53 protein-coding genes, 1 rRNA gene and 1 riboswitch (1 of these 55 running past the window's edge) are annotated in these 57,671 nt (G+C 41.8%); of the genes, 28 read left to right on the plus strand and 26 right to left on the minus strand.

Annotation, left to right across the window (positions count from 1 at the left end; all coding sequences use genetic code 11):
- The 3 genes from IMPJCBKJ_RS06725 to rph form a co-directional block, all read right to left on the minus strand.
- A 16S ribosomal RNA gene (locus tag IMPJCBKJ_RS06725) occupies positions 1 to 442 on the minus strand; the annotation flags it as partial.
- A 607-nt stretch (positions 443 to 1,049) separates the two neighbouring features.
- A complete protein-coding gene (pyrE, locus tag IMPJCBKJ_RS06730; RefSeq protein ID WP_054554229.1) occupies positions 1,050 to 1,694 on the minus strand; it encodes an orotate phosphoribosyltransferase in 645 nt (214 codons plus the stop codon).
- Between the two features lie 22 nt (positions 1,695 to 1,716).
- On the minus strand, positions 1,717 to 2,430 hold the full coding sequence (gene rph, locus IMPJCBKJ_RS06735; protein WP_054554228.1) for a ribonuclease PH: 714 nt from the start codon (positions 2,428 to 2,430) through the stop codon (positions 1,717 to 1,719).
- Between the two features lie 181 nt (positions 2,431 to 2,611).
- Here rph and IMPJCBKJ_RS06740 point away from each other — a divergent pair, with 181 nt between their 5' ends.
- From IMPJCBKJ_RS06740 to mog, 3 genes are all read left to right on the plus strand, one after another.
- Positions 2,612 to 3,472 (plus strand): YicC/YloC family endoribonuclease, encoded by an 861-nt coding sequence (locus IMPJCBKJ_RS06740; RefSeq protein WP_166339461.1) that lies wholly within the window; start codon positions 2,612 to 2,614, stop codon positions 3,470 to 3,472.
- Between the two features lie 283 nt (positions 3,473 to 3,755).
- Positions 3,756 to 4,403 (plus strand): DUF542 domain-containing protein, encoded by a 648-nt coding sequence (locus IMPJCBKJ_RS06745; protein WP_166339463.1) that lies wholly within the window; start codon positions 3,756 to 3,758, stop codon positions 4,401 to 4,403.
- Positions 4,404 to 4,579: 176 nt separating this feature from the next.
- Positions 4,580 to 5,107: a molybdopterin adenylyltransferase gene (mog, locus tag IMPJCBKJ_RS06750; RefSeq protein WP_166339465.1), complete on the plus strand. Its 528-nt coding sequence runs from the start codon at positions 4,580 to 4,582 to the stop codon at positions 5,105 to 5,107.
- A gap of 91 nt (positions 5,108 to 5,198) precedes the next feature.
- On the opposite strand, the gene IMPJCBKJ_RS06755 is transcribed toward mog, so the two are convergent.
- Together IMPJCBKJ_RS06755 and IMPJCBKJ_RS06760 are read right to left on the minus strand one after the other, a co-directional pair.
- Positions 5,199 to 6,674, minus strand: a complete 1,476-nt coding sequence (locus IMPJCBKJ_RS06755; RefSeq protein WP_166339467.1) for a NarK family nitrate/nitrite MFS transporter — start codon at positions 6,672 to 6,674, stop codon at positions 5,199 to 5,201.
- A 302-nt stretch (positions 6,675 to 6,976) separates the two neighbouring features.
- On the minus strand, positions 6,977 to 8,167 hold the full coding sequence (locus tag IMPJCBKJ_RS06760; RefSeq protein WP_166339469.1) for an alginate export family protein: 1,191 nt from the start codon (positions 8,165 to 8,167) through the stop codon (positions 6,977 to 6,979).
- A 204-nt stretch (positions 8,168 to 8,371) separates the two neighbouring features.
- Between IMPJCBKJ_RS06760 and moeB the strand changes: the two genes are divergently transcribed.
- On the plus strand, positions 8,372 to 9,118 hold the full coding sequence (gene moeB / locus IMPJCBKJ_RS06765) for a molybdopterin-synthase adenylyltransferase MoeB (RefSeq protein ID WP_166339471.1): 747 nt from the start codon (positions 8,372 to 8,374) through the stop codon (positions 9,116 to 9,118).
- 21 nt (positions 9,119 to 9,139) lie between these two features.
- On the opposite strand, the gene IMPJCBKJ_RS06770 is transcribed toward moeB, so the two are convergent.
- A complete protein-coding gene (locus IMPJCBKJ_RS06770; protein ID WP_166339473.1) occupies positions 9,140 to 10,342 on the minus strand; it encodes an NnrS family protein in 1,203 nt (400 codons plus the stop codon).
- Positions 10,339 to 11,607 carry a nitrate/nitrite transporter gene (locus IMPJCBKJ_RS06775; RefSeq protein ID WP_166339475.1) on the minus strand — a complete coding sequence of 423 codons (1,269 nt, stop codon included), beginning with the start codon at positions 11,605 to 11,607 and terminating at the stop codon, positions 10,339 to 10,341. The genes IMPJCBKJ_RS06770 and IMPJCBKJ_RS06775 overlap by 4 nt, the downstream gene beginning before the upstream one ends.
- A gap of 324 nt (positions 11,608 to 11,931) precedes the next feature.
- On the opposite strand from IMPJCBKJ_RS06775, the gene IMPJCBKJ_RS06780 reads away from it, so the two are divergent.
- Entirely contained in the window at positions 11,932 to 13,650 is a 1,719-nt protein-coding gene (locus IMPJCBKJ_RS06780) for a bifunctional protein-serine/threonine kinase/phosphatase (RefSeq protein WP_166339477.1), read from the plus strand.
- Here IMPJCBKJ_RS06780 and IMPJCBKJ_RS06785 read toward each other — a convergent pair.
- Positions 13,647 to 14,018, minus strand: a complete 372-nt coding sequence (locus IMPJCBKJ_RS06785) for a ribonucleotide reductase subunit alpha (protein WP_166339479.1) — start codon at positions 14,016 to 14,018, stop codon at positions 13,647 to 13,649. The two genes, IMPJCBKJ_RS06780 and IMPJCBKJ_RS06785, sit on opposite strands and share 4 nt — an antisense overlap.
- 73 nt (positions 14,019 to 14,091) lie before the next feature.
- Positions 14,092 to 15,705, minus strand: coding sequence for an MFS transporter (locus IMPJCBKJ_RS06790; protein ID WP_166339481.1), 1,614 nt, complete (start codon positions 15,703 to 15,705; stop codon positions 14,092 to 14,094).
- Between the two features lie 269 nt (positions 15,706 to 15,974).
- Between IMPJCBKJ_RS06790 and narL the strand changes: the two genes are divergently transcribed.
- The 3 genes from narL to IMPJCBKJ_RS20695 are packed head-to-tail and all read left to right on the plus strand — an operon-like array spanning position 15,975 to position 18,188.
- Positions 15,975 to 16,628, plus strand: coding sequence for a two-component system response regulator NarL (gene narL / locus IMPJCBKJ_RS06795; RefSeq protein ID WP_166339483.1), 654 nt, complete (start codon positions 15,975 to 15,977; stop codon positions 16,626 to 16,628).
- Between the two features lie 2 nt (positions 16,629 to 16,630).
- Entirely contained in the window at positions 16,631 to 17,887 is a 1,257-nt protein-coding gene (gene glp / locus IMPJCBKJ_RS06800) for a gephyrin-like molybdotransferase Glp (RefSeq protein WP_166339485.1), read from the plus strand.
- 16 nt (positions 17,888 to 17,903) lie between these two features.
- Positions 17,904 to 18,188 carry a hypothetical protein gene (locus IMPJCBKJ_RS20695; protein WP_166339487.1) on the plus strand — a complete coding sequence of 95 codons (285 nt, stop codon included), beginning with the start codon at positions 17,904 to 17,906 and terminating at the stop codon, positions 18,186 to 18,188.
- On the opposite strand, the gene IMPJCBKJ_RS06810 is transcribed toward IMPJCBKJ_RS20695, so the two are convergent.
- The 10 genes from IMPJCBKJ_RS06810 to IMPJCBKJ_RS06855 form a co-directional block, all read right to left on the minus strand.
- Entirely contained in the window at positions 18,159 to 19,319 is a 1,161-nt protein-coding gene (locus IMPJCBKJ_RS06810) for an ATP-binding cassette domain-containing protein (RefSeq protein WP_166339489.1), read from the minus strand. The two genes, IMPJCBKJ_RS20695 and IMPJCBKJ_RS06810, sit on opposite strands and share 30 nt — an antisense overlap.
- Positions 19,312 to 20,022, minus strand: coding sequence for a molybdate ABC transporter permease subunit (modB, locus tag IMPJCBKJ_RS06815; protein WP_166339491.1), 711 nt, complete (start codon positions 20,020 to 20,022; stop codon positions 19,312 to 19,314). The genes IMPJCBKJ_RS06810 and modB overlap by 8 nt, the downstream gene beginning before the upstream one ends.
- On the minus strand, positions 20,019 to 20,762 hold the full coding sequence (gene modA, locus IMPJCBKJ_RS06820) for a molybdate ABC transporter substrate-binding protein (protein WP_166339493.1): 744 nt from the start codon (positions 20,760 to 20,762) through the stop codon (positions 20,019 to 20,021). Before modA ends, modB begins: the two co-directional genes overlap by 4 nt.
- 1 nt (position 20,763) lies before the next feature.
- Complete coding sequence (locus tag IMPJCBKJ_RS06825) at positions 20,764 to 21,213, minus strand: molybdenum cofactor biosynthesis protein MoaE (protein WP_166339495.1); 450 nt, start codon at positions 21,211 to 21,213, stop codon at positions 20,764 to 20,766.
- 2 nt (positions 21,214 to 21,215) lie between these two features.
- Positions 21,216 to 21,461, minus strand: coding sequence for a molybdopterin converting factor subunit 1 (gene moaD, locus IMPJCBKJ_RS06830; RefSeq protein WP_166339497.1), 246 nt, complete (start codon positions 21,459 to 21,461; stop codon positions 21,216 to 21,218).
- Positions 21,454 to 21,948, minus strand: coding sequence for a cyclic pyranopterin monophosphate synthase MoaC (moaC, locus tag IMPJCBKJ_RS06835; protein ID WP_166339499.1), 495 nt, complete (start codon positions 21,946 to 21,948; stop codon positions 21,454 to 21,456). Before moaC ends, moaD begins: the two co-directional genes overlap by 8 nt.
- Positions 21,948 to 22,499: a molybdenum cofactor biosynthesis protein B gene (moaB, locus tag IMPJCBKJ_RS06840; protein WP_166339501.1), complete on the minus strand. Its 552-nt coding sequence runs from the start codon at positions 22,497 to 22,499 to the stop codon at positions 21,948 to 21,950. The genes moaC and moaB overlap by 1 nt, the downstream gene beginning before the upstream one ends.
- Positions 22,463 to 23,059 carry a molybdenum cofactor guanylyltransferase gene (locus IMPJCBKJ_RS06845; protein ID WP_166339503.1) on the minus strand — a complete coding sequence of 199 codons (597 nt, stop codon included), beginning with the start codon at positions 23,057 to 23,059 and terminating at the stop codon, positions 22,463 to 22,465. Before IMPJCBKJ_RS06845 ends, moaB begins: the two co-directional genes overlap by 37 nt.
- Before the next feature lies 1 nt (position 23,060).
- The gene (gene moaA, locus IMPJCBKJ_RS06850; protein ID WP_166339648.1) at positions 23,061 to 24,032 is read right to left on the minus strand and encodes a GTP 3',8-cyclase MoaA; all 972 of its coding nucleotides are present in this window, start codon (positions 24,030 to 24,032) and stop codon (positions 23,061 to 23,063) included.
- A riboswitch (molybdenum cofactor riboswitch) is annotated at positions 24,020 to 24,149 on the minus strand. Its footprint overlaps the gene before it by 13 nt.
- A gap of 110 nt (positions 24,150 to 24,259) precedes the next feature.
- Positions 24,260 to 26,080, minus strand: coding sequence for a histidine kinase (locus IMPJCBKJ_RS06855; RefSeq protein WP_166339505.1), 1,821 nt, complete (start codon positions 26,078 to 26,080; stop codon positions 24,260 to 24,262).
- Positions 26,081 to 26,347: 267 nt separating this feature from the next.
- Between IMPJCBKJ_RS06855 and IMPJCBKJ_RS06860 the strand changes: the two genes are divergently transcribed.
- The 10 genes from IMPJCBKJ_RS06860 to IMPJCBKJ_RS06905 all read left to right on the plus strand — a co-directional run bounded on the left by IMPJCBKJ_RS06860 (position 26,348) and on the right by IMPJCBKJ_RS06905 (position 39,467).
- Positions 26,348 to 30,073, plus strand: a complete 3,726-nt coding sequence (locus tag IMPJCBKJ_RS06860) for a nitrate reductase subunit alpha (protein WP_166339507.1) — start codon at positions 26,348 to 26,350, stop codon at positions 30,071 to 30,073.
- Positions 30,074 to 30,087: 14 nt separating this feature from the next.
- Positions 30,088 to 31,623 (plus strand): nitrate reductase subunit beta, encoded by a 1,536-nt coding sequence (gene narH, locus IMPJCBKJ_RS06865; RefSeq protein WP_166339509.1) that lies wholly within the window; start codon positions 30,088 to 30,090, stop codon positions 31,621 to 31,623.
- A gap of 3 nt (positions 31,624 to 31,626) precedes the next feature.
- A complete protein-coding gene (gene narJ, locus IMPJCBKJ_RS06870; RefSeq protein WP_166339511.1) occupies positions 31,627 to 32,340 on the plus strand; it encodes a nitrate reductase molybdenum cofactor assembly chaperone in 714 nt (237 codons plus the stop codon).
- A 9-nt stretch (positions 32,341 to 32,349) separates the two neighbouring features.
- Positions 32,350 to 33,033, plus strand: coding sequence for a respiratory nitrate reductase subunit gamma (narI, locus tag IMPJCBKJ_RS06875; protein ID WP_166339513.1), 684 nt, complete (start codon positions 32,350 to 32,352; stop codon positions 33,031 to 33,033).
- A gap of 70 nt (positions 33,034 to 33,103) precedes the next feature.
- Positions 33,104 to 33,886 (plus strand): peptidylprolyl isomerase, encoded by a 783-nt coding sequence (locus IMPJCBKJ_RS06880; protein WP_166339515.1) that lies wholly within the window; start codon positions 33,104 to 33,106, stop codon positions 33,884 to 33,886.
- A gap of 183 nt (positions 33,887 to 34,069) precedes the next feature.
- Complete coding sequence (gene gmk / locus IMPJCBKJ_RS06885; RefSeq protein ID WP_166339517.1) at positions 34,070 to 34,690, plus strand: guanylate kinase; 621 nt, start codon at positions 34,070 to 34,072, stop codon at positions 34,688 to 34,690.
- A gap of 103 nt (positions 34,691 to 34,793) precedes the next feature.
- Complete coding sequence (gene rpoZ / locus IMPJCBKJ_RS06890) at positions 34,794 to 35,069, plus strand: DNA-directed RNA polymerase subunit omega (RefSeq protein WP_054554225.1); 276 nt, start codon at positions 34,794 to 34,796, stop codon at positions 35,067 to 35,069.
- Positions 35,070 to 35,199: 130 nt separating this feature from the next.
- Positions 35,200 to 37,305, plus strand: coding sequence for a bifunctional GTP diphosphokinase/guanosine-3',5'-bis pyrophosphate 3'-pyrophosphohydrolase (gene spoT, locus IMPJCBKJ_RS06895; protein ID WP_138601110.1), 2,106 nt, complete (start codon positions 35,200 to 35,202; stop codon positions 37,303 to 37,305).
- Positions 37,306 to 37,316: 11 nt separating this feature from the next.
- A complete protein-coding gene (locus tag IMPJCBKJ_RS06900; RefSeq protein WP_054554223.1) occupies positions 37,317 to 37,709 on the plus strand; it encodes a RidA family protein in 393 nt (130 codons plus the stop codon).
- Positions 37,710 to 37,862: 153 nt separating this feature from the next.
- A complete protein-coding gene (locus IMPJCBKJ_RS06905) occupies positions 37,863 to 39,467 on the plus strand; it encodes a FapA family protein (protein ID WP_054554222.1) in 1,605 nt (534 codons plus the stop codon).
- A gap of 48 nt (positions 39,468 to 39,515) precedes the next feature.
- Here IMPJCBKJ_RS06905 and asnA read toward each other — a convergent pair whose 3' ends face one another.
- Positions 39,516 to 40,511, minus strand: coding sequence for an aspartate--ammonia ligase (asnA, locus tag IMPJCBKJ_RS06910; RefSeq protein ID WP_166339519.1), 996 nt, complete (start codon positions 40,509 to 40,511; stop codon positions 39,516 to 39,518).
- A 197-nt stretch (positions 40,512 to 40,708) separates the two neighbouring features.
- On the opposite strand from asnA, the gene asnC reads away from it, so the two are divergent.
- From asnC to recG, 3 genes are read left to right on the plus strand one after another with little or no spacing between them, the layout of a single operon-like run.
- Positions 40,709 to 41,167 (plus strand): transcriptional regulator AsnC, encoded by a 459-nt coding sequence (asnC, locus tag IMPJCBKJ_RS06915; protein WP_054554220.1) that lies wholly within the window; start codon positions 40,709 to 40,711, stop codon positions 41,165 to 41,167.
- Positions 41,168 to 41,211: 44 nt separating this feature from the next.
- Positions 41,212 to 41,928 carry a tRNA (guanosine(18)-2'-O)-methyltransferase TrmH gene (gene trmH / locus IMPJCBKJ_RS06920; protein ID WP_166339522.1) on the plus strand — a complete coding sequence of 239 codons (717 nt, stop codon included), beginning with the start codon at positions 41,212 to 41,214 and terminating at the stop codon, positions 41,926 to 41,928.
- 39 nt (positions 41,929 to 41,967) lie between these two features.
- Positions 41,968 to 44,049 carry an ATP-dependent DNA helicase RecG gene (gene recG / locus IMPJCBKJ_RS06925; RefSeq protein WP_166339524.1) on the plus strand — a complete coding sequence of 694 codons (2,082 nt, stop codon included), beginning with the start codon at positions 41,968 to 41,970 and terminating at the stop codon, positions 44,047 to 44,049.
- Positions 44,050 to 44,129: 80 nt separating this feature from the next.
- Here the strand turns inward: recG and IMPJCBKJ_RS06930 are convergent, their stop codons facing one another.
- Both IMPJCBKJ_RS06930 and IMPJCBKJ_RS06935 read right to left on the minus strand, forming a co-directional pair.
- On the minus strand, positions 44,130 to 45,062 hold the full coding sequence (locus IMPJCBKJ_RS06930) for a porin (protein ID WP_054554217.1): 933 nt from the start codon (positions 45,060 to 45,062) through the stop codon (positions 44,130 to 44,132).
- A gap of 196 nt (positions 45,063 to 45,258) precedes the next feature.
- Positions 45,259 to 46,113 carry a LysR family transcriptional regulator gene (locus tag IMPJCBKJ_RS06935; protein ID WP_054554216.1) on the minus strand — a complete coding sequence of 285 codons (855 nt, stop codon included), beginning with the start codon at positions 46,111 to 46,113 and terminating at the stop codon, positions 45,259 to 45,261.
- Between the two features lie 90 nt (positions 46,114 to 46,203).
- Here IMPJCBKJ_RS06935 and IMPJCBKJ_RS06940 point away from each other — a divergent pair, with 90 nt between their 5' ends.
- A complete protein-coding gene (locus IMPJCBKJ_RS06940) occupies positions 46,204 to 46,578 on the plus strand; it encodes a DUF413 domain-containing protein (protein WP_138616409.1) in 375 nt (124 codons plus the stop codon).
- A gap of 78 nt (positions 46,579 to 46,656) precedes the next feature.
- Positions 46,657 to 47,892, plus strand: coding sequence for a response regulator (locus IMPJCBKJ_RS06945; protein WP_054554214.1), 1,236 nt, complete (start codon positions 46,657 to 46,659; stop codon positions 47,890 to 47,892).
- Between the two features lie 2 nt (positions 47,893 to 47,894).
- Here IMPJCBKJ_RS06945 and rarD read toward each other — a convergent pair whose 3' ends face one another.
- Positions 47,895 to 48,818: an EamA family transporter RarD gene (rarD, locus tag IMPJCBKJ_RS06950; RefSeq protein ID WP_054554213.1), complete on the minus strand. Its 924-nt coding sequence runs from the start codon at positions 48,816 to 48,818 to the stop codon at positions 47,895 to 47,897.
- Positions 48,819 to 49,043: 225 nt separating this feature from the next.
- Between rarD and recQ the strand changes: the two genes are divergently transcribed.
- The 4 genes from recQ (at position 49,044) to IMPJCBKJ_RS06970 (ending at position 53,579) form a co-directional block, all read left to right on the plus strand.
- Positions 49,044 to 50,867, plus strand: coding sequence for a DNA helicase RecQ (recQ, locus tag IMPJCBKJ_RS06955; protein ID WP_138601124.1), 1,824 nt, complete (start codon positions 49,044 to 49,046; stop codon positions 50,865 to 50,867).
- Positions 50,868 to 50,874: 7 nt separating this feature from the next.
- Positions 50,875 to 51,171, plus strand: a complete 297-nt coding sequence (locus IMPJCBKJ_RS06960) for a DUF3630 family protein (protein WP_138601126.1) — start codon at positions 50,875 to 50,877, stop codon at positions 51,169 to 51,171.
- 67 nt (positions 51,172 to 51,238) lie between these two features.
- Positions 51,239 to 52,954 (plus strand): BamA/TamA family outer membrane protein, encoded by a 1,716-nt coding sequence (locus IMPJCBKJ_RS06965; protein ID WP_166339561.1) that lies wholly within the window; start codon positions 51,239 to 51,241, stop codon positions 52,952 to 52,954.
- A 64-nt stretch (positions 52,955 to 53,018) separates the two neighbouring features.
- A complete protein-coding gene (locus IMPJCBKJ_RS06970; RefSeq protein ID WP_095209703.1) occupies positions 53,019 to 53,579 on the plus strand; it encodes a mechanosensitive ion channel domain-containing protein in 561 nt (186 codons plus the stop codon).
- Positions 53,580 to 53,917: 338 nt separating this feature from the next.
- On the opposite strand, the gene IMPJCBKJ_RS06975 is transcribed toward IMPJCBKJ_RS06970, so the two are convergent.
- From IMPJCBKJ_RS06975 to IMPJCBKJ_RS06985, 3 genes are all read right to left on the minus strand, one after another.
- The gene (locus IMPJCBKJ_RS06975; RefSeq protein ID WP_138601134.1) at positions 53,918 to 54,976 is read right to left on the minus strand and encodes a succinylglutamate desuccinylase/aspartoacylase family protein; all 1,059 of its coding nucleotides are present in this window, start codon (positions 54,974 to 54,976) and stop codon (positions 53,918 to 53,920) included.
- Between the two features lie 309 nt (positions 54,977 to 55,285).
- Positions 55,286 to 56,191 (minus strand): 30S ribosomal protein S6--L-glutamate ligase, encoded by a 906-nt coding sequence (gene rimK / locus IMPJCBKJ_RS06980; RefSeq protein ID WP_062567363.1) that lies wholly within the window; start codon positions 56,189 to 56,191, stop codon positions 55,286 to 55,288.
- Between the two features lie 58 nt (positions 56,192 to 56,249).
- Positions 56,250 to 56,672, minus strand: a complete 423-nt coding sequence (locus IMPJCBKJ_RS06985; RefSeq protein ID WP_054554208.1) for an ATP-dependent zinc protease — start codon at positions 56,670 to 56,672, stop codon at positions 56,250 to 56,252.
- Positions 56,673 to 56,832: 160 nt separating this feature from the next.
- On the opposite strand from IMPJCBKJ_RS06985, the gene zntB reads away from it, so the two are divergent.
- Positions 56,833 to 57,671, plus strand: partial view of a zinc transporter ZntB gene (gene zntB / locus IMPJCBKJ_RS06990; RefSeq protein ID WP_054554207.1) — the 5' portion only. 133 nt of this gene lie beyond the right edge of the window; 839 of the gene's 972 nt are visible here — the first part of the coding sequence; it begins with the start codon at positions 56,833 to 56,835; its stop codon lies off the right edge, out of view.

Raw genomic sequence — 57,671 nt, forward strand, 5'->3', positions numbered from 1 at the left:
CTGAAAGTGCTTTACAACCCGAAGGCCTTCTTCACACACGCGGCATGGCTGCATCAGGCTTGCGCCCATTGTGCAATATTCCCCACTGCTGCCTCCCGTAGGAGTCTGGGCCGTGTCTCAGTCCCAGTGTGGCTGATCATCCTCTCAAACCAGCTAGGGATCGTCGCCTTGGTGAGCCATTACCTCACCAACTAGCTAATCCCACTTGGGCTAATCTTATGGCGTGAGGCCCGAAGGTCCCCCACTTTGGTCCGTAGACATCATGCGGTATTAGCAGTCGTTTCCAACTGTTGTCCCCCACCATAAGGCATATTCCCAAGCATTACTCACCCGTCCGCCGCTCGTCAGCAGAGTAGCAAGCTACTCTCTGTTACCGCTCGACTTGCATGTGTTAGGCCTGCCGCCAGCGTTCAATCTGAGCCATGATCAAACTCTTCAATTAAAAGTTTTTTGTTTGAAGTAAACTTCAAACCATGCTCAATGAATTCTGATTGTTTGTTTCTACTTTTTAAAAAAGTAAAATCAAAACGAATTGACTATATAGTCACTCATAAGAAATTGAGACTCTAAATTTGTTTGCTCCACTTAGTAAACTAAGCTTCGCTGTTAGAACTCAATCTGTACGAGTGCCCACACAGATGATTGCTTTATATTGTTAAAGAACGTTTGAGATACTTTTGCGTCTCAAGGGCTGTGCATTCTACGCAAGCCGTTATTTTTGTCAACACTTAATTTTGAGAAAAGTTTATTTTTTCAAAACTCAGTCTTACTTGACTCAACCAACTCGTCGCTTTGCTTTTTTGTAAGCAGTCCGCCGTGTCGGTGGATGCGCATTATAGGGATGCAGCGAATTAACGCAAGCACTTTTTTGAGAAAACTTTAAAAAAACTGCCTTTTGTATCCTTTTTAGTCTAAACACCACAAAAGAGAAACTTTATTAACGCTTCAGTAACTTTTTAACCGTATTTAAGGCCATAAAAGTACAAGATTCTAAAAACAAAAAGGCCCAGCAATATAGCTGGGCCTTTAAATTGTTCGCATTTTAGGTGTTAAGCAATGCCGTATTGATCACGGTATGCTTTTACTGCAGCTAAATGCTCATCCATTGTACCTTTGGCTTCTAGGTAACTAATTAAGTCAGCTAGTTTTACAATAGAGATAACTTTAGTGCCAAAGTCTCGCTCGACTTCTTGAATAGCAGATAACTCAGCTTTACCTTTCTCTTGGCGGTCAAGTGCAATTAAAACACCACTTAAGTCCGCACCATTATCTGCAATGATTTCCATAGACTCACGAATAGCTGTACCTGCAGTGATCACGTCATCAACTAACATGATCTTACCTTTAAGTTCAGAACCTACTAATGTACCACCTTCACCGTGTGCTTTTTTCTCTTTACGGTTAAAACAATATGGTACATCTTTGTCGTGATGATCTGCTAAAGCAACCGCTGTTGTTGTTGCGATTGGAATACCTTTATAAGCAGGGCCGAATAATACATCGTAATCAATGCCCGCATCTTCAAGTGCTGCAGCGTAAAAGCGACCCAAGCGTGCAAGGTCACGACCGGTATTGAATAAACCAGCGTTGAAGAAATAAGGGCTAGTGCGGCCAGACTTTAAAGTAAACTCACCAAATTTAAGCACCTGCTTTTCAAGTGCGAATTCAATAAACTCTTTTTGATAATCTTTCATAACTAATAAACCTACTTCTTTATCAAGCTAATGCTTGCTTTTGAACGTCGATAATTTCACGAATTGAGTGCTTAGCTAATGTAAGTAGCTCATCAAGTTCGTCGAATGAGAAAGGTTCGCCTTCAGCTGTACCTTGAATTTCGATGATTTTGCCAGTTTCGGTCAAGATCACGTTCATATCTGTTTCGGCTTCAGAATCTTCTAGGTACTCAAGGTCACTAATTGGTTGACCTTTATATACACCAACTGAGATTGCCGCAATCATATGCTTAAGTGGGTTTGAATTGATCATACCTTTACTACGCATGTAAGTAAGCGCATCAACTAATGCAACACATGCACCACTGATTGATGCTGTACGTGTACCGCCATCAGCTTGAATAACATCACAATCGATAGTAATGGTGTTTTCACCTAACGCTTTTAAGTCAACCGCAGCACGAAGTGCACGTGCGATTAAGCGTTGAATTTCCATAGTACGACCGCCCTGCTTACCGCGCGATGCTTCACGGCCATTACGAGTATGTGTTGAACGAGGTAACATACCGTATTCAGCCGTAACCCAACCTTTACCTTGGCCTTTCATAAAGCGTGGTACACCAGCTTCAACAGTTGCTGTACACAAAACTTTAGTATTTCCAAACTCTACTAATACTGAACCTTCAGCATGCATAGTGTAATTACGTGTGAATGTAACCGGTCTAATTTGGTTAGGTGTTCTTTCGCTTGGACGCATTAACGATCCCCTTAATTCTGAATTTGCCACATTATAAGTCGATGTGGTGCTAGATGCCATGTTCATTTACATAATTAACTGCATCAGAAAAGCACATTTCAGAAAATTTACGCTAGAGGTTAAAAGCTGATTCGGTATAATCAGTCAACTTTGTAAATTTAATAACACTAGGAAATCATCCATGATCCACAGCATGACAGCTTATGCGCGCCGCGAAATTAAAGGCGAATGGGGCACTGGCACTTGGGAAATTCGTTCAGTAAACCAACGTTACCTTGAAACTTTTATCCGCGCACCTGAGCAATTTCGTGGCATGGAACCGGTTATTCGTGAGCGTTTACGTAAACATTTACAACGCGGTAAGGTTGAAGTTTTCTTAAAGTTTGCTGCAAATCCAGCGCATGTTGGTGAGTTAACGATTAACGAATCACTCGCTGAGCAATTAATTAAAAGCGCACAATGGGTGCAAAACCAAAGCAATGGTGACATCAACCCAGTTGATATTTTACGTTGGCCTGGCGTTATGGAAGCCGAAGAGCTCGACATGGATAGCGTAAACACTGCGCTAATTGCAGGCTTCGATGAAGTGATTGAAGATTTTAAACAAGCTCGCGGCGATGAAGGCGCAAACTTACAAGAAATGATCGCAACTCGCCTTGATGCTATTTTAGAGCAAGTAGCCATTGTTGAAGGTCACTTACCTGAAATCGCTAAATGGCAACGTGAAAAGCTAAACCAAAAGCTAGAAGAACTAAAAACAGACATCGATGAGTCTCGTCTTGAGCAAGAGCTTATTTACCTTGCACAAAAGCAAGATGTTGCTGAAGAACTTGACCGCTTAAAGTCGCATGTTAAAGAAACCAAAAAAATCTTAACTAAAGGCGGCGCATGTGGCCGACGCCTAGACTTTATGATGCAAGAGTTTAACCGTGAAGCAAACACATTAGCGTCAAAGTCTATCAACAGTGACATCACAAACGCTGCGGTAGAACTAAAAGTGTTAATCGAGCAAATGCGCGAACAGATCCAGAATATTGAGTAAGATTAGTAGTCAAACTTCCAGCAAAGCCCTATTTACATAGGGCTTTATTTTATCTCCAAATTTTCCCGCCCCCTTCAAAGCTTGCTATTTAAAAATCCATCTGCGAAATTGTGAGCCAGACAAAATTAAAATAAGCTCAACTTAAAAATAATTATCAGCGCACTTTTAAGTCTTAAATTACTCATAAAAGGTTAGTCTAACTCTATCTATTAGGAGGAATATATTTAGTATAAAACATACTCTAGATTAAAAGGACTACTCACTACTTTTACAAAGGATTGAAATGTCTGTTCAAACTCAAACTCTAAGCGATATTGCCTGCACAGTCCCTGGTGCTACCGATCTTTTCAATGATTACAATCTAGATTTTTTCTTAAATGGCAAACAGCAACTCAAAGTAGCACTGGCCAATGCCAAAATAGATAAAGCAGCTTTTCTTTTTAAACTCACAAATTTAGAGCAAGCAGAAAATAAATCTCACTTTAATTGGCAAACTCAATCGCCAATAAAATTGGTTGCGCATATCATTGATAACTTTCATGAAAAGCACAGAATACAATTCCGCCAATTACTCCACATGTGTAAAGTAGTTCAAGAAAAAAGCTCTTTTAAAGAACTTTTTCCACAACATTTAGAGTCTCATCTATCACAGATGCGTTATGAACTTGAAGAACATATGATGAAAGAGGAAGCTATTTTATTCCCTATGATTATGAAAGGGTTTTATCCCTCAGGGCCTATTTCTGTGATGGAAGCTGAACATCAAACTCATGCACAAGCCTTAGACACACTCGTCGAACTTACCAATAATTTTACTCCACCTATAGAAGCAGATAATGATTGGCAATTATTGTATTTGCAAATTAAAGAGCTATATCTAGATCTTAAAGAACACATACATTTAGAAAATAATGTTTTATTTAAACAATAAATCAAGAAGTCGTGTGCCTAATTAAAACATGCTACTAAATTCCCCTATTCAATGATGGCTTTGTAGAGTTGTATTATTAAAGTGCTCAACTGTTAACATCTACCCACTAAGGAGGAGTTAACTCAACGAACAGCTTTGCTAGACTCAACACACATCAAAATAAATAAGGGAAAGCAATGATAGCCAAAATAGGTATTTTAACGGTGAGCGATCGCGCTAGCAGAGGTCAATATGACGATTTATCAGGCCCCGCTATTAAAGATACTTTAAACGATTATATAAACTCCCCTTGGCAAGCATGCAATAAACTTGTTGAAGATGAGCAACCACTCATAGAGCGAGCATTGTGCGAACTAGCTGAGCAAAATTGTGCACTGATCATTACTACAGGTGGAACTGGGCCTGCTAAGCGAGATGTTACGCCAGAAGCGACAGAAGCTGTATGTGATAAAATGATGCCAGGATTTGGTGAGTTAATGCGTCAAGAAAGTTTAAAGTATGTACCTACCGCTATTTTATCCAGGCAGACAGCTGGGATACGGGGAAATTCACTCATTATCAATTTACCTGGCAAACCAAAAGCAATTCGCCAATGTTTAGATGCTGTTTTCCCCGCTGTTCCTTATTGTATCGATTTACTTGAAGGTCCCTACATCACCTGTAACGAAGACGTTATTCAAGTATTTAGGCCAAAATCAAAATAGCAACCCGTAACGCAAAGCCTTAAGTTTATTGCTTGGGCCACTAAAGACAATAAACCAGCACAATGTGCTGGTTTATTGTTATAGGGTTTAATTACCCCTTATTTGATACGTCAATTAGCTCAACCGTACCATCTTCACGCACTTCTGCAATTTGCCCTCTTGGCTCATCCATAAAGAATAAGGTAACAAAACCAATCATCGCGGTTCCAGCAATAACATAAAAGAAGGTTGCATAATCAACGAACGATAACACTGTTAAAAACGTCACAGCCCCGACATTACCGTAAGCACCAGTCATTCCCGCAATCTGGCCGGTTAAACGGCGTTTAATTAATGGTACAACTGCAAATACGGCACCTTCGCCAGATTGCACAAAGAAAGAACATGCCATAGCTGTTACTACAGCTAACCACAGCGGCCACTGTGCATCGACCATTCCCATTAAAAAGTAACCGGCTGCTAGGCCTGCCGTTAAAATTAGTAACGTTGTTTTACGACCAAATTTATCAGAGATCCAGCCTCCAGCTGGGCGCGACATTAAATTCATAAATGCGTAAGCGCCAGCAACCATGCCTGCCATCACGGGATCGAGCGAGAATGTATCTGCAAAAAATAATGGCAACATAGACACAACCGCAAGCTCTGAACCAAAGTTAGTAAAATACAAAATATCTAACACTGCAACCTGCTTAAAACTATAGCGATGCAACTCAGGCACTTCTTGCTCAAATACCCCCTTATTTACACTCCAGACCTTTTTAACTTCAAATAAATAAAGTAACACTAGAGCACCATAAGTGATATTAACCACATTTGCTTCAAGCATGCCGACACCATTAGGTGACAATTTCCATGTTAATAATGCAAGCGCGGCATACATTGGAATTTTCATGATTAAAAGTAAGAAAAAATCACCTTTAGAGGTAACTTCCATAGCCCCCAAGTTCTTTGGTCTAAAGTAAGTAGACCCTTTTGGTGTATTGGTCACATTGGCATAATAAATAAAACCAAAAACCAAGCTCAATAACCCGGTAATGCCTATTGCATAACGCCAGCCATCATCGCCCCCGACTAACAATGCAATGGTCGGTAAAGTAAATGCAGCAGCTGCTGAACCGAAATTACCCCAGCCCCCATATATACCTTCTGCGGTACCTAGCTCATGATGTGGAAACCATTCTGAAACCATGCGGATGCCAATCACAAAACCTGCACCTATAAACCCAAGTAGAAATCGAGCAATAGCAGCTTGTAAAAAGCTATCAGCAAAGGCAAACATAAAACACGGAATAGAACACACAACTAATAGGCTCGAATAAACAAGCCGAGGGCCATACTTATCTGTTAGCATACCAATAATGACCCGAGCGGGGATCGTTAATGCAACGTTTAATATCAGTAAGGTCCTCACTTGTTCTGTGGTTAATCCAAGCGAGGTTTTGACTGCCTGTAATAGCGGGGCAAAATTAAACCACACCATAAACGTAATAAAAAATGCCATCCAACTAAGGTGCAGCACTTTCATTTTTCCAGTAAAGGAAAAAATCGTAAACTTTTTACCTGCCATAGTACTCTCCAATAACTTCATTTAGCCTTATTTTGGATAGCCTATAGCTGAAAAATATTGATGTATATCAAGCAATAACAAGCTGATGGGAAGGCACAATTTTGACTTACCTACTTTGGTAAACGTCATATTACGTGTAAGCACAAGCGTGCTAAGCAACACTACTCACAAAGAGATAAACAAATACCCTGTCGGAAAAAAGCAAGATTAAAAGTAATAGCTATGTGATTATGATTTCTTTGGTAGGTTAAAAAGAAAAAAGCCCCCTAAGAGGCTCTGATCGCGGAAGTTCAAATTTCAGGTTAATACTTATATGTCAGCATTAACCACACTTTGTCAGTATCAGTGGCATAATCATCAGCTTGATAATTTGCATACTTTAGTAAGACATTGGCATGCTTTGCAAAAGCATAAGCAGCAGATAGGTTAATTTCATCTCCATAATCAATGCTTTGCTCATTACTTTGATAACTATGATAGGTCGCAGCAAGTTTTACACCCGACATTTTTGCACTTACACCTAGGTATAAATCTTCAATGCCTTCTGTCGGTGTTGCTAAAAACTTATCTGCAAAACCTTGGAATTTATGAGCTGTTGCTAATGGCGTGCTAAAGCTAACCCCATTGTCTGCACCTAACACTTCATAGCCCACCGTCCAATTAACAGACGCTAAGCGACCTTGTAGCTCAGCAAGTAAGTAGTCTGCATCATAGGACGCAGCATTGTCGGCATAATCACTTTGACGCGCATAGCTTAAGGTATATGTTAATGAGTCAGTAATCGCTCCCTTTGCTCGTATGCCAAGTGTTTGGCTCGATAATGCTGAAGCTGAGTCAAAATCAAACAGATACGCAAAGCCTGTTAAAGTTAATTGTTTATTAAACTGATAAGCAGCATTGGCAAAGTGTAATTTGCCATGCAAATCTCCCGAAGGGCTATCTTCACCAAAAATACGATTAACATTATATACGTAGCTATAATCAAGCTTGAGTGCTGAATTCGGTTTATAAACAATCCGATAGCCATCAAATGTTTGTTCATTCTGACGCCATGCAACACCACCAACAAAACGCTGATCATCTAAATTAATACGTTGTCGACCCGCAATAAACTCCAACTGATCATTGCTATATTTTAAGCTAGCTTGATTCAGCTCAGTCCCTTTAGGATCAGCCACAACAGCATGATCAACATAGCCATTTATTGTACTGTTATAATTTTCACTACCAATAACAGATACATTGTCAAACTCTATTAGCGCTTGCACATCTTTGAGCGTAGCCGATGTATAATTTAAACGTGTTAACAAGGTCGATGCATTTGCCTGCTCAGCGACACCTTGTTGATCAACATTTTCAAAGCGGTAACGAAACATCCCGTGCGCTTCACCATTTGCTAGCATGTTTTGTAAATTATCGACTGTATCCGCATGAACTTGCCACGACACACTTAAGGTAACCACCGCTGCTATAATTGCGATTTGTGTTTTCATATCACTACCTGCTATCTATATAATTGCTAGTAGCCTACGAGCAGGCCGCCTTTCAAAACTTGACTTAAATCAATAAAATCATTGCGTTACCAATAAAACCCAACACTCACCCACAAAGAGGTATAACATCGACTCTCCCGTTGGTGTAGGCTAGATTACTCAGATCACCTTAACCGAATATCTAAAAACAAGACGGGTAAAACTATGCAGCTAGATCAAACCAACACGATGCGTTACTGCCGCCACATTTTATTACCGCATGTGCAAGAAGAAGGGCAAGAAAAGCTTATGAGCAGTCATGTTCTTGTGATTGGTGCAGGCGGACTTGGATGTGCTGCTTTGCCTTATCTAGCAGCATCGGGAATTGGGAAAATAACGGTTTTTGATGGCGATACGGTTGATGTAACGAACCTGCAAAGGCAGATACTCCACCCAGAACATTCGGTTGGCATAAACAAAGTCGAGTCAGCAAAAAAAGCATTGGCTTTAATCAATACGCAAAATCAGATTGATATTCATGCTACACACTTTAAGAAGCAACACGAGCACTGTATAGAAAATGCCGATGTCGTAATTGATTGCAGTGATAATTTAACCACTCGCTTATTAATAAACAAACTATGCTGGCAACATCAAACACCATTAATTTCAGGCTCGGCTATTCGCATGGAAGGGCAAATAATACACTTTCCAATGCGTAACAATGACCCTTGTTATGAGTGCGTTGCGCGTTTATTTACAGAACCTAACCTAAGTTGCATGGAAGCAGGTGTTCTTTCACCGGTTGTTGGGACAATCGGCACATTACAAGCAACAGAAGCAATAAAAAGCCTGCTAGGTTTAAACCCAGACCAAGTAGCATTAACGCTATACGATGCACAAACACTCACTTTTAAGACATTTAAAATAGCAAAACACACACATTGCAAAATATGCCAGCCCAGAACATAAAAAACACGTGTGATACAGCGATTAACCTGGGCGACCATCTGCTCTAGGTTTAGTCAAAATAGGAAAATAGACTAATACAAATACACCATAGGCTAAGCACCAAGCAATGACTGATGCAAAAATAAAATAATGGCTAAAGTCGTTAATCAGCAAGGCACCAAACACCCTTACTATGGCCGCTATCAAAATTAATGCAAATGCAATAATAATTGAATGGCGAACGATGAGTTGTCGCCCTGTATGCCCAAGGCTGACACGAGCCATCATACTGAGGATCATGTTTCCCATTGCGCCCACCGTTAAAGCATGAAATGCCGTAGACACAGTCACTAAATTAGATAAGTAGGATAGGCCAATTAGAAAAACCCCAACTGGAATGAACCAGTAAGCAACATGCAAACTCCATAAGAGTGGCGTATTTAATGTTAAGCTAAAATGCCAACGCCACGCACGTATCACGTGAGCAACGGCACAAAATACCATTAAAATACCTATGAAAGTTGCTGGAATATAATAAATTGCGCCAACAAAAAACAACACACAAATAAACAAGGTGCTCCCTAAGCTCATTATTTCAAGCCAAACTAAAGGCTCTGGCTTAGGCGTCTTTGTGGCGTTGGCTGTAAAAAATGGGATCACACGCCCGCCTAGCAAGCTCATGAGCAATGTAATTAACCATATTGCCGACATAAACCCATGAGAGTAAAGAGCAGGTATTTTTAAAATCACACCCAAATGCATAAATAAATTAGCGGCGCTGAGTAATACAATAATTGGAACAAAAAACAAATTACGGGTTTGTCCAACAGCAATTATTGGTTTTGCGAGCCAGTACCCGGCTAAAGGTAAAAACAATACATCAATAGCGAGCATTAACCATTGCGGTGTAAAACTCATAAGCATTAACACTCTTGCTAGCAGCCATACTCCTACTAAAACAGCTAACTTTTTACCTTTGATACTGGGGATAGATGTCCAGTTTTGCACCGCGGTTAATAAAAAACCAACAACAATCGCAGAGACAAAACCAAAAATCATTTCGTGGCTGTGCCAAAATAAGATATTTCCGTAAGGAGTAAATGAGTATTGGCCGCTCAATGCAAGCTCCCATAATACCAACGCCACACAGCTAAACGCACCACCAAATAAAAATAAAGGTCGAAATGCAAGTCTCAATAACACCGGCATTGGTTTTACTTTTTCATCCGAAGTTGCTTGTTTCATAGATCATCATCTTCTAAAAAATTATAACTTGATGCCTCTTTTAACCTACGTTGGTATCGTTGCGCTTTCAATGCGAAGTACATCACCATCATACAAGCCGCTAATACACCATAAAGCATCATGAAGCTGGCACTATAGAAGCCTACAAAATCAACGGCATAACTAAAGAGTATGGGTAAAGTAAAGCCTCCTAACGCACCAACAGCTGCCACAATCCCGCCCACTGCGCCCATTTGTTGCGGGTAATGTTCATGGATCATCTTAAACACACTCGCTCGACCGAAACCCTGCGCAAGACCGATAATAAAAAGCAGTGCCGTAAACACCCAAACATTAACTGAAATAGTTAAATCCACATCTTGCTCAACACCGTGAATTGTCATAGTGGTTGGGGGGTAACTTAAAAAGAATAAGCAAACTAAGCAGACCCAAAAAACACTCCAGTTAACACTACGCCCACCGTATTTATCAGCAAACCATCCTCCTAATGCTCTGATCACCGATGAAGTGGCGACAAAAAACAAAGTAAAGGCCATCGCTTGGGTTAAAGAGAGTTGATACGCCTGCATATAATAATAAGGTAACCACAATAGCAGCGCTAAAAAAGAGCCAAAAACAAAGTAATAGTACAACCCCAAACGCCATATATGATGATTTTTTAGTAATTGCTGCCAACGTTGCGGCGGTTGATAAATCTGTTCAGAGAGTACAGGCTGCCTGGGCGCTAATAGCCAAAACATGACAGCAATAATAGCCAACCCTAATGCATACGCAGGACCAACCCACTGCCAGCCATAGTTTTCGATCAACCAAGGAGCAAATACGAGTGTAATTGCAGCACCAGAATTACCAACACCGAACACTCCCATCGCAGTACCTTGCTGTTTTCGAGGAAAGAAGTCACAGACATAACGAATGCCGATAGTAAATGAACAACCACTAATGCCAATCCACAGACCAATCATTAATAAATAATTGTAATTTGAAGCAACATAGAGCAGTAACAAAGCAGGTATGCAAAGTAACATTTGCAAAACAAACAATAGCTTTGCAGACATGCAGTCAACCAATAAGCCAACAGGGATACGTAAAATGGCGCCCGTCAACATAGGTGCTGCCAGCAGTACACCAATTTCAGTCACACTTAAATGCCACATTGATGCTATCGGCAGAACGATTGCTGCATACAGAGTCCAAACTGAAAAGTTGGCTGCAAATGCTAGAGTCGCTAGCACTAAAGCCCGATTTCTTTCCAACTCTTGCATCCCTCCCCCCTTAGCTGGTTGCAAAACGACGTTTCGCACTGTGCGTTAAAACCTAATTTTACCTAAAGCGGCTGTAATGTATGCCCTTCTACCTACAATGCATCGGTTTTTATGTTTTACCAAAATAAGAGCAACAACAAATAAAACAAAAATAAACAAAATCAACAACTTAACTGAAATCCTCAACTACCACTTATTGGGTATTTTTATACCCAGAACAAATAACATAAATCTTAATTTAAGCAAAAATGGTTATTTCAATATTGAACAATGGGCAGCTTTTCTTGCACTATTTACGTAACTTCTGAGCAATGATAACTCGCCATGTTAAGTACACACATCGATACTGGATTTAAGTCCTCAAGTGGCATTAAAGAAATAAATGAAGACTATGCAGGCTTTTTAGTTCCTAAAGATGAATACCTTAGGTATGTAAAAGGGTGCGCCTTTTGTGTTGCAGATGGAGTGAGTTCAGCTGAGGCTGGTAAAGAAGCAAGCGAAACCGCAGTCAAACGCTTTTTAAGTGAATATTTTAAAACCCCTGATACTTGGTCGGTCAGTCGCAGCGGGGAGCAGGTTTTATCGGCAATAAACTTACGCCTTTTTAGAAAAAGTCATGAGTTTGTGCATGATAACAAGGGCTATTTATCAACCTTTAGTAGCTTGGTTATTAAAGGAATTCATGGGCATATATTTCACGTTGGCGACAGCCGAGTGTATCGCTTAAGAGATGCAATATTCGAGCAACTTACCACAGATCACACAACTCATTTAGGGCAAGGAAAATCATTTTTATCACGTGCCATGGGAATGGATAACAACCTACACATTGACTACTGCAGCGTCGAGTTACAACAAGGTGACATCTACCTACTAAGCAGTGATGGCATCCACGATTTTCTATCGACGCAGCAACTGATCCAAACATTAATGCATCAAAGTAGTACAGCATCAATGTCAGAGCGTTTAACTGAATTGGCATTAGAGCAAGGTAGTGACGATAACATTAGTTGTGTAGTGGTAAAAATTAATGAGCTACCCCATCAAGATGAAAGTGACTTTACCGAAGAGCTAACCAAATTACCTTTTCCGCCTGAGCTTAATGCCGGCATGAAACTAGATGGCTATAAAATAATAGAAGAGCTCTTTTCTTCCCCCCGCAGTCAACTTTATTTAGTTGAAGACTGTGAGACCGGTGAACGCTTTGCCATGAAAACACCGTCGGCTAATTTTGAAGATGATAATCACTACATCGACAGATTCATTAAAGAGCAGTGGATTGGCAGTCGTATTGACTCACCCCATGTTGTAAAAATTATTCAGCACACACGTCCTCGTAGCGCCCTCTATTACCTGATGGAGTGGTTAAATGGTGAAAGCTTAGATACTTGGCTGGAAAACAATTACCCACTCAAGCCCAAGCGAGCCATTGCCATTGTAAAACAAGTTGCACAAGCGCTTGAAGCCTTTCATAGCAATGATGCTATTCATCAAGATCTAAAACCGGGTAATATTATGATACTGGCCAATGATGAGGTGAAACTTGTTGATTTTGGTTCGGTTTTTGTTGCTGGTGTCGCAGAACTCTACCGCCCAATAGAACACCTTGGCGCACTTGGAACAGCAAGTTATTCAGATCCAAACTACCTTGTTGGTAAAAATAGCGCCGTACAAGGCGATATTTACAGCCTCGCCACCATTTGCTACGAATTGTTCACCAAACACCTCCCCTATAGCGAGCGTGTAGAGCAATGCACAAGCATGAGTGACTACGACAAGTTACGTTATCAAAGTGCCTCAACTCACAACCCTATAATCCCAGTTTGGTTTGATAAAGCACTACAAAAAGGCGTCAGTTTTGATTTAACCGAGCGCTATGAAACTGTTGAGGGTTTGCTTAATGATCTCACCACCCCTAACCCAATTTTTTTAAAACCAAGCCCTGAACCTAAAGAGGCCAGTAGCTTGGTTTTTTGGAAGATAGTTAGCGGGTTTTGGTTCATTACTTTGTTATTAATGATGTACTTATTCAGTAAAAACTAAGCACCCACTAATTCAACTAAATTATCTTCTCTGTCGAGTACAACATACATGGCTGTATTTTGCCCCGTCTGCACATCGCTCACCATTGATTTCATACTTTTGTCAATCAAACTTGCTTCCACGCTCGCCGCAATACTGGTAATAAACACTAAATCCCATTCTTTATTAATGGCATCGGCTTCACGGCACAGGGTTTCATAATCAAGTAATTCATCTGGCAATTTATCAACGCACATCACCGGCTCAATTACCCCTTTATTTACATCATTATGTGAGTTTTCAACATTTGCCTTGGTAAATAGCATTAATAATTTAACTTGTTCTGGCTGATAGCGAGCCATTGATAGTAACTCTTGAAACTTACTCATTGTATTCCTCTGACTTTTAGGTAAGAAAAAGAGCCAAAAACCAAAAGACTAATGGCTCTAGAAGTGGAGAGAATTAAGGGTTATAGAACTCCCCATTTTTTCTTAAATAAAACCAATAGTTAATAATTACACACACACCATAAAATGCAGCAAAGCCAATCAGTGCCACCTCTGGTGTCGTTGCTTTAATTTGCTGACCTAATACCATTGGGATATAGAATGAACCATATGCAGCCACTGCAGATGTCCACCCTAAAACAGGCCCGGCTTGCTCTTTTGGAAATACCATTGCAATGGTACGGAAAGTTGAACCATTACCAATACCTGTTGCAGCAAACAACACTAAAAACAAAACAAAGAATGGCACAAAGTACTCTTCTGGCGTCGCTGATTGATAAGCAGCTTTCATGTAATAAGCAGCGCCTAGCGATGAAATCACCATCACGACTGAGCACACTTGTGTTACCAGCGCACCACCCAGTTTATCGGCAATCCAACCGCCAACTGGGCGAATTAACGCACCAATAAATGGCGCCATCCACGCAAACATTAATGCACTTGGGCCATTAGGATTTACTGTGTCGTGGGTCATAACACCAGCCACTTCAATATGCTGAAAACCAAAAATCACTTTAATAGCAAGCGGGAATGCCGCGGCAAAACCAATGAATGAACCAAAAGTCATGGTGTAAATAATACTCATCACCCATGTGTGTTTATTTTTAAATATTTGGTACTGCTTTGATAAGCTCTCACCGATTGCTCCTGGCAACATTTTCAACGCAAACACAGTCACAGTCACCACTAACACCAAAACCAACTCTTTAGGTACGCCTAAACCTGAACCATTGGCTGATTCGGGCAGCATTAACCAAAGCCCTGCCGCCGCGGTTGCTAAGCCAATTAACAGCATCACCGAAATCATAGCAAAAGCGCTTATCGGGCTACCTAGATTAGGCGATACCTCTGGAGTTCGAATGTTATTCATTCCAAACCATGAAGCAAAAAATAAAGGAAGCAAAATCAATAACCATAAATAGCCACCATTTTGTATCCATGTATCTGAGCCAGCAGGGATTTTACCAATTAAGCTACCCGATGGACTAACCAAGGTTATTGGATCGCCACCTAATGCACCAAATACTCCATAAGTCATAAATAACGGGATGAGGATTTGCATTGTCGTGACACCAAAGTTTCCTAAACCTGCATTAAGGCCAAGCGCCAAACCTTGTTGTTTTTTAGGGAAAAAGAAACTGATATTTGACATTGAAGAGGCAAAGTTACCGCCACCAAAACCAGAGAGTAAGGCTAGCAATTGATACTGCCATAAAGGGGTTGTAGGGTCTTGCAATGCTAACCCTGTAAAAAATGCAGGTATCATCAACAGTGCAGTCGTAAAGAAAATAGTATTTCGACCACCGCAAAAGCGAATAAAGAAACTACTCGGGATCCGTAGTGTTGCACCAGACAACCCGGCAATCGCCGTGAGCGTAAATAACTCATCCGCCGTGAATGCGAATCCGGCATTCATCATCTGTACTGTTAAAATGCCCCAATATAACCAAACTGCGAAACCACAAAGCAAACTTGGTATCGAAATCCACAGGTTTCTTTGCGCTATTTTTTTGCCTTGGGATTCCCAAAACCCTTCATTTTCGGGCTCCCACCTTATTAGATCAGCCATTTGCCGCTCCTTATTTATTAGATACGGCCACTATGGTCATAATATCAAGGCAGTACAATTCACATAGATGGGTAACAGAATTAAAACAAGCACTACTAACTACTACCTATAAATGGGTATAAAAAACCCTAACAACCTGTTTTTAAATAAATAATTAATAAGGCTGATAGGTTATTGGGAGTAGCTTTATTGTTTTAGATGAACCCTAACTTGTTCCACGCTAAGATAATTGCAACCGTTTCCAAGCTAAGTGAAAAATTGAGTCAAGCATGAGTGTTTCAGAATCTACCGTTTTATTAATTGACGACCACCCTTTATTACGCAAAGGGTTAAGGCAACTCATTGAACTTGAAGATGAACTTACGATCATCGCAGAAGCCTCCAATGGCAAAGAAGGGCTTGCCTTAGCAGTAGAACACGATCCTGACCTAATTATTCTTGATCTTAATATGCAAGGAATGGATGGCCTTGAAACACTCAAAGCCATGCGCCTACAGGATGTTACTGCGAGAATAATTATGCTTACCGTGTCAGATAACGATGAAGATGTATTAACTGCAATTAGCTACGGTGCAGATGGCTACCTATTAAAAGATATGGATCCTGAAGAAATTCTTGAAAAAATGAAACAAGCTGCGGTTGGTAAAATGGTGCTAAGTGAAAAACTCACCGACATACTCGCTCAAGCCATTCGCAAACCTGATGTATCACAAAAAGCGAATCTTATTAATACGCTAACTAGCCGTGAGTTTGAAATTTTAAAACTCATTGCCAAAGGGTTATCAAATAAACTCATTGCACGAGAACTCGATATTTCAGATGGCACTGTAAAAGTACATGTAAAACATCTACTAAAAAAATTAGATTTGCGCTCGCGTGTTGAAGCTGCAGTGTGGATGATCAATCAACAAAAAGGATCATAATAATGTCGCAGTCCGCTTTATTTTTACCTTTTGAAGAGGCTCGCCAAGCACTTATTGATGACAATACCCCCTGTGTCGAAAGCGAAACGGTGCCGTTAAAACTCGCACATCAACGAATTATTGCCGAGCCCATTATTGCTGATATCAATGTACCTAGTTATAACAACTCAGCGATGGACGGCTACGCATTTAAATTTAACGATCTCAGTGTTTATTCTAAATTTAAGCTACTAGGCACAGCCTTTGCTGGTAATGCGTATAGCGGGCAATGGCAACAAGGTGGTTGCATTCGCATCATGACAGGCGCCCCTATTCCTGAAGGCTTTGATACTGTTGTTATGCAAGAGCAAGCGATTGTGAACAATACTGTTGATGGCGATTTTATCACTTTTAGTAGCCCCTCAAAAAAAGCGCAAAATGTGCGCTACCAAGGTGAAGACATCACAAAAGGCGAGACAATTTTTACCAAAGGTCATCGTCTAAAAGCAGCAGACATTGGCATGTTAGCATCATTAGGCATTGCAAGTGTTAACGTATACAAGCCACTAAAAGTCGCTATTTTATCTACTGGCGATGAAATATTTGAGCCTGGTTGCCAACGTGCTAATGAGGGAATTTTTGACAGCAATCGCTATAGCTCTGCATGTTTATTAAATAACTTAGGGTTTGAGGTGCTGGACTTCGGCATTATTAATGATGACCCAAATGCGCTAAAAGCAGCCTTTGAGCAAGCGATTGAAAGTGCTGATGTGGTTATTTCATCAGGTGGTGTATCAGTTGGTGAGGCAGATCACACCAAAGCGGTGTTAACTCAACTTGGCAGCATGCAATTTTGGAAAGTCGCAATTAAACCTGGTAAACCCTTTGCCTATGGCCATTTTGAAAAACGCAGTGAGCACAATTATGCAAAGCGTTTTATGGGCTTACCGGGCAACCCAGTTTCAAGCTTAGTCACCTTACATCAACTCGCCTTACCTGCGCTTAGAAAAATGGCCGGTGAATCAATCACAGCAACACCAAACTTACGTTTACCTTTAGCGAGCGCCGTTAGTAAAAAAACGGGAAGAACAGAGTTTATGCGAGCGACCTTATCACATACAGAAGCAGGCACAGTCGTTACGCCACTTAAAGGACAAGGTTCCGGGGTTTTAAGCACCTTTAGCAAAAGCACGGGTTATCTTATTCTTGATGCAAACCAATCACAGTGGCAAAGTGGCGATATTGTTGCTTTTCAACCATTTGATATCGCACTTAATTAGTTTTTTAAGCAGCTTAATGAACGCAAAAAAACCAGATCGTGTCACTGCTATGTACCAGCTCATCGCGCAAGTTAAAGATGAGCTGCCTCTGTACGAGCCCGATACCTTTTTTTGCGGCCCTAATAACTCCTGCGTAGGTTGCCCCAAAAAGCTTATGGAACTTGTTGATACTGAGCTATGTTACTGGGAGCACCAACTGAGCATTGGCACCATCCCTCATTTTAATGAAATATCTCGCTTTGCAAAACTATGTAAAAATGTCAGACGCGGATTAGTCAGAAACAATCTCGTATCGCCCTGAGCAATGCATTGCATCTGCTTTACCAATTAAATACCACGTTTGTGATAATTGAGGCTGCAGTTGGATATAAGATAAATGCGTGATCCACACATTGATCAAATGCGCCCCTGCATGAGTTGGTAATCTTACAGAGATTAATGTGCCCTTTTCACCTTGCCAGCTCACCTCTTTGATGTGTTCAATCTGTACTTTTAATTGATTCACAAAACTACTTTGGCAAAGGGCATTTTTTGCAAGACCAACTCGGTTAGCCCTGAGCATAAGTGAAACGGTTTGCAGCTCTGTATGATGAGCATTTAATCGCGTAAAGCAGCGCTGCTGCCCCACCTGATACTCACTTAACCCTAACTCATAATGATGCGCAATGACTGTGGCACTAAAGGTAGATACAAACTCACTGGCTGAACGCACAGCCTTCACCGCTTGTTGCTGCTCTGAGGGTAAGCCGGCTTGCTGATAATGACGCAAACCACTTTCGACGGGGTAAGCTTGCCAAACTTGCGTATCAGCTTGCTTTAACTGTAAAAGTGTTGAGTCTGCTAATGCTAATATGTCTTCAAACTGATGACACGCAACTAAGGCTGCTGCATTAGCTAATTTTAAATAATGACGAATAACCGCAATACAATGACGTTTACTGGCTTGATCTAAGCCACAAAGCACTTCATCCAAAAGTAACAAAGGTGCTCCTTTTAGCATGGCTAGCAACAATGCAACACGCTGTTTTTGACCACCGCTTAATTGCTGGCACGGGGTTGTTAATTTATCGCTTAATCCTAATGGTTCAATAGCCCAGTTCACATCAAAAGGGGTCGCTTGCTGCTGAGTAACTAACTTAATGAGTTTAGCCACAGTGATACCGCTAAATGGCAAAGCAGATTGGGTCACATAAGCAATATGGCGCTGATAGGTGGGTAAACGTTCTTGCGGCTCAGCCGCCACTTTAATACTCCCCCTACACGGAGATAAACCTGCTATGGCATTAAATAAACTTGTTTTGCCTGCACCGCTTGGAGCCAGCAAAACCGCAATGTGTTGACTTTCTAGAGAGCAAATCAAATGCTGCTTAACAGGTTGCTCAATGGTGATATTAAAATCAGCCACAGTGTCTTTGAACGCTAAGTCAGTCACATTGACCTCGCAAAGCCGTGCTAGCTAGTTCATTCATTTGAGTACTTTGTCGTTGCCACCACTGACAAACAAAAACCGTCACAAACGAAAAAACCAGCATTAGCCCTGCTAATGAGTCTGCTGCTTGTAAATCTAAACTTTCTACATGATCAAAAATAGCGAGCGATACAACCTGTGTTTCCCCAGGAATATTACCACCAATCATTAATATTACTCCAAACTCACCAATCGTGTGGGCAAAGCTCAATGTTGCTGCTGTTAATAATGTTGGCTTGATAGTCGGTAATAAAATTAAAAAAAACTGCTTTACAGGTGAAAAGCCGAGCAATGAACCGGCCTGATATAAATCAGTGGGCAATTGCTCAAAAGCACTTTGTAACGGCCTAAATGTAAAAGGTAAACTATAGATCACTGATGATAAAAAAATACCTGAAAAGCTAAACACCAATTGCACACCTAACACTTCATTCAACCAAAGCCCAAGCCCTTGATTAGGAGAAAAAAGAACTAAAAAATAATAACCAATCACTGTTGGCGGCAAGACTAACGGTAAGGTCACGAGCGTTTCGATTAAAGGCTTTACGCCATGCCGACTGCGCGCCAACCAATACGCACACGGTACGCAGATCACAAGCAAGCTTAAGGTTGTTAACGAAGCGAGCTTAAGGGTTAAATAAATCGCCTGTAAATCGCCTTCACTCATGGCAATTTATAACCCATTTTTTGAATTAAAGTATGAGCAGGCTTGCTTTGTATAAACTCAAAAAAAGCACGGGCATGGCTTGATGTTGAGAGCAGTAGTACATCTTGCGTGATAGGCTCATACCAGCTTTGTGGAATTTCAATCGCTTTAGCTTGCTGCTGTGGCCACAATACGCTTTTCGCAACAAAACCCAAATCAGCATGACCACTGTCAACATATTGAAAAGCATGTAGCACCGAGTTACCTCTTATAAGACGCTTTGGTTTAAATTGTAGTTGCTCAAGCGCCTGAATTGCCGCTTTTCCGTAAGGCGCATATTTAGGGTTTGCAATGGCCAGTGTTAAATTGCGGGCATTGCTTGTTAATTGTTCGAGAGTTACATTTTGCTTATTTGCATACAAAACTAATACACCCGCAGCGTATTGAGCTGTTTCAATGCCTATTCCTTGTTTATTCAGGCGTGCGGGGTAAGCTTTATCAGCAGAAAAAAATAAATCAAATGGCGCACCATGCATAATTTGCGTCGCCAATGTTCCCGAAGAAGCCGTTGATACTTTAATTGCAATGGGCTGATCATAGGTTGCAATAAATAACGCAGTTAACTGCTCCATTGTGGCGCTAAAATTTGCTGAGCAGGCTATGGTTAATTGTGCGCTTGAGTTATCTGCCCTTGCTGTTTTAATTACAAGTACACTGACTAACAATAAAACAAAATATCCATGCTTAAAAAGTTGATGCATTTTAGCCCCACTGCGCTGCTGCGATCGTGTCTTTATGGTTTGCTTCAACCCAGCGAGTTTGCTCTCTTTCAATGTGCTCTTTTTTCCAAAATGGGGCATTGGTTTTTAATAAATCCATCAGGTACTCGGCAGCTTCAAATGCTGCTTCTCGATGCGCACTCGACACTGCCACAAGTACTATTTGATCTTGTAAAGATAACTTCCCTACTCGATGAATAAGGGTTACTTTTTCTATCGGCCATAATTCTAGTGCTTGGTTTTCAAGCTGCTGTAAATACTTTGTTGTCATGGCCGGATAATGCTCAAGGTATAAATCATGGACTTTATGGCCTTGATTTAAATCCCGTACGCGCCCTACAAACAACACCACCGCTCCAGATGTGCTGTCATCAGCTACCAAAGCTTGGTATTCTTCCCCTAAATCAAAATCTTGCTCTTGAACGCGGATCATTATTATCCTCCGGTTACCGGTGGGAACATAGCTATTTCATCCTGTAGCTCAATGTGTGTTTGCTCATCTACCAATTCTTGATTAACAGCAACAAGTACATCTTTATTAAGCAGCCAGTCGTGCCATTGTGGGCTTTTTTGGGCAAGTTGCTGCTTTAACGCCTGAACAGATAAGCCAGCTGCATCAACAACCAGAGTGTCGCAACCTAGACGCTCCCTTAATTGGGCAAAAAATAACACCTTATTCATTTACTAGCTCCTCGTTGCTTCGCTGATAAGTTCCTCGCTGGCCACCCGTTTTGTATGTCACACATAACGCATCAACCGTCATTGCCTGATCAACCGCTTTGCACATATCAATCATTGTTAATGCTGCAACTGATACGGCGGTTAACGCCTCCATTTCTACGCCAGTTTGTCCCGCTAACTTACAATAACTATTAATTTGAACCGTTGAATTTAGCTCATCAATAGTAAATTCAACCGCCACTTTGCTTAATGCCAAAGGATGGCAAAGAGGAATTAAATCCGCTGTTTTTTTAGCTGCTTGAATGCCTGCAATTCTGGCAACCGCTAACACATCGCCTTTTTTAAGTTGATTTTGACAAATCAGTGCCAAGGTATTGGCCTGCATTTTTACAATAGCCTGCGCTTTAGCTTCTCTGATTGTGACTGCTTTATTTGCCACATCAACCATTGCAGCTTGGCCTGTTTCATCAATATGCGTTAACTGCATTAGCCTTCACCTCGCGATCCACATTGCGTTGCACTCACCTGCTTTAATTGTGCAACAAAATTACAGGGGCCATGACGGCTATCTAATTGTTCAACTAAAATATGCTGCCAAGCAGTTTCACACGCCTTTGGGCTACCCGGCATGGCAACCACTAAAGTACCATTTGCCATCCCTGCCAACGCATTTGATTGTAGTGTTGAAGTGCCTATTTGCTGATACGAAACATGCCTAAACAGCTCACCAAAACCATTGATTTGTTTATCGAATAGTCCTTCAATGGCTCGCGGGGTAATGTCATCACGAGTCAGGCCTGTGCCACCAGCAATTAACACCACTTGTACACTCTCGCTCGCTATCCAATTTGCAACCTGAGCTCGCACTTGGTATAGATTAGCTTTGCTGATCACTCGCTCTTGTATACGATGCCCGCTTTCAACAATGAGCTTTACGAGTAACTTTCCCGCAGTGTCTTGTTCTATTGAGCGCGTATTACTTACGGTTAATAAAACAATATTTAGCGGGATAAATGACTGTGATGTTGCCCGTCCCATGCTCGCTCCTTATTTATCATTAAATGTTGCGCCAACTGCCATTGCTGCGGTGTATTAGAATTAAGTAACTCATATTTAGCTAAGTTGTTTTGCTTAAACCTTAATGGCTTAGCTGCTATCGCCTGTAAAAAACCATTTATTGAGCGTTTTCCATGTTGTAAACGCTGCATACATTGCGCTTTAGCAACTTCTAAATCAAATAGGTAGCAAGGTAATGCACTGGATTCGAAATAACACGAATGCCCCTGCGTTCTGCCAAACTGAATAAGAGCTGCAATGCTGCGTGACTCAATTAAAGGCATATCTACAGGGATCACAACCGCTTCGTGGCACTGGTAAGCAGCTAAACAGGCTTGGATCCCCGCCAAAGGCCCTTGCTGTAAAAACTGATCAGTAACAAACCCTACTTCGTTACGGCTAATCGCTATTTGCTCACAGCCAGCATCAACCAAGCAATCAGTTGTTCGCTGCAATTGTGTCTTTCCTTGCACGGTAAGCATTGCTTTATCTGTCCCCATACGTCGCGACTGCCCACCAGCAAGCACAATACCCAATAACATTTTAGCCCCCTAACATTGCCAGCTGTTTAGTCAGCCCTGCATTGCCCTTATGCAGCTCATGTCCTTGCCACTTGCCAAGCACACTGTGTGTTAAATGCATTTTTAAACCTTCAATGTCTTGGTCTGTTATCCAAGGCATCAAATCGTCATTTGCTTCGCCAAATAAACACAAATGTAACTTACCGTCAGCGGATACTCTGAGCCGATTACAACTGTCACAAAAATCTTTACTGTAAGGCATTATGAGTCCAATCGTACCGGCATAATTTGGATGGTAAAATTCTTCTGCGGGGCCAGCGTTTGGCTCTTTTGCTAATACACGCCAACCCGATGTTAATAGCTGCTGTTTTAAGGTTTCACCACGTACATGCTGCTCGCTAAAATAAGCTTGATTATCACCGGTTTGCATCAGTTCAATAAATCGAAAACTAACGGCTTTATCTTTGATATAGTTAAGAAATTGCTGCAATTCCCTGCCATTATATTGCTTGAGCAAAACAGCATTTAATTTTACTTTTTTTATACCCAACGTTAGTGCTTTATCAACACACGCTAACACCTCTTTAAGGCTATTACTGCCTGTGATTTGTGCGAAAGTATGCGGGTTTAAACTATCGGCACTGAGGTTTAAGTTAGTTAAGCCGCTGTCTACAAGACGAGGAAGTTTGTCGAGTAAACGATAGCCATTGGTGGTCAAGGCAACGGTATGTATGCCCGATGTTTGTCGACACATAGCAATGATTTCTGGTAGGTCACGTCTTAATGTTGGCTCGCCGCCTGTCAGGCGAATTTTTTCGGTGCCTGCTTTAGCAAATGCAGCCACTAAAATTCGCAACTGCTCAACATTAAGTGTTTTAGGGCGTGAATCACACTGATAGCCATCTGGTAAACAGTAATTACACTTAAAGTTACATACTTCAGTAATTGACAAGCGTAAATAACTAAATTTTCTATTAAAACTATCTTGCAACATCACAGCCTTTCCAAATCGGGAGGCCTATACATTTCTCTATAAACCCGGTGGTAAACCACGGTACAGCCACCATGCTCAGAAAGTTTAGGTGGAAGTACTTCAGCTTTAAACTGGTTTAAGCTTAGAGAGTCAGCAAAAAAAACACTATACAAAAGAGGGGGTGGTTGAACCTACCCCAAAGGTGGTAAGGGTATATTTTTATTAATATAAAAATTACAAATCAATATTCAATAATTCTGAGTTCCTCCCACTGGCCGAAATACCAATTTCACTTCAGCGCCACCGGATTTGCTGTCTTCAACAAATAACTCGCCGTGTAAGTGCTTTGCTCTTTCTTGCATAATAGCCATACCATAATGGTTAAGCTTATCTCGACTGTAGCTAAGACCTATACCATCATCTTTAACCAACAACTCAACATGCTTATCAGCCCCTAGAGTAAGACTGATCCAAGCATTATTTCCTTGACTGTGATGTACACAATTTTGGCTTGCTTCTCGGGCTATTTGTAATAAATGGATTTCTTCCATCGGTGATAAGGGCACTTCACTTATCTTAAAGTTTAGATGAAACTGCATATTGCTCTGATCTGCCAGTTGCTCTATGGTTTTTTCTAGCGCCGCTTCAAGCCCTTCTCCCACCATTTTTAAGCGGAAAGTGGTTAACAACTCCCGCAACTGTCGGTATGCCGCATCTAATCCTGTTTTTAATTCATCAATAATGGGCTGTTGCAGTTCATATTTTTCTTTTTCTTGCGTTTTGGTTAAACGGGTTACTTGAATTTTCAAATAAGAGAGTGCTTGTGCTAGTGAATCGTGTAATTCTCTGGCAATCACAGTACGCTCGTGTAAAAGTGCAATTCTTCGAGACTGATCTTGCTGATCATGTAAATTTAACGACAGTGCGACCTGATCAGCAACAGACTGAACCAATTGTACTTGCCAAGAATCTGAGCTAAATTTTTCTGAGCCACGTAAAACAATAACACCGTAGTTGCGACTTCCATACAGTAATGGAAAGCGCGTTACAGTTGGTTGGTCAACTAAAATAAACGCCCCATTTCCTGTGCATTGACCACAATCTTGGTTGGCACAAAATGGATGTTCATCAGTGCTTGGCTTGATTTGGCTATAGGGTCTATCGCCACTTGCCGTCATCAAGCAAAGCTCAATATCTTCAACTTCTATCAACTCTGCTAACTCATCAAACGTTTGTTGAAAGTTGAGCTTTTCTTGTGGTGTTTCTAACAACATACGCACTGTTTTGAACAAAAATGATAAGGCCTGATTATTCAATTCAAGTTCTTTGGTTTGTTCTTTCACTCGCCGCTCTAACTGCCCATACATTGATGCGATTGCATTACATGTGTGGTTTAGCGTTGCTCCTAGTAACGCAAGTTCATCATCTCCTTTGAGGTTTACGTGGTATGTAAAGTTTCCTTTGCCAATTGCATAGGCCGCATGGGTTAGTTCAGCCATTGGTTTCTCAACTCTAAGACTGATCAAATGCAAAGTAAAAATTCCCACTAATAAAGTAATAAACAATGCAGCAAGTTGTATCGAACGAAGTAATCGTATTTTATTCTCGGCCTGAACTTGCACCTCTGATACAAACTTGTCTGCATACCCTGCCAGTAAAATGACCTGCTGATGTAAATGAGCCTTGTCTTCAATTGAGCCTGTTTGCAAGGTGGGTTTTAGATTTTGGTGCCAATGCGTTACTAGTGACTGCCACAAGGGCGATAAGTGAGGATCATCTTGTAGCTTAATAAATATTGGGTCTTGTAGTTTATCCTCAAACAGTTTGATTTGTACGGCTAACTGCTCCTGCTGCTGCTCTAACCTCAGCATACCAAGCTGATATGACTCCATACGCAACGAGCCACTCAAGTTTATAGCGCGCGCATCCAAATCAGCTAACTCAGTGATCCAATACGACGAAAATAACGTGCATATTGCTAAACTAATAATCCCGACTAAGGAGCCCTTGATGTAAATCATCACCGAGCCATTGAACGTACTTTTTAGTTCTTTGAGTCGAATACCCACAATAAATTCTCACCCTTTCACTTTTATAAAACCATAACGCTTGAATGATACCAAGGCCACTATTTTCACCATAAACACGTGAAAATGACACTACCTATTTGTGGGTATCTTTATTATTTTCATTGACTTACATCATATTGAGATAGTGACCTACATCAATGTACTGTACAGCCGAAGCACTATATTAAGTTTCGCAATGTAGCTGTCTGCTAGTCGAAGTGCCTATGGGTAGCGCACTAAAATTGAGCAGGATAGGAGAATAAGTAAATGAGCCATTTCTTGAATAAAATGCGCTTTTTCAAGACTAACAAGCAGAGTTTTGCAGGTGGTCACGGTGTCACAACTGATGAAAATCGCGATTGGGAAGACGGTTATCGCCGTCGTTGGCAACATGATAAAATTGTACGTTCTACACATGGTGTAAACTGCACAGGGTCATGTAGCTGGAAAATATATGTTAAAGACGGATTAGTCACCTGGGAGACTCAGCAGACAGACTATCCACGTACCCGCCCTGATTTACCTAATCATGAGCCACGCGGTTGTCCTCGTGGTGCAAGTTACTCTTGGTATATCTACAGCGCTAACCGCCTAAAATACCCTAAAGTAAGACAAGTGTTATTAAAACTTTGGCGTGAAGCAAAGCAAGCACACTCAGATCCGGTACTTGCTTGGGAGTCAATTGTTACTAATCCTGAAAAAGCGAAAAGCTACAAGTCAAAACGCGGTTTAGGTGGCTTTGTTCGTGCAAAATGGGATGAAGTAAATGAGATCATTGCAGCTTCAAATGTCTATACCGCCAAAAAATATGGGCCAGATCGCATCATGGGATTTTCACCTATCCCTGCAATGAGTATGGTTAGCTACGCTGCGGGTTCTCGTTACTTATCTTTGATTGGTGGAAACTGTTTAAGTTTCTATGATTGGTATTGTGACCTACCACCTGCATCACCACAGATTTGGGGCGAGCAAACTGACGTTCCTGAATCTGCAGACTGGTATAACTCAAATTATATCATCGCATGGGGTTCCAATGTGCCACAAACACGAACACCTGATGCTCACTTCTTTACCGAAGTTCGCTATAAAGGCACCAAAACCGTCGTAATCACCTCTGACTATTCAGAATGTTCTAAATTGTCTGATATGTGGCTAGCACCTAAGCAAGGCACAGATGCAGCACTTGCTATGGCCTTTGGTCATGTGATCTTAAAAGAATTCCATATCGACAAGCCAAGCGCGTATTTTACTGACTATGTACGTCGTTATACCGATATGCCAATGCTCGTTAAGCTTGATAAGTCAGATAAAGGCTATACGCAAGGCGCTTTCTTACGCGCTGCCGACTTAGCCGATAACTTAGGACAAGATAACAATCCAAAATGGAAAACCATTGGCTTTGATGAAACAAGCGGTCAGTTGGTTTCACCTACAGGTGCAATTGGTTACCGCTGGGGCGAAAAAGGCAAGTGGAATATTGAACAGCGCGACGGTAAAACAGGGGATGACCTTAAACTTGCGCTAAGCCTTAAAGAACATACAGATAGCACTGAGGCTGTGTTATTCCCTTACTTTGGCGCGCAAGCTCACGAACTTGGTTATTTCCAACATACTGAGCATGATGAAATCCAAGTCCGTAAAGTGCCAGTTAAAACTGTTACCCTCAGTGATGGCAGTGAAGCGCTTGTTGCGACAGTTTTTGACTTAATGATTGCACACTATGGTGTAGATAACGGCTTAGACGATCCTAACGTTGCAAAAGATTTTCACGATGATGTGCCTTACACGCCGGGCTGGCAAGAAAAAATCACCGGTGTAAATGCCGATCATGTTATCCAAATTGCCCGTGAATTTGCCGACAATGCAGACAAAACAAAAGGCCGCAGTATGGTCATTGTGGGCGCAGGCTTAAATCACTGGTACAACATGGATATGAACTACCGTGGCCTTATCAACATGCTAATGCTGTGCGGCTGTGTAGGTCAATCAGGTGGTGGCTGGGCGCACTATGTAGGACAAGAAAAACTACGTCCACAATGTGGCTGGTTACCATTAGCATTTGGTTTAGACTGGCAACGTCCGCCACGCCAAATGAACGGTACTTCATTTTTCTACAATCATTCAGATCAATGGCGCTACGAAAAACTAGAAATGACCGAAGTGCTATCACCACTGGCAGATAAAGAAAAATGGTCAGCCTCAATTATCGACTACAACACCCGTGCAGAGCGTATGGGATGGCTACCATCCGCACCACAATTAGGGATGAACCCATTACAGTTATGTAAAGATGCCGAAAAAGCAGGGCTATCACCTAAAGATTACGCGGTTCAGCAGCTAAAATCAGGTGATTTAAAATTTGCCTGTGAAGACCCTGATAACCCACAAAACTTCCCACACAATATGTTTGTTTGGCGTTCAAACTTACTAGGTTCATCGGGTAAAGGGCATGAGTACATGCTGCGTCACTTCTTAGGCACCAAACATGGCCTGCAAGGTAAAGACCTTGGTGAAAGTGGTGACAAAAAACCTGAAGATGTTGTTTGGCACGACAACGCGCCAGAAGGCAAGGTCGACTTATGGGTCACACTTGATTTTCGTATGTCAACCACTTGCTTGTATTCAGACATCGTTTTACCAACAGCAACGTGGTACGAAAAAGACGATATGAATACATCAGATATGCACCCGTTTATTCATCCACTTTCTAAAGCCGTTGATCCTGTTTGGGAGTCTCGCTCTGATTGGGATATTTTCAAAGGAATTGCGAAAAAATTCTCTGCCTTATGTGAAGGCCACTTAGGGGTTGAAAATGATCTCGTTACATTACCGCTAATGCATGACACTCCGGGAGAGCTTGCTCAACCTGATGGCGTTGCAATGTGGTGGAAAGATGAGTGCGATCTTATCCCTGGGGTTACTGCGCCTAATATGTTAGTTGTTGAGCGCGACTACCCTAACACCTACAACCGGTTTACCTCACTCGGGCCATTAATGGACAAACTCGGTAATGGCGGTAAAGGCATTAATTGGAACACTCAAACAGAAGTTAATTTCTTAGGAGAGCTTAACTACACCCACATAGAAGACGGCCCGCATAAAGGGCGTCCAAAAATTGAGACCGCAATTGATGCTGCAGAGGTGATCTTAAGTCTTGCTCCAGAAACAAATGGTCATGTAGCTGTAAAAGCATGGTCAGCACTGGGTGAGTTTACAGGTCGAGACCATACTCACTTAGCAAAACCTAAAGAGGAAGAAAAAATCCGCTTTAGAGATATCCAAGCTCAGCCGCGTAAGATCATCAGTTCACCAACCTGGTCAGGGTTAGAAGACGAACATGTGTCTTACAACGCAGGTTATACCAATGTGCACGAATTAATTCCTTGGCGCACAGTAACAGGCCGCCAGCAGTTCTATCAAGATCACCAATGGATGCGTGATTTTGGTGAAACCATGGTGTCTTACAAACCGCCGGTCAACTTAAAGACAACACAACCTTTACTTGGCAAAAAACCAAATGGCAATAAAGAGTTAACACTGAACTGGATCACACCACACCAAAAATGGGGTATCCACTCAACCTACTCTGACAACTTGTTAATGCTCACCCTGAGTCGAGGCGGTCCAATTGTGTGGATCAGTGAAGTTGACGCAAAAGAAGGCGATATCAAAGATAACGACTGGATAGAAGTGTTTAACGTAAACGGCGCAATTGCCGCACGTGCTGTTGTTTCACAACGTGTACCGCAAGGAATGAGCATGATGTATCACGCGCAAGAACGTATCGTTAACACCCCTGGCTCAGAAGTCTCTGGTACACGCGGTGGTATACACAACTCGGTAACCCGTGCAGTTATGAAGCCAACGCACATGATTGGTGGTTACGCGCAACAAGCTTACGGCTTTAACTACTATGGCACCGTAGGTTGTAACCGTGATGAGTTTGTTATTGTCCGCAAGATGGACAAAGTTGATTGGTTAGATAACGAGTAGCCGAGGATAGAATTATGAAAGTACGTGCACAAATAGGCATGGTCTTAAATTTAGACAAATGTATCGGCTGTCATACCTGCTCGATCACCTGTAAAAATGTGTGGACTAGCCGCGAAGGTGTTGAATACGCTTGGTTTAATAACGTTGAAAGTAAACCAGGTATTGGTTATCCAAAAGAATGGGAAAACCAAGAAAAATGGCATGGCGGCTGGAAACGCAATAAAAATGGTACGTTAGAGCCACGCCAAGGTAATAAACGCCGTTTATTAGCCAATATTTTTTCAAATCCAGATTTACCTGAGATTGATGATTACTACGAGCCGTTTGATTTTGACTATCAGCACCTGCACAACGCACCTGATAGCAAACATCAACCGGTGGCTCGTCCACGCTCATTGATCACCGGTCAACGCATGGAAAAAATCAATTGGGGACCAAACTGGGAAGAGATCTTAGGGACTGAGTTCTCTGAGCGTAAAAAAGACAAGAACTTCGATGATGTTGTTCAAAAAGATATTTACGGCCAGTTTGAAAAAACCTTCATGATGTACTTGCCACGTCTTTGTGAGCACTGCATCAATCCAGCGTGTGTAGCGAGCTGTCCTTCGGGCGCAATTTATAAGCGTGAAGAAGATGGCATTGTATTGATTGACCAAGACAAATGTCGTGGTTGGCGAATGTGTGTTTCAGGCTGCCCGTACAAAAAAATCTATTACAACTGGAAGTCAGGTAAATCAGAAAAATGTATTTTCTGCTTCCCACGTATTGAAGCGGGTCAACCAACTGTCTGCTCTGAAACCTGTGTAGGCCGTATTCGCTACTTAGGTGTTCTTTTATACGATGCTGATCGCATTGAAGAAGTCGCCAGCGTACCGAACGAGCAAGATCTCTACCCAGCTCAGCTCAGCATGTTCTTAGATCCAAATGACCCTGAGGTTATCGAAGCTGCGCGCAAAGAAGGGATCCCTGAAACTTGGCTAGAAGCGGCACGTCAGTCACCAGTTTATAAAATGGCGATGGACTGGAAAGTTGCACTGCCTCTACACCCTGAATACAGAACATTACCTATGGTGTGGTATATCCCGCCACTGTCACCAATTCAAACAGCGGTTGAAGCAGGTCATGTTGGTATGAGTGGCGTGATCCCAGACCTTAAATCGCTGCGAATTCCGATGCGCTACTTAGCTAACCTACTTACCGCAGGCGATGAAAAGCCTGTTATTAGGGCACTTGAACGCATGATTGCAATGCGAGCGTTTAAGCGTTCACAACAGGTTGAAGGCGTTGAAGATATTGAAGTTCTTAAACAAGCAGGCTTAACCGCCGAGCAAGTTGAACAAATGTATCGCTACATGGCAATTGCTAACTATGAAGATCGTTTTGTGATCCCATCAAGCCATAAATCTTATGCAGCAGATGCCTATGATATGAAAAATGGCTGTGGCTTTAGTTTTGGTAACGGCTGTAGTGACGGCAACAATGGTGTGAATCTGTTTGGCGGAAAAAAACAAACCGTTAAGCAAATCATTCCTGTAGAAATAAAGGAGTAAACGATGCAAGTATTAAGCGTACTCTCTCATTTACTTGATTACCCTACACAGTCGTTGGTTGAAGCCGAAGCTGAGTTAATCAAGATTGTTAATCACAGCTCATTAAATGATGACAATAAAACAGCACTCACAGCATTTATTCAACAGCAATGCCAAGGCGACTTAATGGATTGGCAAGCACAGTACGATGGCCTGTTTGAGCGTGGTCGCGCGCTAGGTTTGTGGCTTTTTGAACACGTTCACGGCGAAAGCCGTGACCGTGGTCAGGCCATGGTCGATTTAATTGAACAATATAAACAAGCAGGGCTTGAGCTAAACCTCAACGAATTACCTGACTACATCCCGCTATTTTTGGAGTTCTTAGCAACACAAGGGAGCGAGAATGCTCGAGAGTGGTTATCTGAGGTTGAGCATATTCTTGCTTTACTTATGTGCCGACTCGAAAAACGAGAAAGTAACTATGCCGTTGTTTTTTCAAGCTTACTTGATATTGCCCAAAGTAACATAGATTTAGATGCACTCAGAGCACAAATCAATGAAGAAAATCGAGACGATACAAAGCAAGCAATTGATAAAGAGTGGGAAGAAGAAGCCGTCACGTTTGGCGCTCAAGATGCAACAAACTGCCCTAGTTCGGTTAATCGACCACTTGAGACACAACGCAAAGATCAATATGTTCCAGTTTCTTGGACTGACTTTAATCAACAGGCCAGTTAGGGGTATATCATGAGTTATTTAAATACGTTACTTTTTGGAATTTATCCATACATTACTTTAGCGGTATTCATTATTGCCTCAATCATTCGTTATGACAGAGAGCAATACACATGGAAAACCGGATCAAGCCAATTACTAGAAAGCAAAGAGCTAAAACGAGGTAGCCGTGCCTTTCATATTGGTGTCATCATGGTGTTATTAGGTCACTTTGTTGGCTTACTGACACCCGCAGAGGTATGGCATGTGGTTGGGATTGAAGCCAGCCATAAACAATTAATTGCAATGGGCCTTGGAGGGGTATTTGGCCTACTGTGTTTTTATGGTTTAACAATCTTAATTAAACGCCGCTTAACCAACCCACGGATCAGAGCAACGAGCAGCAAAATGGATATTGCCGTATTACTGCTACTTTATGTGCAATTGATTTTAGGGTTACTGTCAATTTTTGTCTCTGCAGGTCATTTAGACGGTGCAGAAATGCTACTGCTAATGAGCTGGGCGCAAAATATTGTCACCTTAGACGGTGCAGAAGCCGCTGCGGCAATAGCACAAGTGCACTGGATTTATAAGCTTCACGTATTTTTAGGAATGAGCTTATTTTTAGTCTTCCCATTTAGCCGTTTAGTGCACATTGCCAGCGTACCAATTCAGTATCTATCTCGTAGTTACCAAGTTGTTCGTAGCAAATCTTAATATCTTAGCTGCCAATTAACTCTTTTAGTTGGCAGCCTTCTTTTAAGCAATATCCAGTGCAGAGGTGACCATGATCACAGTCAATAATCATACTATCAGCGAATCCGATATTCTGCATGAAATGCAGTACCACCCAGCAAATGACCACCGAGCAGCAATGGTCAATGCTGCTGAAAGTTTAATCATTGGGGAGTTATTACAACAACGCGCGTCGCGTTTAAAATTAACGGATCGTGCTAACAATGGTTCAAGTACTTTATCAGAGCTGCAGCAAAATGATCTCTTAAACCAGTTAATCAAAAAAGAAGTATTCATTCCGACTGCAACCGAACAAGAATGCAAACATTACTATAATCAAAATAAAGTAAAGTTCACCACCCCACCACTAATTGCAGCCCGCCATATTTTATTGGCAGCGCCACACGAAGATGAACACGCACGCGCAACAGCATTCACACTTGCAGAGCACATTATTGCAACCTTAGTGCAAGGCGCCGACTTTAGTGAACTTGCAAAATTACATTCCAAATGCGACTCAGCCACATTAGGCGGGCAACTAGGGCAACTCTCTAAAGGGCAAACAGTTAGTGAATTCGAGCGCCCCGTGTTTAGTGCTGATGAAGGGTTGATCAACTACCCAATCGAAACCCGTTTTGGCTATCATATTGTCTATGTTGATTTTAAAGAAGATGGTAAACAACTGCCTTATGAAGCCGTCAAGTTACGCATTCAAAACTACTTAAATAAAAAAGTAGAACGTAAAGCCATCGCGCAATATATCCAATTACTAATTGCTGATGCAAAAATCGAAGGGTTTGATTTTAATGTCAGCAGTAGCCCTTTAGTACAATAGCTTTAAAGACATAAGGCGAGTTGAAAGTCCATGGTCGCAAGCTAACAATGAGTTAGAACAAGAAACCGATTTCAACTAGCAAGCTTGAGCTAAACAGGTCAAATACAGTACACTGTACTACATTGTAAAGGCTTGCTGGAGTAGCGCTCCCGCAGGCCTATTTATTTTGTATAGAGACAGATCATGGCGCAAACTCGCGGAAATTTATTTATCTTGTCAGCTCCATCGGGGGCTGGTAAATCAAGCTTAATTAGTGCTTTATTAGAGAAACACAGCGATATGAAGGTATCGGTTTCGCACACCACTCGCTCACCTCGTCCGGGTGAAGAAAACGGTGTGCACTATCACTTTGTTTCTGTTGATGAGTTCAAAACGCTAATTGAGAAAAATGACTTTTTTGAATGGGCGCAAGTGTTTGATAACTACTATGGTACGTCTAAGCAAGCAATCGAAAGCCAACTTGAAGCAGGTATTGACGTATTTTTAGATATCGATTGGCAAGGTGCTCAGCAAATCCGCAAATTAGTTGATGATGTTGAGACTATCTTTATTCTTCCACCATCAAAAGAAGAACTTGAATCACGCTTAAATAACCGTGGTCAAGACTCTGCTGAGGTGATCGCAGGAAGAATGGCAAAAGCACAATCAGAAACATCACACTATAATGAGTATGATTATGTTGTTGTTAATGATGACTTTGATACTGCGCTTACAGAAATCGAAACGATCGTTATGGCTAAACGTTTATCGTTAAAAAGCCAAGCTGTGCGCCATCAGGCGTTATTAGAGAACTTACTTAAGTAATACTTTTTTAAGAATAAGATAAAAATTAACCACAAGCTATTGGCGAATTTAACTTGGTACAGTAAACTACGCCTTTGCTTAAGAATTTATTTGGAGTGCTAAGATGGCTCGCGTAACTGTTGAAGATGCAGTAGATGCAATTGGTAATCGTTTTGACTTAATTTTAGTTGCGGCTCGTCGTGCCCGCCAAATCGCGGTTGGTGGTAAAGATCCACTCGTTGATGCTGAAAATGACAAACCAACGGTTATTGCTTTACGTGAAATTGAGAAAGGGTTAGTAGATAGCTCTTCTATGGACTTAATTGATCGTGAAGAACAACAACATCAAGAAGCAGCAGAAATGGCTGCTGTGGCTGCTATCGTAGGTGGCAACCAGTAATCAAGCTCCCCGCTTTGATTTAGCTATACGGCTAGTATTTCTACACTAGCCGTTGGCAAGCCCTTCTTTTCATCGTATATTCTATTCATACCGTTACCGATTTACTTCATTTGCGCATTGGAGTGTGACTTTGTATCTATTCGAAGGCCTCAAAAAGAAAATATCCGAATACTTACCACCCGCTGAGATTGAGCTGGTACAAAAAGCATACGTGGTCGCTCGCGAAGCCCACGAAGGCCAAACACGCTCAAGTGGCGAGCCTTATATCACCCACCCTGTCGAAGTGACACAAATACTTGCCGGCATGCACTTAGACCACGAAACGCTGATGGCTGCCCTGATGCATGACGTGATTGAAGACACTGACTTTAGCCAACAAGACTTAGCTGAAATTTTTGGCGACACCGTTGCCGAGCTTGTTGAAGGGGTGAGTAAGCTAGATAAACTCAGCTTTAAAGATAAAAAAGAATTCCAAGCCGAAAACTACCGCAAAATGATCATGGCGATGACGCAAGATATTCGCGTGATCTTAATTAAATTGGCTGACCGTACTCACAACATGCGTACTTTAGGCGCACTGCGCCCTGACAAACGCCGTCGCATTGCCCGTGAAACCCTAGAGATTTACGCACCAATTGCGAACCGCCTTGGTATTCACGATATTAAAAATGAATTAGAAGATTTAGGCTTTCAAGCGTTATACCCGATGCGCCATCGCGCATTAAGATCAGAAGTGGTCAAAGCACGCGGTAACCGTAAAGAAGTTATCAGTAATATTAAGACTGAGATTGAAGCACGTTTAGAAGAGTCTGGCATCGAAGCAACTATATCTGGCCGCGAAAAACACCTTTATAGCATTTACAAAAAAATGCTTAATAAAGAGCTTTCGTTTAACGAAGTGATGGATATCTACGCGTTTCGTATCAATGTTGATAATATGGATACCTGTTATCGCGTATTAGGTGTTGCGCATAACCTTTACAAGCCAATCGAAACTCGCTTTAAAGATTATATTGCTGTACCAAAAACTAACGGCTATCAGTCGCTTCATACCTCATTAGTTGGCCCTCATGGTATTCCTGTTGAGATTCAAATTCGTACCCACGATATGGATCATATGGCAGATAAAGGGGTCGCTGCTCACTGGATGTATAAAAAAGCCGGTGATAATGCAGGCCACACAGCACAACAACGTGCTCGCCAATGGATGCAAAGCTTACTGGAACTTCAGCAAAGCGCTGGTTCGTCTTTTGAGTTTGTTGAAAACGTTAAAACAGAGCTATTCCCTGAAGAGATCTATGTTTTCACGCCAGATGGCCGTATCGTTGAGCTACCCATGGGTGCGACAGCAGTCGACTTTGCTTATGCAGTTCATACTGATGTAGGTAATACCTGTGTGGGAGCACGCGTTAACCGTAAACCTCACCCACTCAGCAAAGCGCTTGATACAGGGCAAACGGTCGAAATCATCACCAGCTCTGGAGCGCACCCTAATGCAACTTGGTTAAACTTTGTTGTAACAGGTAAAGCACGTTTAGGTATTCGCAATTACCTGAAGAGCCAACAGCATGAAGAAGCCATGCTGCTCGGTCGACGTTTACTAGACTCAGCACTTGGTGAAACCAAACTGGATGATATTCCAGATGAAAACATTCGCCGTGTACTTCAAGAGCATGAACTAAATACCGTCCTTGAGCTACTAGTCGAAATAGGCTCAGGTAATCTCATGAGTGTGCTTATTGCAAAACGCTTGATGCAAGTTGATGCAGACGACCTAGACGACCTAGCACAAAAAGCAAAAGCGACCATTATCGGTACTGAAGGCATGTTAGTTAATTACTCTAAATGCTGCCGCCCAGTCCCAGGTGATGCAATTACAGCTTATATAAGCCAAGGTAAAGGCCTTACGGTTCACCGCCAAGAATGTAAAAATATTCGTGGTTGGGAAAAAGAGCGCTCAAAATACCTCGTTGTAAAATGGGACGATAACCCAGAGAAAGAATATATTGCTGCCCTTCGTATTGAGATTATTAATCACCAAGGTGCGCTGGCTAAATTAACCAATGTTGTTGCCTCAACCCAAGCCAATATTGTTGAAATAGCGACTGACGAAAAAGAAAGTAATTTATACATGATAGATTTAGGCATCACGGTTAAAAACCGCGTTCATGTTGCTAACATTATGCGCCGCATTCGCGTTATGCCTGATGTGCAAAGAGTCTATCGTAAAAAGTAACAAGGATAATCATGAACAAATCTTTTATTTCTACTGATAATGCGCCTGCAGCTATCGGTACTTACAGCCAAGCAGTTAAAGTAGGCACGGCTGTTTATTTATCAGGTCAAATTCCACTTGTACCAGAAACAATGGAAGTGATCTCTGAAGACTTTACTGAGCAAACTCACCAAGTATTCAAAAACCTAACAGCTGTTTGCCAAGCTGCGGGTGGTCAAATTCAAGACATGGTGAAAGTAAATATCTTTCTAACTGACTTATCTAACTTTGCGATTGTCAACGAAGTAATGAGCCAGTACTTTAAGCAACCATACCCTGCACGCGCCGCAATTGGCGTACGTGCGTTACCAAAAGGTGTGCAAGTTGAGATTGACGGTATCATGGAGCTACCTTCAACAAACTAATCAGCCCTGCCAGCAACACAAAGTTGCTGGCACTTTTTTAGAAAAAGTTATTACTTCCCTCACCCGAAATTCTTGACTCATTAGCAAATCTCTAGCACTCTGTTGTTATAACAAATAAAACCTTTAGCTAATGTAGTCAAAAAGGATCTCCACGTGTTTAAGCTCGCTCACAACGGCAACGTTTTATTAGATGTTCATGAAAACTCGCCTCCTAGTGCTGCGTTTATTATCGAAGCATTAGAAAAGTCACCATTTTGCGAATGCAGAGTGGATCATGAAGCTATCAATAAATTCTTCAAAAGTGACTCTAACGAGCGCATGCTTGTTGTTGCCTCTAAACATGATGCGAGCCTAGTTGTAACCCTAAGCGATGATAAAATGCTTGCTACAGGCGAACTTACTCTTGCTGAAGGCGGCAAAGTTATGACGCTTGATGAAGCTAAAAAGGAGCTTATCAGAGCGGGCGTTGCTCGCGGATACAAACAAGCTTTCTTGGAACAGCTATTACAACAACAGTTTGAGTTACCAGCAGGAGAAGTCGCTAAAGGCGTGCTAGCAAAAGGTCGCTTACCTATCGATGGCCAACCATCAAAACTAGTTTCTCAAGTTGAAACGCTCAAAGATCGCTTAAAAAAACCCAAATTGCGTGAAGATGGTACTGTCGATATGCGTGATTTTGGCAAGCTTGCCAGTGTCGAACCCGGCGTATTACTTATCAAGCAAATCCCTGCGACTCCGGGTAAAGAAGGCTTTACTGTTACCGGTGATGTATTACCAGCCAAGCCTGGTGAAAGTAATACTCTAGTTGCTGGTGAAGGTACCGAAATATCTAAAAATAATCCGCTTGAACTTATTTCAGCCATTGCAGGTGTTCCAGTAGATATCGCGAATGGTATGCGTGTTGATGATATTTTTACCATTGCCGATGTCAACGTAAAAACCGGCCATGTAGATTTTGAAGGTAGCGTCATTGTAACTCATAATGTTGAGCCGGGAATGCGTATTAATGCCAAAGGCGATATAACAGTTATGGGCACTGTAGAGTCTGGTCATTTATCTGCAGCTGGTGATATCACCATAAAACAAGGCGTAATTGGCCACCAACTCGAAGATAAAAAGTTATCATGTAATATCATCAGCCAAGGTGACATTCACTTATCACATGGTCAATACAGCTACCTTGAAGCAAACAATATCCTCATCGACCGACAAGCCAGCCATTGTGTAATGAAAGCCACTAAATTGTTGCAAGTCGGCCAAGAAGATAACCCCCAAGGAAAACTATTTGGCGGTGAAATTTTAGATGCTCAAATAGTTATTGCTGGCGAAATTGGCAATGAATCAGGCGCGAAGATGGTGATTAACTTAGCGGCTTCAGGTGCTGATGTAACAGCACAAACAGACCAATGCTTCAAAGATTTAGCACAAACAGATTCGCAACTTGATACCTTACAAGCGGCTATCGAAAAAGCGGATTTAGTAAAAGATGCAGAAAAGAAAAAAACTCTTCTGGCTAAAATAGGGGCCACACAAATGCACTATTGCGAGCAAGCTGAAATGCTTGAGAAAAAACTATCAAGTTTAGAGCATCATTTGCATGATTTACTTGAAGATGCGCAATTAGTCGTTAACAAAACATTGCACTCAGGGGTAGAAATACATATTTTTGAAAAAGTGCTACGTACAAACCGTAAGTACCCCCCTTGCAAGGTTAAGCTTGAAGAGAACAAGGTTGAGGTGGAGTTTAAAACCAGTTAATAAAAAAGAGGCTTTAAGCCTCTTTTTACTAGGGTCATTAATCTTAACTTAGAGAATTCCTTCCACTTGCTGTTTTAGCTGTTCAGGCCAAACACCAACTTGTACTTGCCCGATATGCTGTTTTTGTAACAGCAACATAGCGAGTCGTGATTGACCAATCCCACCACCAATTGTTTGCGGGAACTGCTTCGCAAGTAGCTGTTTATGCCAATCAAACTCTAAACGAGCTTGGTCGCCTGTAATCGCTAATTGTGTAGCTAAGGCATCAGGGCTTACACGAATGCCCATTGAAGAGATTTCAAAAGCATCTTCTAGCACTGGGTTCCAAACTAAAATATCACCGTTTAAGCCAGCAAATTTACTACAGGTTTGGGTTGACCAATCGTCATAATCCGGTGCTCGTACGTCATGAATTTTGCCATCGGCAAGTGTGCCGCCTATACCAATTAAAAATACCGCACCGTATTCTTGTGCTACCGCTTTTTCACGTTGTTTTGCAGTAAAGTCAGGATACATCTGACGTAACTGTTCACTGTGTACAAAGGTGATTTGCTCTGGCAAAAATGGCGTTAAATCAAACTCGCTTGATACAAAGCGTTCGGTTGCTTTAATAGCCTGATAAAGTGATGTTACGGTTTCTTTTAGCTTGTCTAAGGTGCGCTCAGTACTCTCGCAAATTACTTTTTCCCAATCCCATTGGTCAACATACACCGAGTGAATTGGGCTTAAAGATTCTTCATCTGGGCGAAGCGCCTTCATATGCGTATAGAGCCCCTCACCTACCGAAAAATCGTAATCAGCCAAGGTTTTGCGTTTCCATTTAGCTAAAGAGTGCACTACTTCAAATTGGCTACCCGGAATTGTTTTCACTGCTACCGATACAGCATTTTCAGTACCGCTTAAGTTATCTTGAATACCATCGCCTACTTTTGCCAAGATCGGCGCTTGTACCTCAACTAATCCTAATTGTTGTTCTAATTGGCTTGAAAAAAACTGTTTTACTTTACTAATTTGCTGCTGTTGCTGCAGGTAGTGTGAACTCATAATAATTGGCCTCATTCCCAGTTATTGTTACTTGCTTGATTAGAGAAGCCCGCTGCTTGGCCCCTCCTGTTAAAACAATCCTCAACTAAACAAAGATAATTTTCAATAACCCGCAATAAAAAGAACTTAACATTGAAATTTTCATAAAAATAATGCTATAAATTTTACTGATTCAATAATTAACACTAATAAATACCATGGAAAATTATCAAATCGATAATCTCGATAAAAACATCCTTAATGCGTTAATGGAAAATGCGCGAACAGCGTATGCAGAACTTGCTAAACGCTTTGCAGTAAGTGCCGGAACTATTCATGTTCGAGTCGAAAAGATGAAACAAGCGGGAATTATTACAGGCACCCAAGTCAGTATTGATGCCAAACAGCTTGGTTACGATGTTTGCTGTTTTATTGGTATTAACCTCAACAATGCCCGTGATTACCCACAAACGTTACTGCATTTAAAAGAGCTAGAAGAAGTCGTAGAAGCCTATTACACCACGGGTAATTACAGTATATTTATCAAAGTGATGGCACGCTCAATTGATCATCTACAAGATGTGTTAATTAACAAAATACAAGCCATCGAAGCTATTCAATCAACAGAAACGCTGATCTCATTACAAAACCCAATTAGCCGTGCTGTTGTTCCCTAGGGTATAATCAGCGCCAATTAGAATCCGTCAACGAGCACACAACTATGGATACAACTCGCTTTGAGCGTGTTAAGCGCGTATTAGATCGCCGCCAAACGGACCTAACGGTTTGTTTAGAAGAGGTACATAAGCATCATAATTTATCGGCCATTGCCCGCACAGCTGACGCGACAGGCTGCCATCATGTTCATGCTGTATGGCCAGAGAATCAAAAATGGTTAACTAACAATACTTCAGGTGGTAGTAAAAACTGGCTCGAAACTCACTTGCATCGCAATATCGATGAAGCCGTAGCCATGATGCGTGCGCAAAATCCTGATGTACAAATTTTAGCAACTCACCTCAGCGACGACGCAGTCGACTTTCGTGAAATTGATTACACCAAACCGACAGCTGTTATTGTTGGTCAAGAACGAGATGGTATTTCGCCGCGTGCCCTCGCTCATGCTGATAAAAACATCATCATCCCAATGCAAGGAATGGTGCAATCTCTTAATGTATCTGTTGCAGCGGCACTTATTTTATTTGAAGCACAGCGCCAACGTGAAGAAGCAAGTCTTTATAACCGCGATATGCTTGATGCGAAAGTTAAGCATCGTATTTTGTTTGAAGGCTGTCACCCTATCATTGCTGAACAATGCCGCGAAAAAGAGCTGCCGTACCCTGAGCTGGATGAAAATGGTGAAATTGTTGCTGATGAAACGTTCTGGAACATTTTAAAACACACGCAACCGCTTGAAGCCACTAACGAGTGCAAGTAAACTGAAAAACAGTCTACTAATTAATAATTTGAGTCACCTTTGAGTCATCCTAGCTTAGCGTTATACCCAATTACAGAATTAAAAGGCGTCGGCCCAAAAATGGCCGAGCGCCTTGCTAAGCTAAATATTCATACGGTACAAGACATGCTGTTTCATTTGCCTCATCGCTATGAAGACCGCACCCGCATTCACCCAATTTGCGAACTCCAACCGCATAGCCATGTTAGTGTTGAAGCCACCATTGAAACCAGCCAAATTACTTTTGGAAAAAGGCGCATGCTGGTTTGCCAAGTAAATGATGGCACGGGCCGTTTAACGCTCAGGTTTTTTAACTTTAGCGCGGCTCAAAAAAATGCCTTAAGTGCAGGTAAAATCATTCGTTGCTTTGGTGAGATCCGCCGTGGTCGTGTTGGCTTTGAAATGACACATCCGGAATACAGCTTATCGGATACCCTTTCTGAGCAACCAACGAACACCACGCTTACGCCGGTTTATCCTGTTACCGAAGGGCTAAAACAGTTATCCATTCGTGCACTAAGCGATCAAGCACTTGCACTATTAACTAAATACCCTGTCGAAGAGTTACTGCCAGAACAGTTTCAGCCAACCGGAATGCGTTTAGCCGATGCGCTCATGACCTTACATCGCCCACAAAACGATGTTGATTTAACTGCTCTTGAACAGGGTATGCATCCTGCTCAGCAACGGCTAGTGTTTGAAGAGTTGCTTGCGCAAAACTTAAGCCTTTTAAAGCTACGCCAAAAAGGGCAAACGGTAAAAGCGGTTGCTTTAAAGCCGCATAACCAACTTGAGCAACAGTTTTTAGCTAATTTAGCCTTTAGCCCAACCAACGCACAAAGTCGTGTGGTGGCAGAAATCAAAGGTGACTTACAACACCCGTTTCCGATGATGCGCCTAGTACAAGGCGATGTCGGCTCTGGTAAAACCTTAGTCGCAGCGCTCAGTGCGCTCACAGCGATAAGCGAAGGCTACCAAGTCGCTTTAATGGCACCAACAGAGATTTTATCAGAGCAACATGGCATCAACTTTAGCCAATGGTTTAATCAACTCGGTGTTGAAGTTGCCTGGTTAGGTGGCAAAAGTAAAGGTAAAGAGCGTGCAGCGACTTTGGAAAAAATCGCCTCTGGCGAAGCACAAATGATTGTTGGCACCCATGCATTATTCCAAGAACAGGTTGAGTTTAATAATCTCGTTTTGATTATCATAGATGAGCAACACCGCTTTGGTGTTCATCAGCGTTTATCACTGCGTGAAAAAGGCCGCTTTGGTGATTGCTACCCACACCAATTAGTGATGACTGCAACCCCTATCCCGCGAACCTTAGCAATGACAGCCTACGCTGATTTAGAAACCTCAGTGATTGATGAGTTACCACCCGGTAGAACGCCTATTACAACGGTGGCGATTCCTGATGCACGCCGAGACGAAATTATTCAACGTGTGAGAACAGCATGCTCAGAGCAAGGTCGTCAAGTGTATTGGGTTTGCACCCTGATTGATGAATCTGAAGTGCTGCAATGCCAAGCCGCCGAGGATAGCGCCGAGCAATTAAAAGCAGCACTGCCAGAGCTAAACGTTGGCTTGGTGCATGGCCGGATGAAAGCCGCCGAAAAGCAAGCCATTATGAGTGAGTTTAAGGCAGGTATTATTCATGTACTGGTTGCCACAACCGTGATTGAAGTGGGTGTTGATGTGCCTAATGCGAGCCTTATTATTATTGAAAACCCTGAACGGTTAGGGCTTGCGCAACTCCACCAGCTACGCGGCCGTGTTGGTCGTGGGGCAACGGCATCACACTGTGTTTTACTTTATCACGCGCCATTATCAGCTACAGCGCAAAAGCGCTTAGGTGTGCTGCGTGAAAGTAATGATGGCTTTGTGATTGCTGAGCGAGATCTCGAAATCCGTGGCCCAGGTGAAGTACTTGGCACCAAACAAACAGGCTTAGCTGAATTCAAAATCGCCGACCTAAACCGCGATAAACAAACACTTAATCATGTCAGACCCATCGCTTTCAAAATATTGAATGACTACCCAGAACTTACCGATAAATTGATTCAACGCTGGCTTGCAGGCAAATCAAACTACGCACAAGCTTAAAGCTAACTTCAGTATAATTTTGTTGTTCAACAAAAAAAGCCCAGCTAATTAGCTGGGCTCACAAGTAAGGGAGTGTTCACTTAGAATTTGTATTCAATACCAACACCTAGGTAATCTTGGTCAACTTGATTGTCTGTATCAAACGTTGAGTAGAAACCAAATACTTTGGTGTTTTTGTTTAGCTTGTGATCAACACCTGCAGAAATAGCTGTTTTCTTATCGCCTTCATCAAAGTCAATTACTTGGTACTGTACTTTGAATGTGTTGCTATTCATTTGGTAAGCAGCATTTACTAAGTAGCCATCAGCTTCTGCGCTACCATCCACTTTTTCTTGTGTTTGGTACATAGCACCTAGTTTGAAGTCACCTAGTTTACCTTGTACTGTTGCACGAACAATGTCGTAACCTTTTACTTCGCTGTCAGCTGCAACTGATGCATAAAGTTTGCTTTCTTTAAGTTTTGCATCGCCGTAAGTTAACGCTACCGAGTACCCGTTATCAGCATCTACATCATCTTCAGCTACATAAGTTGCTAATACTTTGAAGCCACTGAAGTCTTTAGAAGCATAAGAAATAGTGTCGCCTAAACGGTTTTCACCTTTAAATGCGTTTTTGATATCACCTTCAAGGTCATTGAATAAATCAACTTTACCTTGAGACTGCTTCATTGCTGTATCGTTACGACCGATAACAACTTGACCAAAGCTACCTTTCACACCCACGTATTGATTACGCGCAGTGATGTTATCGTCATTGTCGCCTTTTGAATCAGCGTCAGATACGTCTACACCAAACTCAAATTTATAAACCGCTTCTAAGCCTTCAGAAATTTTTTCTGAACCTTTTAAGCCAAAACGTGAGTTATTGCTTTTAATTTCAGTGAAAGACCCTTCGCCATCATCTGATGATTGAACAGTCACGTTTGCTTTACCATATACATCTACATCAGCTAGTGCAGAAAAAGATAAACCACCAAATAAAGCTAGGAATAAGCTAGACTTTGCAAATTTCATGTCGTTTCCTCAATAATCGCAACAAAAAACACATGTTGTGTTTCAATGCGCGCAGTGTGACAGTAAAAAATGACAGAAAGATGACAGTTGAAATAAAAGCGTCAATTTAGCTTCATAAAATGTAATTAATTTTGAAATAAAAACGTAACTCACTGTTGTAAAATTAAATTTTTATGAAAGCTAAATTAAATTAATTTTAAGCTTTTATTTGTAGCTCAGTTAATAAAGTGACTAACTTCTCTAACAGAGGGGTTTGCTCGTTGTCTCTGTGGTAAGCAACAAACACATCACGCGATGTATGCGCAACATCTTCAACATGATAAAGCTCACCAGATTTAAGCTGCTCTTCAACTAATAACTGAGGAATAAAGGCACTGCCGCCGCACTTCAAAATTAAATCAAGCGCAATACGGCCCGTACTGGTTCTAAAATATGGAGGGGCGTGGCCGTTAAACTCACGAGCATGCCATAAAGAAAAGGTGGTACCCCAATCAACATAGACATATTGGTTATCGAAAAAGTTTTCACTATTTGCTGTTTCAAAAGCACTCACAGGAATAATAGGTAACTCACAAATTCGCTGTACAACTAGTTCATCTACTTTTGGGGGATCGAACAACACAGCTAAATCTAGAGTACGTTCCAGTAATAAGCGAGTACTCTCTTGTTGTGCTTTGACTTCAGCAACTAACGACACACCCGGCATAGCAGAAACAATATTAGTAATACCAAACTGTAAAAATGCATCCCAAATATTAGGTGTTCCTGCTAAGCTAATTTGCTTATGCATATTATCTGCAAGTGCCACATCAACTTTTGCGCGCTGCATACCCGTAATGATCATTTGTGCATGTGGCAGTAATCGCTCACCAGGCGCCGTTAACTGTATGTTGTTACGTTGGCGAATAAATAAGTTAACGCCTAAACCTTGCTCTAATTGTCGGATCCGAAAACTCACCGCAGACTGTGTAATATATAAATTTTCAGCTGCCTTACCGAAATGGCGCGTACGGACCACTTCAACAAAAGTCTTCAATAAATCGATATCCATTTTTTACCCTTACGATAAAAATAATTTGTTTAATAAAATCGACAACTTGATCCATACTCCAGCAAGAAATTAGGGCATGAGGATAAAGCCATGAGCAATGACATTTCATCACTTCGTCAGGCATTTGCAAGCCAACGTCAATTCTATGATGATCAAAATTTCCCACGCGGTTTTGGTCGTAGTGGTCACTTCACTTTGCTAGAAGCCGACATTCTCGAGCAGCATGGTGTTGTTCTAAAGGGTTTATACAACAAAACCCTAGAACCACAAAATGAATTTCAAACTCAATTTGTACAAGTTGTCACCGGCAATCTTGACGCGACCAATGCAATTGAACGTGCTTGGGTCAAATACCTAAAGCAAACCACTTGCAAAACGAAATTTCATACATTGTTTGGACGTTCCCGTATTGCAAACCCAACAACACAAAGCGTTGAATATTATTCTGAGTCAGACAGCTTATAACGATTTGCTTTTTTAGGCTTTTAAGGTTAAAACTTGTAGTAACTATTGCTTCGCCAAAAAGTTATAACAAGGCAAACCGTGACTAGAAGAATATTAATAATTGAAGATACGCCAACGATTGCGCGAGTGCAAAAGCATATCGCGCAAAAAGTTGGTTATGAAGCCGATATTGCAGGCTCGTTGGCTGAAGCAAAAAAGTTAGTTGAAGAGCACTCTTATTTTTGTTCGGTAGTAGACTTTATTCTACCTGATGCACCAAAAGGCGAAGCAATTCCTTTTACTATCGCCTCTGATATTCCCACAATTGTCATGACGGGAAACCTAGATGAGACAACGCGTAATATTGTCGAAAAGCACCCAATAATTGACTACATTACTAAAGAAAATAAACAAGCTTATCAGTATCTTGAAAAACAACTCGCTCGCTTGCCTCGAAATGAACAAGTGCAAGTTCTTGTCGTTGATGATTCAGCGGCAACTCGCCACCACATTTGTAACTTATTAACTCGTCACAAATACCAAACCATTGAAGCTGTTGATGGTGTCGACGCTTTAAAAGTACTGGCTGAAAACCCAAAAATATCGGTGATCATTACCGATAACGAAATGCCAAACATGAATGGGGATGAGCTTTGTGTTGAAATTCGTCGTTTATATTCCAATGATGAAAAAGCCATAATCGGCATTTCTGCACTCGATACTCTGCACTTATCAACGCGCTTTTTAAAATCTGGTGCAGACGATTACCTTCGCAAGCCATTTAATAATGAAGAATTCTATTGCCGGCTAAGTCAAAACGTCGACATGCTTGAAAACATTAAAACGATTCGTTTACAAGCAAACACTGATTACCTCACTAAGCTGCCTAATCGCCGCTATTTCTTTGGTGAAGCAAACAGCCACCTCAAAGCTGCAAAACTGGCAGAAAACTCTGTCTCTTTAGCTATGATCGATATTGACCACTTTAAATCAATAAATGATAACTATGGTCATGATGCCGGTGATGAAGTGCTTAAGGGCCTATCGCAATGTATGGCAAAGTATTTTAAAAATAATTTAGTTGGCCGCTTTGGTGGTGAAGAGTTTGCAGTATATTTTGCTGATCAAGACCGACATGAATCGTTACAGCGTTTAGAAAAATTCCGCTTATTTGTTGAAAAGCACAGCCCTGAATTTAGCAAAGACCGTATCAAGTTTACGCTGTCGATTGGTTTTCATAATGGGCCTATTTATAGTTTAGATGAACTAATAAAACAGGCCGATCTAAAGCTTTATCAAGCAAAAGAGTCTGGGCGCAACAAACTAATAAGCTAAGCCTATACAGGCTTAGTCACTGCCTCTAATTTCGCTTTGCGTTGCTTACGACTTTGGCGGTACGAATCCCAACTGAATAACGCCAAAGCGCTCCAAATACAGGCAAAGGTCACCACACGCTCAGCATCAAATACCTCACCATAAAAAGCCACGGCAAGCATAAACATTAAACTTGGACCAATGTACTGAAAAAAGCCTAATGTGCTGTACTGAAGGCGTTTTGCTGCACCGGTAAAACACAACAGTGGTAAAGTTGTCACCACTCCTGCACTTATCAGTAACACGTTAATATGCCAATCATTTGCAGTTAAATCAGAGCTTGGCGAAGGCGCCATAAACCACCAGTAAATAAGTGCAACAGGTAATAAAATAAGTGCTTCGAGCAATAATCCTGGTAATGATTCAATCGGCAGCTTTTTGCGTAAAAGACCATAAATAGCAAACGAGCCAGCTAGCGAAAAAGCAACCACAGGAAATGATCCAAAGCTCACTAATTGAAGCAGCACACCACAAAGCGCGAGGCCTACAGCAACGCCTTGCCATTTACGCAGCCGCTCACCTAAAAACAACATACCAAGCAACACATTTAGTAGTGGGTTGATGTAATAACCTAAACTAGCATCGAGCATGTGATTATTGTTCACCGCCCAAATAAATAACCCCCAGTTAAAGCCAAGTAAACTTGCTGTTATTACCAACATCAAAAGTAATTTAGGTTGCCCAAGCACAATTCGAATACGCTGCCATTGATGACGAGCTGCAATAATAAGAAGTAAAAATAACACCGACCAAATAACACGGTGCATTAAGATCTCAAAAGCAGAAACCTGCTGAAGAAATTTAAAATAAATGGGTGCAAGACCCCACATAAAAAAGGCTAAACAAGCGAAAATGACACCTTTTCGCTGCTCAATGTTGGTAGGCATAAGTTTGGCTTTATAGTTTAAAAGCGCTATTTTACGCCCCCTAAACAGTGACGCAACCAAAACACGCTAAATAAGCCCATGTATTTACTTCTTAAAAGGGACTGCCATTGTTGCAAAGTAACGCCGTGATATTAAGCTCCTGTGAAGCGCTGAATTCTGCATTTTGAGGTAGTTTGGGTATATTGCTAAAGACATCGCTATAAAAAACCACTAAAATGCTCGGCGATGAATACCAATACCGCAATGTCCAACACACCCGTTCGATCACCACAAGCCGTACTCAAACAAGTGTTTGGTTACAAGGACTTTCGTGATGGCCAAGAAGCGATTATAGCCGCAGCGCTAGACGGCCAAGACTCGCTTGTACTTCTACCAACGGGTGGAGGCAAATCATTATGCTATCAAGTACCCGCTTTGATCCTCGATGGTGTTACTGTGGTTATCTCGCCGCTTATATCCTTGATGCAAGACCAAGTTGCCCAACTAAGAGCCCTCGGCGTGCAAGCGGCCTACATCAATAACAGCCTGCCTTTTGAAGAGCAACAAGCTGTCTATCAACAATTACACTACGGCCAAATTAAGCTGTTATATGTTGCACCAGAAAAAGTATTACAACACGAATTTTTAGAGCGCTTGAGTCATCTTAAACTCGCACTTTTTGCTATTGATGAAGCTCACTGTGTCTCGCATTGGGGGCATGACTTTAGGCCGCATTACTGTCGGCTCAACGAGTTAAAGCAACGCTTTATGCACGTGCCCATGATGGCCCTTACAGCAACGGCAGATAAAGCAACTCGTTACGATATTATTGAACAGCTTCAGCTTAACCACCCTTACGTGCACACTGGTAGCTTCGATAGACCTAACATTCGTTACACCATAGAAGAAAAATTCAAACCTATGGTACAACTGCTTCGATATTTAAAAGAGCAGCAAAATCAAAGCGGCATTATTTATTGCACCAGCCGCAAACGGGTTGATGATGTAGCCGAAAAACTTGCTGACGCAGGGTTTAATGCCGCCGCCTACCATGCAGGTATGAGCAATGAACAACGCCAATTTGTGCAATCGGGCTTTGCCCGTGACGATATTCAAATTGTGGTTGCGACCGTTGCCTTTGGCATGGGGATTAATAAACCAAACGTACGTTTTGTGGTGCATTACGATATTCCAAAAAGCATTGAGGCTTACTACCAAGAGACCGGTCGTGCAGGTCGTGATGGTCTGGCTGCAGAAGCGATAATGTATTTTGATCCGGCCGATATTGGTCGCGTACGCCGCTTTTTTGAAGATATTGAAGACGAGCAACGGCGTCGTGTTGAAGAGCAACGCTTTAATGCTATGGCCAGCTTTGCCGAAGCACAAACATGCCGCAGACAAATTTTGCTAAATTACTTTAGTGAATATAAGCGCGAAACCTGTGGTAACTGTGATATTTGCTTAAACCCACCGACTAGCTTTGATGGCACACTTGTCGCACAACAAGCTCTCTCGTGTGTGTATCGTGCAGAACAACGTTTTGGTATTGGCTATATTGTTGAGTTACTGCGCGGCGCAAACACTAGCCGTATTCGTGATAACAATCACCACCAGCTAAGCACCTATGGCATAGGAAAAGAGCATAGTGTGGAGTTCTGGCTAAGTATTTTAAGGCAGCTTATCCATCAAGGGTTATTAAGCCAAGATATTACCCAAGGCTCTTCATTACGCTTAACCGAAGCCGCCCGTGCGGTGCTTAAAAGTGAGTATGCACTGCAACTTGCTGAACCTCGCCTACAAGCTAAGCACGTTTACCAAGATAAACTTGCTCAGTTTAATTACGATAAAAAGCTGTTTGCAAAATTACGTGCCTTACGTAAAGAGTTGGCAGATGCTGATGACGTACCACCTTATGTGGTATTCAATGATAAAACTCTCGCTGAAATGGCGCAGCTCATGCCAACCAATGACAGTGAGTTTTTGAAGGTATCAGGTGTTGGTTTCACTAAGCTCAATAAGTACGGCGAACCGTTTTTAAATACCATTCGCGACTATCTTGCCGCTAATTAGGACTGCTATGACTGAACTAAGCTATGATGCTGAGCATGAAATCATTCTCATAACGTCAAGTGAGCTTCCACACGACGAAGACTTTGAACTTTGGGCAACCCTTTTCTTACACGCTCCAGCAATAACAACCGCCGACTTTGATGCTGGCGCTGATCGTCATCAATTACGCTTTCACTTTACAGATCATAGTTTTAATCTAAACTTTGAACATTACAGTGAAAGTATTTGGATTAATGCTGAAGGCATTGAGGCAAGTGCAGTTTTACCGCAACTTTATCAATATTTAGTCATGCAATTACAATAATAAGCTAGACTTTTTTCCACGCTTAGTATGTAGTAGTTGCACAGGACATACTCAACTAAGGGTGTAAATGGGATTTAAGCAGTCGCACTTTGTTGCTAGGCTAATAACACTATTACCAATCTGCATAGCAGCCAATGTTCATGCAGAACAGCAATTCACTGACGATAATAATTATTGTCAAAACCAGCGCACGCTTAAATCGCAAGATAATAACTTACGCCGCCAACTCGATACAGACAACCCCCTCCCCGATACTGCTAATAACCGTAAAATAGTCTCTATTGAACTTGAACAGCTGAATGTCTTTAACACTGAACTAGAAGAAGAAAATAACTTTTTATTCCGGTTTGCCAATCGCGCTCACATGACGACTGAGCCAGAAGTAATACACAGCGTTTTATTGTTCGAAGAAGGTGATGTTTACAATCCACGTAAATTACTAGAGTCAGAGCGGTTACTGCGTAAACAAGGCTATTTATATGATGCACGTATCAACGCAAAGCTCGATTGTGATGGCAACGTCCATGTAAAAGTAATTACGCGCGATCTGTGGACTTTATTACCAGAAATAAGCTTTAGCCGTAGCGGCGGTGAGAATGAGTCGAGTATTGGCTTTCGCGAGTCAAACTTTTTAGGCTGGGGTAAACGAGTGTCATTTAGCCGCACCCGTGATGCTGATCGCACAGGTTACCTATTTGTGTATGACGATCCACATATATTCTCTAGCCGTTATCAAGGCCGTTTAGAATACTCAGACAACGATGACGGTAAACGTCATTACCTCGATGTCAGCTACCCGTTTTTCTCGATTGATACGCCCTACAGTTACGGTGTTACAAGTTACTCTGACCAGCGCAGAGAATCTCTTTACTACCGTGGTGATGTAGTTAGCGAATTTGAGCAAAAGACCATATTAAACCGTGCTTACTTTGGTCACTCATCACAACTTGGCAATAGCTGGACTCAGCGTATCAAACTCGGGGTAGAAAATCGTAAGGATACTTTCAAGGCCATATCATTAACAAATTTACCTATTGCTGAAGACCGAACGCTCAACTACCCCTATGTTAGTGCACAGTGGTTTGAAGATCATTACGTTAAGGTAAGAAATTTCGATAGCATCTACCGAACAGAAGATTTAAACCTCGGTTGGAATATCCACGCCTTACTCGGTTATTCGAGTAAAGACTTTAGCGACGATGCCAGCCGTACTATTTATTCGTTATCTTTATCAAAGGCGCATTACTCTGGAGACAACCAATTGTGGCGCTTTAAAGCAGACCTTGATGGCTACTGGAATGAAGAAACCGATGACGTAGAAAACCTGTTTGCCAGCACGCAGTTACAGTATTACCTCAATACCACACTAAGACAAAGCTGGTATGCCAAAGCCCGCCTACAATATGCAGAAAATCTCACAGCTGATAAGCAACTCACGATTGGTGGGGAGAATGGCCTGCGTGGATACCCGCTTGACTACCAAGTTGGCGACCGCAGCTTTTTAGTGACTTTAGAGAAGCGCTACTACTGGGAATATGACTTACTGCAATTGTTTAAAGTGGGTGGTGCCGCGTTTTATGATATTGGTAGAGCTTGGTATAACAACAAAGATAATGGCGATAACGGTAACGTGCTGCAAAATGTGGGAGTGGGCCTTCGCTTAGCGCCAAGCCGTGCCAATGCCGGTACGGTAATTCACCTAGATATTGCCGCACCAATTAACAAGCAAGATGATGATATCGACTCTGTGCAGTGGCTAGTAACGGTTAAAAATACCTTTTAAAGTAGTGTTATTGTTTAGCTAAAAAGCTAAAATCGAAACGTAAAATATTAATTTAGGAACCCTTTTGGACTTCGTCGAATTCTTTAACGAGCAATATCATTTAATCGTGACTGTCATCGCAGTTTTGCTTTACCCGCTGCTTCGTAAAACCACCAAAAAACTGCTGTTAAAAGCAATTAAAGGCAAAGCTGATCCGCATCGTGAATACCGTGCTGAGCTGTTGCTCAATATCATTCTTGCCATTGTCATGCTGTGTTTAGTATTGGTTTTTTGGGGTATAGAGCTACGCGGCTTACTAGTACTTGGCTCATCCATTTTTGCCATGCTAGGTGTCGCGCTTTTTGCAGCCTGGTCGTTACTAAGTAACCTAACAGCCTTCTTGTTGATGTTTATTCAAAACGACTGCCGCGTTGGCTTTTGGGTGAGAGTAATTGACGGTGCAAACTTCTTAGAAGGCCGCATTATCGAAATGGGACTAATGAACGTGGTACTTGAACACGTTGATGGTCACAAAGTGATTTACCCAAACAACATCTTTGTTACCCGCCCTGTGATGGTCCTAAAAAACCCACCTACGGCAACCAAAGCGCCAACCATAAAACGTATTTTAGGTCCAAAAAAGTAACGACTTTAAGTTAACGAGATGCTTGCTAAAGAGGTGTTTTTTTTCTGCTTCCATAGGCGATTAATATAAAACTAAATAAAATGACTAGAGGGTGAAATAACACAATGTGAACAACACTTTGCTCAGTAAAAAAGCCGTGCGTAAGTGAAATAGCAAGCGTGCATAAGCCTGTATAAAATAGAAAAATTTTCATCTTTGATCCTTTAGTCATTCTTACGACAAGTAAGTAAAAAAACTATAAAACTTGTACTTGCTCTAAGGTCAAGTATTAGATGGGGACAGGCGGATACAAAAAAGCCAAACAGGTAGTTTGGCTTTTTGAATTACAGAATAGGGTATTAGTTATTTAATTCTGCGGTTTTTAACTCGTCTTCAATATCACTTATTTCATCAATAAAGTTTTCGAGCTGTTGTTCAACTAGGCTGTTTGCGTGAGCAAAGTAAGCAAGATGGAATACGGCATCCCCCTCGTTTACCAGCGGCATTGTTTGCTGACCAATGACAATACCGCTGCGTGGCGCTAGTAACTCAAGCTCAGCATCACCAAGAGGGCTACTAATATAAGCTAGAACCTGCCCTTTCATTACTCGCTCACCGAGTGATACTTGTGCACGAACAATACCGTCAACTTCAGCGCGTACCCAACTCGTCGAGCTTGCAATAATCGGCTCTGGTAGCTTTTTAGCACGCTTGCCACGCACCATTTTTAAATGGCGCATGACATAGTCAACACCTTGCACACCAGCTGCAATGGCTATTGGGTCAAAGCGTAGCGCTTCGCCGGCTTCATAGGTAATAACGGGTATTCCTAAATTGGCCGCTTCACTGCGCAATGAGCCATTACGAAGTGACGCGTCAATCACCGCTGGAGTACCAAACGCTTTTGCCATAGCCGCCGTTGCAGGGTCGCTCAAATTGGCACGAATTTGTGGCAAGTTAGTTCGGTGAATTGCACCTGTGTGCAAATCAATAATATGCGTACAATGCATTGCCACCTGAGTAAAAAACGCATTCGCCATTCGCCCTGCTAACGAGCCTCGTGTTGAGCCCGGAAAACTGCGGTTCATGTCACGGCGGTCTGGTAAATAGCGTGACTTGTGAATAAAACCAAACACATTCACAATCGGTACCGCAATAATAGTACCGCGCAATTGCTCTGGATCGATTTTAGCAAGCAACTGCCTAACAACCTCAACACCATTGAGCTCATCCCCGTGAATTGCAGCACATACCATTAATACAGGCCCTTGCTGCACACCATTGACGACTTCAATTGGAATATTTAACGGCGAGTGGGTGTAAAGCTTGGCAGCTTCAATCGCAAATGTTTTACGTTCGCCAACACCAACCGTATCGCCTAAAATTGAAAACGGTGTATTTTTCTTAACCTTAGCCACGCACTTTTCCTTTTAATAGAGCGCTAATACCCAAACCTCCTCAAGGTGCAGAATTCAGCGTTTCACAGGTGCTTAATATCAAGGCGTTACTTTGCAACAATGGCAGTCCCTTTTAAGAAGTAACAACGATGAGAGTAAGTGCCTGTGAAGCGCCCTAAGGGTTGGTTTAAAAGCGATTTATACTGCGTTATTGATTTTAACAATAGAACCACTATTACTTGCAATCAATGCCTTGCCTAAATCGCTTTTAATTCCAACTGAAACTCGCACCTTGAGGTGGTTTGGGTATACATAATTATGGGTAAAGGCTTAACCTTTACCACGCGTTGCAGTTCTTTTTGATGCCGCTGTTTTTTCAATAAACTCAACAATCATGCCTGCAATGTCTTTGCCGGTTGCAACTTCAATACCTTCAAGACCAGGTGATGAGTTAACCTCCATTACCAATGGACCACGTGCAGAGCGAAGTAAATCAACACCCGCTACGTTTAAACCCATCGCTTTAGCAGCTGCAACCGCTGTTTTTCTTTCTTCTGGAGTAATACGAACCAATGTCGCACTACCACCTCGGTGTAAATTAGAGCGGAATTCACCTTCTTGCGCTTGACGCTTCATCGCAGCAATTACTTTATCGCCTAATACAAAACAGCGAATGTCCGCACCGCCCGCTTCTTTGATGTACTCTTGCACCATAATATTGGCTTTTAAGCCCATAAACGCTTCAATTACACTTTCTGCAGCTTTACGTGTTTCAGCTAATACCACACCAATACCTTGGGTACCTTCAAGTAGCTTAATAACCACTGGTGTGCCACCCACCATGCTTAATAAATCTTTTACATCATCAGGTTTACTTGCAAAGCCTGTTACTGGCATACCCACACCTTTACGTGAAAGTAGCTGTAATGAACGTAACTTATCGCGCGAGCGAGTGATCGCCACTGATTCATTGACAGGGAATACCCCCATCATTTCAAACTGACGTAATACCGCACAGCCATAAAAGGTCACTGATGAACCAATACGCGGTACGATAGCGTCAAAATCTTTTAAATTTTCACCGCGGTAATGGATTTCAGGCTGCTCTGAATTGATGTTCATATAACAACGAAGTGCATCAATTACTTTCACTTCGTGACCACGTTGCTCTGCTGCTTCAATTAAGCGACGTGTTGAATATAAATTTTGGTTGCGAGATAAAATACCAAGTTTCATAGTTAAAAACCTTAACTGATAAACTCATACACGTAACAACGTGTGATAAGTCCTTTTCCTATAATAAATGAGATAAAGCCGGATCAACGACTATGCGATTTTCCATTGCTGTACGCCCTAACAACATTCTAAACTTCATTGTTGAACGGTTACTTAAAGTCACCCTTACAGGCCAGCTTTGGGTTCCTGCGACTAATTTTGTTTCAATAAAGTAGCGTAGCTCACGCTGACCGCTTGAACTGGTCACATACTTACGCTCAACTACTTTGGCGCGACACTCTACCGTTGTTTCTACATCGTCTTGTAGAGGATGGGTAGTAAATTTCACCCATGCTTCGCCATTTTCTGAAAATTCCTCAATGTCAAAAGCATGAATACATGAAGTTCTTGCTCCGGTATCAACTTTTGCTTTGATTTTTTCTATTCCCAGTTCAGGCAGGCCAAGCCATTCTCGCCAGCCAACAATAATTTTTGCGCTCATTAATGTGCCCTCTATAAAAAAGTGTCTTATACGCTACAGAGCTAGAAACACCAACGAAATATATTTATCCCCTCGATAAATCGATTTCATTAATATAGTCTTGACTATACTAATGTATATACTCAACTATATCGCACTATTTGTAAAACGAGAGTTCAATATGATCAATGGGTTACTTCATGTCTTAATCTTAGACGAACAAGGCGGTGCACGTGCTATTGAAAATAGTACTGAGCTGCAAAATTGGCAACCCGAACACGGAAAACTTTGGGTGCACATGGACTACAGTCAAGCTGAAGCCGTTGAATGGCTTGAGCAAAGTAATTTATTAACTGATTACGAACTTGAGTCGCTTATTGCCGATGAAACACGCCCGCGTTTAAGTAAAGTCACTAATGGTAATATGCTGTTTTTACGTGGAGTTAACTTAAACCCAGCGCAAAGTCCAGAAGACATGGTCTCGCTACGCTTGTTTATTAACGAAAACATTGTGGTCACAACCCGTAAGCGCCGTTTATTATCGGTGCAAGATATTGTTGAATCGTTCGATGGCAGCAATGGTCCTTGCACAATTTCTGAGTTAGTGTGCCAATTAGCGCAAAACCTAACCTCGCGTATGCAAGCTGTTATCGACAATTTAGATGACACACTCGATGGATTTGAAGATGAAATTGATGAACCAAACAAAGGCTTTGATCATCAATCATTAGCACAAATTCGCCGCCAGACAATCGCGTTAAAACGTTATCTACGGCCACAAAAAGAAGCACTTATTACTTTGTTAAACAACAAGTATAAGTGGTTAGATGAAGACGATAAGGCACGCTTAAACGAAACAACTAATATGTTGATCCGTTACTTAGAAGAGCTAGATAGCTCAATTGAACGCGCGCAAATTATTCAACAAGCAATTACTAGCCAAGTATCTGAGCAACTAAATCAGCGCATGTATGTGATGTCGGTGGTTGCTGCACTGTTTTTACCACTTGGCTTCTTAAC

The organism is Pseudoalteromonas sp. MB47, from assembly GCF_011319765.1.
GTDB classification, from domain to species: Bacteria; Pseudomonadota; Gammaproteobacteria; order Enterobacterales; family Alteromonadaceae; genus Pseudoalteromonas; species Pseudoalteromonas simplex.

Coding starts and splice junctions, on each gene's coding strand:
- pyrE (WP_054554229.1), bottom strand. CDS start 1,694: ATGAAAGATTATCAAAAAGAGTTTATTGAATTCGCACTTGAAAAGCAG.
- rph (WP_054554228.1), bottom strand. CDS start 2,430: ATGCGTCCAAGCGAAAGAACACCTAACCAAATTAGACCGGTTACATTC.
- IMPJCBKJ_RS06740 (WP_166339461.1), top strand. CDS start 2,612: ATGATCCACAGCATGACAGCTTATGCGCGCCGCGAAATTAAAGGCGAA.
- IMPJCBKJ_RS06745 (WP_166339463.1), top strand. CDS start 3,756: ATGTCTGTTCAAACTCAAACTCTAAGCGATATTGCCTGCACAGTCCCT.
- mog (WP_166339465.1), top strand. CDS start 4,580: ATGATAGCCAAAATAGGTATTTTAACGGTGAGCGATCGCGCTAGCAGA.
- IMPJCBKJ_RS06755 (WP_166339467.1), bottom strand. CDS start 6,674: ATGGCAGGTAAAAAGTTTACGATTTTTTCCTTTACTGGAAAAATGAAA.
- IMPJCBKJ_RS06760 (WP_166339469.1), bottom strand. CDS start 8,167: ATGAAAACACAAATCGCAATTATAGCAGCGGTGGTTACCTTAAGTGTG.
- moeB (WP_166339471.1), top strand. CDS start 8,372: ATGCAGCTAGATCAAACCAACACGATGCGTTACTGCCGCCACATTTTA.
- IMPJCBKJ_RS06770 (WP_166339473.1), bottom strand. CDS start 10,342: ATGAAACAAGCAACTTCGGATGAAAAAGTAAAACCAATGCCGGTGTTA.
- IMPJCBKJ_RS06775 (WP_166339475.1), bottom strand. CDS start 11,607: ATGCAAGAGTTGGAAAGAAATCGGGCTTTAGTGCTAGCGACTCTAGCA.
- IMPJCBKJ_RS06780 (WP_166339477.1), top strand. CDS start 11,932: ATGTTAAGTACACACATCGATACTGGATTTAAGTCCTCAAGTGGCATT.
- IMPJCBKJ_RS06785 (WP_166339479.1), bottom strand. CDS start 14,018: ATGAGTAAGTTTCAAGAGTTACTATCAATGGCTCGCTATCAGCCAGAA.
- IMPJCBKJ_RS06790 (WP_166339481.1), bottom strand. CDS start 15,705: ATGGCTGATCTAATAAGGTGGGAGCCCGAAAATGAAGGGTTTTGGGAA.
- narL (WP_166339483.1), top strand. CDS start 15,975: ATGAGTGTTTCAGAATCTACCGTTTTATTAATTGACGACCACCCTTTA.
- glp (WP_166339485.1), top strand. CDS start 16,631: ATGTCGCAGTCCGCTTTATTTTTACCTTTTGAAGAGGCTCGCCAAGCA.
- IMPJCBKJ_RS20695 (WP_166339487.1), top strand. CDS start 17,904: ATGAACGCAAAAAAACCAGATCGTGTCACTGCTATGTACCAGCTCATC.
- modB (WP_166339491.1), bottom strand. CDS start 20,022: ATGAGTGAAGGCGATTTACAGGCGATTTATTTAACCCTTAAGCTCGCT.
- modA (WP_166339493.1), bottom strand. CDS start 20,762: ATGCATCAACTTTTTAAGCATGGATATTTTGTTTTATTGTTAGTCAGT.
- IMPJCBKJ_RS06825 (WP_166339495.1), bottom strand. CDS start 21,213: ATGATCCGCGTTCAAGAGCAAGATTTTGATTTAGGGGAAGAATACCAA.
- moaD (WP_166339497.1), bottom strand. CDS start 21,461: ATGAATAAGGTGTTATTTTTTGCCCAATTAAGGGAGCGTCTAGGTTGC.
- moaC (WP_166339499.1), bottom strand. CDS start 21,948: ATGCAGTTAACGCATATTGATGAAACAGGCCAAGCTGCAATGGTTGAT.
- moaB (WP_166339501.1), bottom strand. CDS start 22,499: ATGGGACGGGCAACATCACAGTCATTTATCCCGCTAAATATTGTTTTA.
- IMPJCBKJ_RS06845 (WP_166339503.1), bottom strand. CDS start 23,059: ATGTTATTGGGTATTGTGCTTGCTGGTGGGCAGTCGCGACGTATGGGG.
- moaA (WP_166339648.1), bottom strand. CDS start 24,032: ATGTTGCAAGATAGTTTTAATAGAAAATTTAGTTATTTACGCTTGTCA.
- IMPJCBKJ_RS06860 (WP_166339507.1), top strand. CDS start 26,348: ATGAGCCATTTCTTGAATAAAATGCGCTTTTTCAAGACTAACAAGCAG.
- narH (WP_166339509.1), top strand. CDS start 30,088: ATGAAAGTACGTGCACAAATAGGCATGGTCTTAAATTTAGACAAATGT.
- narJ (WP_166339511.1), top strand. CDS start 31,627: ATGCAAGTATTAAGCGTACTCTCTCATTTACTTGATTACCCTACACAG.
- narI (WP_166339513.1), top strand. CDS start 32,350: ATGAGTTATTTAAATACGTTACTTTTTGGAATTTATCCATACATTACT.
- IMPJCBKJ_RS06880 (WP_166339515.1), top strand. CDS start 33,104: ATGATCACAGTCAATAATCATACTATCAGCGAATCCGATATTCTGCAT.
- gmk (WP_166339517.1), top strand. CDS start 34,070: ATGGCGCAAACTCGCGGAAATTTATTTATCTTGTCAGCTCCATCGGGG.
- rpoZ (WP_054554225.1), top strand. CDS start 34,794: ATGGCTCGCGTAACTGTTGAAGATGCAGTAGATGCAATTGGTAATCGT.
- IMPJCBKJ_RS06900 (WP_054554223.1), top strand. CDS start 37,317: ATGAACAAATCTTTTATTTCTACTGATAATGCGCCTGCAGCTATCGGT.
- asnA (WP_166339519.1), bottom strand. CDS start 40,511: ATGAGTTCACACTACCTGCAGCAACAGCAGCAAATTAGTAAAGTAAAA.
- asnC (WP_054554220.1), top strand. CDS start 40,709: ATGGAAAATTATCAAATCGATAATCTCGATAAAAACATCCTTAATGCG.
- trmH (WP_166339522.1), top strand. CDS start 41,212: ATGGATACAACTCGCTTTGAGCGTGTTAAGCGCGTATTAGATCGCCGC.
- IMPJCBKJ_RS06930 (WP_054554217.1), bottom strand. CDS start 45,062: ATGAAATTTGCAAAGTCTAGCTTATTCCTAGCTTTATTTGGTGGTTTA.
- IMPJCBKJ_RS06935 (WP_054554216.1), bottom strand. CDS start 46,113: ATGGATATCGATTTATTGAAGACTTTTGTTGAAGTGGTCCGTACGCGC.
- IMPJCBKJ_RS06940 (WP_138616409.1), top strand. CDS start 46,204: ATGAGCAATGACATTTCATCACTTCGTCAGGCATTTGCAAGCCAACGT.
- rarD (WP_054554213.1), bottom strand. CDS start 48,818: ATGCCTACCAACATTGAGCAGCGAAAAGGTGTCATTTTCGCTTGTTTA.
- recQ (WP_138601124.1), top strand. CDS start 49,044: ATGAATACCAATACCGCAATGTCCAACACACCCGTTCGATCACCACAA.
- IMPJCBKJ_RS06960 (WP_138601126.1), top strand. CDS start 50,875: ATGACTGAACTAAGCTATGATGCTGAGCATGAAATCATTCTCATAACG.
- IMPJCBKJ_RS06965 (WP_166339561.1), top strand. CDS start 51,239: ATGGGATTTAAGCAGTCGCACTTTGTTGCTAGGCTAATAACACTATTA.
- rimK (WP_062567363.1), bottom strand. CDS start 56,191: ATGAAACTTGGTATTTTATCTCGCAACCAAAATTTATATTCAACACGT.
- IMPJCBKJ_RS06985 (WP_054554208.1), bottom strand. CDS start 56,672: ATGAGCGCAAAAATTATTGTTGGCTGGCGAGAATGGCTTGGCCTGCCT.